Annotated in this window: 42 protein-coding genes; 14 read left to right on the top strand and 28 right to left on the bottom strand. The window is 69.7% G+C overall.

The genetic code is table 11. The annotated features are described in order from the left end of the window. Positions 1–180: 180 nt before the first annotated feature. On the bottom strand, positions 181–1,392 hold the full coding sequence (locus ACFQU4_RS25640) for a phosphodiester glycosidase family protein (protein WP_377497451.1): 1,212 nt from the start codon (positions 1,390–1,392) through the stop codon (positions 181–183). A gap of 179 nt (positions 1,393–1,571) precedes the next feature. Between ACFQU4_RS25640 and ACFQU4_RS25635 the strand changes: the two genes are divergently transcribed. Further along, positions 1,572–2,843, top strand: coding sequence for a glycosyltransferase 87 family protein (locus ACFQU4_RS25635; protein WP_377497449.1), 1,272 nt, complete (start codon positions 1,572–1,574; stop codon positions 2,841–2,843). Here the strand turns inward: ACFQU4_RS25635 and ngcE are convergent. Genes ngcE through ACFQU4_RS25620 form a run of 3 tightly spaced genes read right to left on the bottom strand, consistent with a single transcriptional unit; the run spans position 2,827 to position 6,243 of the window. After that, positions 2,827–4,269: an N-acetylglucosamine/diacetylchitobiose ABC transporter substrate-binding protein gene (gene ngcE, locus ACFQU4_RS25630; RefSeq protein WP_377497447.1), complete on the bottom strand. Its 1,443-nt coding sequence runs from the start codon at positions 4,267–4,269 to the stop codon at positions 2,827–2,829. The genes ACFQU4_RS25635 and ngcE overlap by 17 nt on opposite strands. Positions 4,270–4,297: 28 nt before the next feature. After that, the gene (locus ACFQU4_RS25625; RefSeq protein WP_377497445.1) at positions 4,298–5,209 is read right to left on the bottom strand and encodes a carbohydrate ABC transporter permease; all 912 of its coding nucleotides are present in this window, start codon (positions 5,207–5,209) and stop codon (positions 4,298–4,300) included. Continuing rightward, a complete protein-coding gene (locus ACFQU4_RS25620; protein ID WP_377497443.1) occupies positions 5,206–6,243 on the bottom strand; it encodes a carbohydrate ABC transporter permease in 1,038 nt (345 codons plus the stop codon). The genes ACFQU4_RS25625 and ACFQU4_RS25620 overlap by 4 nt, the downstream gene beginning before the upstream one ends. Before the next feature lie 176 nt (positions 6,244–6,419). On the opposite strand from ACFQU4_RS25620, the gene ACFQU4_RS25615 reads away from it, so the two are divergent. Beyond that, on the top strand, positions 6,420–7,427 hold the full coding sequence (locus ACFQU4_RS25615; RefSeq protein ID WP_377497441.1) for an N-acetylglucosamine kinase: 1,008 nt from the start codon (positions 6,420–6,422) through the stop codon (positions 7,425–7,427). A gap of 273 nt (positions 7,428–7,700) precedes the next feature. Further along, positions 7,701–11,438 (top strand): multifunctional oxoglutarate decarboxylase/oxoglutarate dehydrogenase thiamine pyrophosphate-binding subunit/dihydrolipoyllysine-residue succinyltransferase subunit, encoded by a 3,738-nt coding sequence (locus tag ACFQU4_RS25610; RefSeq protein ID WP_377497463.1) that lies wholly within the window; start codon positions 7,701–7,703, stop codon positions 11,436–11,438. 126 nt (positions 11,439–11,564) lie between these two features. Here the strand turns inward: ACFQU4_RS25610 and ACFQU4_RS25605 are convergent, their stop codons facing one another. Then, a complete protein-coding gene (locus ACFQU4_RS25605; protein WP_377497439.1) occupies positions 11,565–12,050 on the bottom strand; it encodes a GNAT family N-acetyltransferase in 486 nt (161 codons plus the stop codon). A 347-nt stretch (positions 12,051–12,397) separates the two neighbouring features. On the opposite strand from ACFQU4_RS25605, the gene ACFQU4_RS25600 reads away from it, so the two are divergent. Then, positions 12,398–13,069, top strand: a complete 672-nt coding sequence (locus ACFQU4_RS25600; RefSeq protein ID WP_377497437.1) for a slipin family protein — start codon at positions 12,398–12,400, stop codon at positions 13,067–13,069. A gap of 16 nt (positions 13,070–13,085) precedes the next feature. Here the strand turns inward: ACFQU4_RS25600 and ACFQU4_RS25595 are convergent, their stop codons facing one another. Both ACFQU4_RS25595 and ACFQU4_RS25590 read right to left on the bottom strand, forming a co-directional pair. After that, a complete protein-coding gene (locus tag ACFQU4_RS25595; protein ID WP_377497435.1) occupies positions 13,086–14,057 on the bottom strand; it encodes a zinc-binding dehydrogenase in 972 nt (323 codons plus the stop codon). Positions 14,058–14,105: 48 nt separating this feature from the next. After that, on the bottom strand, positions 14,106–14,432 hold the full coding sequence (locus ACFQU4_RS25590) for a hypothetical protein (protein WP_377497433.1): 327 nt from the start codon (positions 14,430–14,432) through the stop codon (positions 14,106–14,108). Between the two features lie 174 nt (positions 14,433–14,606). Between ACFQU4_RS25590 and galK the strand changes: the two genes are divergently transcribed. The 4 genes from galK (at position 14,607) to ACFQU4_RS25570 (ending at position 18,600) form a co-directional block, all read left to right on the top strand. Then, complete coding sequence (galK, locus tag ACFQU4_RS25585) at positions 14,607–15,749, top strand: galactokinase (RefSeq protein ID WP_377497431.1); 1,143 nt, start codon at positions 14,607–14,609, stop codon at positions 15,747–15,749. A 163-nt stretch (positions 15,750–15,912) separates the two neighbouring features. After that, the gene (locus ACFQU4_RS25580; protein WP_377497429.1) at positions 15,913–16,812 is read left to right on the top strand and encodes an ABC transporter substrate-binding protein; all 900 of its coding nucleotides are present in this window, start codon (positions 15,913–15,915) and stop codon (positions 16,810–16,812) included. 13 nt (positions 16,813–16,825) lie between these two features. Beyond that, positions 16,826–17,782 (top strand): amino acid ABC transporter permease, encoded by a 957-nt coding sequence (locus tag ACFQU4_RS25575; protein ID WP_377497427.1) that lies wholly within the window; start codon positions 16,826–16,828, stop codon positions 17,780–17,782. After that, the gene (locus ACFQU4_RS25570; protein WP_377497424.1) at positions 17,779–18,600 is read left to right on the top strand and encodes an amino acid ABC transporter ATP-binding protein; all 822 of its coding nucleotides are present in this window, start codon (positions 17,779–17,781) and stop codon (positions 18,598–18,600) included. The genes ACFQU4_RS25575 and ACFQU4_RS25570 overlap by 4 nt, the downstream gene beginning before the upstream one ends. Here ACFQU4_RS25570 and ACFQU4_RS25565 read toward each other — a convergent pair whose 3' ends face one another. Both ACFQU4_RS25565 and ACFQU4_RS25560 read right to left on the bottom strand, forming a co-directional pair. Further along, positions 18,601–19,998 (bottom strand): alpha/beta hydrolase family protein, encoded by a 1,398-nt coding sequence (locus ACFQU4_RS25565; RefSeq protein ID WP_377497422.1) that lies wholly within the window; start codon positions 19,996–19,998, stop codon positions 18,601–18,603. 4 nt (positions 19,999–20,002) lie between these two features. Next, the gene (locus ACFQU4_RS25560; RefSeq protein WP_377497419.1) at positions 20,003–20,407 is read right to left on the bottom strand and encodes a hypothetical protein; all 405 of its coding nucleotides are present in this window, start codon (positions 20,405–20,407) and stop codon (positions 20,003–20,005) included. 281 nt (positions 20,408–20,688) lie between these two features. Here ACFQU4_RS25560 and ACFQU4_RS25555 point away from each other — a divergent pair, with 281 nt between their 5' ends. Then, positions 20,689–20,940, top strand: coding sequence for a WhiB family transcriptional regulator (locus ACFQU4_RS25555; RefSeq protein WP_179757867.1), 252 nt, complete (start codon positions 20,689–20,691; stop codon positions 20,938–20,940). Between the two features lie 88 nt (positions 20,941–21,028). Here the strand turns inward: ACFQU4_RS25555 and ACFQU4_RS25550 are convergent, their stop codons facing one another. Together ACFQU4_RS25550 and ACFQU4_RS25545 are read right to left on the bottom strand one after the other, a co-directional pair. After that, positions 21,029–22,516, bottom strand: coding sequence for a sensor histidine kinase (locus ACFQU4_RS25550; protein WP_377497416.1), 1,488 nt, complete (start codon positions 22,514–22,516; stop codon positions 21,029–21,031). 34 nt (positions 22,517–22,550) lie between these two features. Beyond that, positions 22,551–23,252, bottom strand: coding sequence for a MerR family DNA-binding transcriptional regulator (locus ACFQU4_RS25545; RefSeq protein ID WP_377497414.1), 702 nt, complete (start codon positions 23,250–23,252; stop codon positions 22,551–22,553). An 85-nt stretch (positions 23,253–23,337) separates the two neighbouring features. Here ACFQU4_RS25545 and ACFQU4_RS25540 point away from each other — a divergent pair, with 85 nt between their 5' ends. After that, a complete protein-coding gene (locus ACFQU4_RS25540) occupies positions 23,338–24,501 on the top strand; it encodes an erythromycin esterase family protein (RefSeq protein WP_377497412.1) in 1,164 nt (387 codons plus the stop codon). 22 nt (positions 24,502–24,523) lie between these two features. Here ACFQU4_RS25540 and glnII read toward each other — a convergent pair whose 3' ends face one another. The 11 genes from glnII to ACFQU4_RS25485 all read right to left on the bottom strand — a co-directional run bounded on the left by glnII (position 24,524) and on the right by ACFQU4_RS25485 (position 40,031). Further along, positions 24,524–25,543, bottom strand: a complete 1,020-nt coding sequence (gene glnII / locus ACFQU4_RS25535) for a glutamine synthetase GlnII (RefSeq protein ID WP_377497408.1) — start codon at positions 25,541–25,543, stop codon at positions 24,524–24,526. A gap of 120 nt (positions 25,544–25,663) precedes the next feature. Continuing rightward, entirely contained in the window at positions 25,664–27,136 is a 1,473-nt protein-coding gene (locus tag ACFQU4_RS25530) for a sulfatase-like hydrolase/transferase (protein ID WP_377497406.1), read from the bottom strand. Between the two features lie 113 nt (positions 27,137–27,249). After that, complete coding sequence (locus ACFQU4_RS25525; protein WP_377497404.1) at positions 27,250–28,644, bottom strand: sulfatase-like hydrolase/transferase; 1,395 nt, start codon at positions 28,642–28,644, stop codon at positions 27,250–27,252. After that, positions 28,641–30,182: a sulfatase-like hydrolase/transferase gene (locus ACFQU4_RS25520; protein WP_377497402.1), complete on the bottom strand. Its 1,542-nt coding sequence runs from the start codon at positions 30,180–30,182 to the stop codon at positions 28,641–28,643. Before ACFQU4_RS25520 ends, ACFQU4_RS25525 begins: the two co-directional genes overlap by 4 nt. Before the next feature lie 35 nt (positions 30,183–30,217). Beyond that, on the bottom strand, positions 30,218–31,645 hold the full coding sequence (locus ACFQU4_RS25515; RefSeq protein ID WP_377497400.1) for an ABC transporter substrate-binding protein: 1,428 nt from the start codon (positions 31,643–31,645) through the stop codon (positions 30,218–30,220). After that, complete coding sequence (locus ACFQU4_RS25510) at positions 31,638–33,566, bottom strand: glycoside hydrolase family 2 protein (RefSeq protein WP_377497398.1); 1,929 nt, start codon at positions 33,564–33,566, stop codon at positions 31,638–31,640. Before ACFQU4_RS25510 ends, ACFQU4_RS25515 begins: the two co-directional genes overlap by 8 nt. Positions 33,567–33,597: 31 nt before the next feature. Further along, positions 33,598–35,052, bottom strand: a complete 1,455-nt coding sequence (locus ACFQU4_RS25505; protein ID WP_377497396.1) for a sulfatase — start codon at positions 35,050–35,052, stop codon at positions 33,598–33,600. After that, complete coding sequence (locus tag ACFQU4_RS25500; RefSeq protein ID WP_377497394.1) at positions 35,049–35,957, bottom strand: carbohydrate ABC transporter permease; 909 nt, start codon at positions 35,955–35,957, stop codon at positions 35,049–35,051. Before ACFQU4_RS25500 ends, ACFQU4_RS25505 begins: the two co-directional genes overlap by 4 nt. Then, complete coding sequence (locus tag ACFQU4_RS25495) at positions 35,954–36,922, bottom strand: carbohydrate ABC transporter permease (protein WP_377497392.1); 969 nt, start codon at positions 36,920–36,922, stop codon at positions 35,954–35,956. The genes ACFQU4_RS25500 and ACFQU4_RS25495 overlap by 4 nt, the downstream gene beginning before the upstream one ends. After that, positions 36,919–38,589, bottom strand: a complete 1,671-nt coding sequence (locus ACFQU4_RS25490) for an arylsulfatase (protein ID WP_377497390.1) — start codon at positions 38,587–38,589, stop codon at positions 36,919–36,921. Before ACFQU4_RS25490 ends, ACFQU4_RS25495 begins: the two co-directional genes overlap by 4 nt. After that, positions 38,586–40,031: an ABC transporter substrate-binding protein gene (locus ACFQU4_RS25485; RefSeq protein ID WP_377497388.1), complete on the bottom strand. Its 1,446-nt coding sequence runs from the start codon at positions 40,029–40,031 to the stop codon at positions 38,586–38,588. The genes ACFQU4_RS25490 and ACFQU4_RS25485 overlap by 4 nt, the downstream gene beginning before the upstream one ends. Before the next feature lie 170 nt (positions 40,032–40,201). Here ACFQU4_RS25485 and ACFQU4_RS25480 point away from each other — a divergent pair, with 170 nt between their 5' ends. After that, on the top strand, positions 40,202–40,810 hold the full coding sequence (locus ACFQU4_RS25480) for an RNA polymerase sigma factor (protein ID WP_377497386.1): 609 nt from the start codon (positions 40,202–40,204) through the stop codon (positions 40,808–40,810). Between the two features lie 11 nt (positions 40,811–40,821). Further along, positions 40,822–41,721 (top strand): hypothetical protein, encoded by a 900-nt coding sequence (locus ACFQU4_RS25475; RefSeq protein WP_377497384.1) that lies wholly within the window; start codon positions 40,822–40,824, stop codon positions 41,719–41,721. 7 nt (positions 41,722–41,728) lie between these two features. Here the strand turns inward: ACFQU4_RS25475 and ACFQU4_RS25470 are convergent, their stop codons facing one another. After that, on the bottom strand, positions 41,729–42,742 hold the full coding sequence (locus tag ACFQU4_RS25470; RefSeq protein WP_377497382.1) for a LacI family DNA-binding transcriptional regulator: 1,014 nt from the start codon (positions 42,740–42,742) through the stop codon (positions 41,729–41,731). Between the two features lie 108 nt (positions 42,743–42,850). On the opposite strand from ACFQU4_RS25470, the gene ACFQU4_RS25465 reads away from it, so the two are divergent. Then, a complete protein-coding gene (locus ACFQU4_RS25465; protein WP_369797015.1) occupies positions 42,851–42,925 on the top strand; it encodes a 50S ribosomal protein bL37 in 75 nt (24 codons plus the stop codon). Positions 42,926–43,017: 92 nt separating this feature from the next. On the opposite strand, the gene rsrA is transcribed toward ACFQU4_RS25465, so the two are convergent. From rsrA to ACFQU4_RS25440, 5 genes are all read right to left on the bottom strand, one after another. Further along, positions 43,018–43,278 carry a mycothiol system anti-sigma-R factor gene (rsrA, locus tag ACFQU4_RS25460; protein ID WP_377497380.1) on the bottom strand — a complete coding sequence of 87 codons (261 nt, stop codon included), beginning with the start codon at positions 43,276–43,278 and terminating at the stop codon, positions 43,018–43,020. Next, on the bottom strand, positions 43,275–43,916 hold the full coding sequence (locus ACFQU4_RS25455; RefSeq protein ID WP_377497461.1) for a sigma-70 family RNA polymerase sigma factor: 642 nt from the start codon (positions 43,914–43,916) through the stop codon (positions 43,275–43,277). The genes rsrA and ACFQU4_RS25455 overlap by 4 nt, the downstream gene beginning before the upstream one ends. Before the next feature lie 105 nt (positions 43,917–44,021). Continuing rightward, a complete protein-coding gene (locus ACFQU4_RS25450; protein WP_377497378.1) occupies positions 44,022–44,678 on the bottom strand; it encodes an alpha/beta family hydrolase in 657 nt (218 codons plus the stop codon). A 9-nt stretch (positions 44,679–44,687) separates the two neighbouring features. Next, a complete protein-coding gene (locus tag ACFQU4_RS25445; RefSeq protein WP_377497376.1) occupies positions 44,688–45,476 on the bottom strand; it encodes an SOS response-associated peptidase in 789 nt (262 codons plus the stop codon). 10 nt (positions 45,477–45,486) lie between these two features. Next, entirely contained in the window at positions 45,487–46,062 is a 576-nt protein-coding gene (locus tag ACFQU4_RS25440) for a TetR/AcrR family transcriptional regulator (RefSeq protein ID WP_377497373.1), read from the bottom strand. A gap of 73 nt (positions 46,063–46,135) precedes the next feature. Between ACFQU4_RS25440 and ACFQU4_RS25435 the strand changes: the two genes are divergently transcribed. Continuing rightward, positions 46,136–47,623, top strand: coding sequence for an MFS transporter (locus ACFQU4_RS25435; protein WP_377497371.1), 1,488 nt, complete (start codon positions 46,136–46,138; stop codon positions 47,621–47,623). The last annotated feature ends 22 nt before the right edge of the window (positions 47,624–47,645 follow it).

Below are 47,645 nucleotides of genomic sequence, written 5' to 3'. Positions count from 1 at the left end.
GGCAGCAAGCACCGCACGCGACGACAGGCCGACAGATCCAGTCAAAGGCAAACCAGACCAGGCACAAGTCGGGTCAGACCCACCGCCGCGAACGGCACTTGACGATCCTCACAGGCACAAGTGCAGCGACACGCCGTCAAAACGGCTGCTTTTGTGCCCGGTCGGCGGGGTCTTTGGGGGTTAGGGGGTGTAGACGAGGGCGTCGCCGACCTTGCGTTCGGCGCTGCCGGAGGGCTTGTTGACCAGGGCGCCCTTGGCGACCATGGTCGAGGAGCCGCCGCCGTCCAGGTTGATCGCGTCGCGGAGGCCGAGGGCCTTCGCGACGGCCGCGGTCTCCGGCAGGGTGGTGCCGACGCTGGTGGTCTGCCGGCCGTCGATCACGCCGATCACCAGTTCGCCGGTCGACTTGGTGCCGATGAAGGTGCGCGGGTTGCGGGCGAAGAAGCTGTTGTCGATCGGCGGCAGGACGTTCTCGCCGTCGCGGAGCAGCTGATACCGGCCGTTGACCGCCTGGCTGTTCCGGCCGAGCGGTACCTCGCGACCGGCCTGGTCCCGAAGCGTGCTGTCGAGCTCGACGCAGCCGGACAGCCGGCGCAGGGCGACCACGTCGGAGCCGGTGGCCTGCAAGGACCTCTCCCCCTTGGCCAGGGCGGTGCCGCGCTGGTCGGCGCGGCGCTTCACGCAGCCGCGCGCGTCCAGCACCAGCTCGGTGCCGGGCCCGGACGGGGTGCTGGCCGCGAACTCCGGCGTGAACAGCGTCGTGTCGCCGTCGGTCGGGCAAGCCGCCTGATCCGTCATCGCCTCACAGCCGGCGGGCGGCACCGGCGGATGGTTGACGAACTCCAGGCCGACCCGCAGGTCGCGGCCCTGGACGTGACCGGACCAGCTGAACGGTCCGTACGAGGGACGCAGGCCGTCCCGGTCGAACAGCACCGAGACCTCGGCCGGGTCGGTGGTCGGCTCGCTGAGCAGGCGGCCGTCGTAGATGCCCAGGCCGACCGGGTCACCGGGATACTCCTGCGACGCGGTGAAGGTGAAGAAGCTCGCGTTCACGCCGGCCAGCGCGCCGGCCTCGGCGGTCAGCTGCGAGGTGGTTTCGACCTTGGCCAGGTCCGGGCCCGTGACGGCACGGATCCCGCCGGTGGCGCGGCGCGGATCGATGGTCAGCAGGAAGACCCGCCACGGACCCTTGGTCGTGGTCGGGATCTCGGCCGGGTCGGCCGGCGCGTCGCCGCGGACGATGGTGGTCAGCGTGACGCCCGGTGCCAGCGTCGACGTCGACCGGCTCTCCGGCAGTCCGGCGTCGCCGAGCGGCAGGGCCGGCGGGCGGGCGGTGGCCGGAACGGCGGCCAGCGCCAAGGTGAGGAGGGTCCCCCCGAGCAGGGCTGTCATAGTGGAAAAGCGACCCTTGATCATGACCTGACGTTGACATTTGCCAGCGAACGGCCGGACCACCTTCCCGTGACCGCATCGCGAAGATCCGGTGACGCATCGGAGCCCCTGGTAGATTCGCCGCCGTCCGCACCGCCGCCGGCGGGTCCGTACCGCGAGCCAGCAGGAGTCCCCACGCCGTGCCCGAACCAGTACCCGCAACCCGGCCGGCCCCGACGACCCTGATCGACCGGCTTCCGTCGATCGGACTGGCGGCGTTCTGGCTGGGCAGCCGGCTGCTGATCCTCGGGGTCTGGCTGAACGCCGAGTACATCGCCACCGGCGACGTGGGCTACTACTTCGGCAAGATCGCCAACCTGGGCCGGGTCGGGCTGGACCAGACCTTCCTCGAGTACCCGACCCCGGTCACCTGGATCCTGTCGATCCCGTACCTGCTCTCCGGCGGCAATCAGTCCGGCTACATCGTCGGGTACGTCGGCTTCATGATCATCATCGATGCCGCCTTCACGATCGCGCTGTGGCGGGCGGCGGGCGACCGGCCCGGCCGGGCGGTCTACTTCTGGCTGATCTTCATCGTCTGCGTCGGCCCGCTGGCCTACCTGCGGTTCGACCTGATCCCCGCGGTGCTCGCCGGCGGTGCGCTGCTGGCGCTGCGCCGGGTGCCCGCGCTGAGCGGCGTACTGACCGGGATCGGCGCCGCGATCAAGCTCTGGCCGGCGCTGCTGATCGCCGCCCTGGCCGCCCCGAAGCAGGCGCGCCGGCCGGCCCTGATCGGCTTCGCCGTCGCCGGATTCGGACTGGCCCTGATCAGCCTGATCGCGGGCGGCTGGCAGCGGCTGATCTCACCGCTGGCCTGGCAGTCCGGTCGCGGCCTGCAGATCGAGTCGGTCTGGGCGACGCCGCTGATGCTGGGCCGGATCGGCGACCCGACGACCTGGACGATCGACATGTCGCCGTACCAGGCCTTCGAGGTGTACGGGCCCGGCAACGAGATCATGGTCGCGATCAGCAACCTGGCCACCGTCGCCGGTCTGGTCGTGATCGTCGCGCTCTGTATCCGTGCCTACCGCGCGACCGAACCCAGCCTGCTCGGCATCGGGTTGGTGATGATCGCGATCGTCGCGCTGATGATCATCACCAACAAGACGTTCAGCCCGCAGTACCTGCTCTGGCTCGGCGGCCCGGTCGCCGCCCTCGGTGTGCTCCACCGCGGCGACCGCCGCCTGCTGAACCTGCTCGGCGTCTCCGTCCTGGTGCTGGCCGTGCTGACCCACCTGATCTACCCGGTGCTCTACTACATGGGACTGCTGGACCCGCAGGTGTCGGCCGGCCTGATCGCCGGCACCGTCGTCCTCGCCGTCCGCAACGTGGCGATCCTGGCCTTCACGGTGGCCGTCTGCCGCCAGGCCTGGATCGCCCTCGCCCCGGCGCCGGTCAGGCCTGCCGGGTGAACTTCTTGATCTTCGGGTCCTGAGCCACCTCGTCGGCGGCCTTCTGCATCGCGGCGCAGTACTGGTCCGGCGTCGACCGGCCGTTGATCAGGTTCGCCATCTCCCGCTTCCGGGCGTCGTTCATCGGCGCATACCAGCCCGCGAAGTTCAGGCTGAAGATGTTCTCGCCGGCAGCCTTGGTGGCGTCGGCCACCGACTTCAGCGCGGTGGTCGGGTTGGTCAGGTTCTCCGGCGCCGTCTTGGTCGCGATCAGCGAGCCGGTCAGCTCGGCGAACTTCGCCCCGGCGTCGTTGCTCAGCATCAGCCGCAGGTACTGCATCCCGCCGAGCTTGTTCTTGGCGTTCTCGGCGACGATGAACGGCTCGCCCGGACCGCCGTTGAGCGCCTCGTACGGCAGCTTGTCGCTCGCCGTCAGCGACGGCACCGGCTGCACCACCATGTCGAAGCCGGGCTTGACCTGCTTGCGCATCTCGTTCTCCAGCCAGGAACCGCACGGGATGATCGCGGCCCGGCCCTGCAGCCACTGCGCCTGCGAGGTGGTGTGGTCGAGCCCCTCGGAGCCCTCCATGATGTAGCCCTCGTCGTGCAGCTGCCGGACCGCCGTCGCCGCCGCCAGCACCGACTCGTTGTCGAACGCGTTCGACTTCAGGTTGTCGATGTTGAGCATGATGTCGATCCCGCCGTGCTTGATCGCCATCGTGTCCAGGATCGTGTCCATGTACTGCGTGTGCACGCCGGTGTGCACGAACGGGGCCAGCCCGGTGGACTTGATCTTGTCGCAGAGCGCCAGGAAGTCGTCCCAGGTCTTGGCCGGTTCCCAGCCCTTCTCCTGGAACAGCGGCCCGCTGTACCAGAAGCCCCACATCGCGAAGACGTACGGCAGCTGACGCATCACGCCGTCGTAGGAGCCGGACACGATCGCCGCGGGCATCAGCAGGTCGCGGATCTTCATGCTCGGGTCGTCGACCGACGGCGCGTCCAGCAACGGGGTCAGATCGGCCAGCTGGTTGTCGGCCACCAGCGTCGCGGTCGGCATCGCGTCGGCACCGGAGTTGTCGATCACCTCCGGCGGGTTGCCGCCGGCGAACCGGGACTGCAGGGTGCTGGCGATCTTGACCGTGGACGACATCTTGCCCACCTCGCCGCCGGCCCAGGTGTTGTAGAGCGCGACGTGTTCCTTGCCGTACTGGTCGCCGTACCCGCCGTTGAAGATCACCACCTCCATCGGCAGCTTCTTGTCGACGCCGAGCGGGTTGTCCGCGGTCTGGTCGCCCGCCGCCGACGACGTCCCCGGGTCGGGCGCGCCGCCGCTGGCCACACAGGCGCTCAGGCCGGCGGTCCCGGCCAGGGCCGCGCCCGCCGCCGCGGTCTTGATCAACGACCGCCGGGTGATCGGCGGGATCTGCTTGTCGAACTCCGGAGCCATGATCTGGTTCCCTTCGGTGTCGGAGAAGTTACTTGAGCGCGCCGGCGGTCATCCCGGCCTGGATCTGCTTCTGGAAGATCACGTACAGGATCAGCACCGGCGCCATGCTGATCACCAGCCCCGCGAACAGGCCGGAGAAGTCCGACCCGTACTGCGAATCCCCCGCGAGCTTGGCCAGTCCCTGGGTCACCACGTAGAGGCCCGGGTTGTCGTTGTTGAGGAACAGCGGCAGCAGGTACTGGTTCCACAGGCCGACCGCGTTGAAGATCGTGATGCTGACGATGCCCGGCCGGGCCAGCGGCAGCATCACGAAGAAGTAGGTCTTGAAGTGCCCGCAGCCGTCGATGAAGGCCGCCTCGCTCAGCTCGCCGGGCAGGCTGGCGAAGAAGCCGGTCAGGAAGAAGACCGTGAACGGCATCGCGTACGCCACGTAGACCGCGATCAGGCCGTGATAGGTGCCGAGCAGGCCGAACGGCAGCCCGGACGCCTGCATGCTCGCGCCGAGCTGCTTCATCACCCCGAACAGCGGGATCACGGCCAGGAAGAGCGGCAACGCCATCGCACCGACGAACGCGAGGTTCAGCGCCCGGCGGCCGACGAACTGGTAGCGGGCCAGCACGTACGACACCATCGCGCCGAGCACCATGACGATCAAGGTCGACAGCCCGACGACGATCAGCGAGTTGAGGAAGTAGTTGCCGAACTGGGCCTCGTTCCAGGCCCGGACGTAGTTGTCGAACTGCAGCGCCATCGGCGGTCGCCAGGAGTCGACGAAGATCTCGGCGTCGGTCTTCACCGAGGACATCAGCACCCAGATGATCGGCAACCCGATGATCACCGACCAGATGATCAGGATCATCTGGGTCACGGCGGTCAGGCCGCGCTCGCCCTTGATCTTGGGCGCGGTCTCGGTCCGCAGCTGCGTCACCTGGGTGGTCACAGTTCACCCTGCTCTCGCCTGGTCACCCGGAGGGTCAGCGCCGCCAGCACCAGCGTGATGAAGAACAGCACCACGCCCTGGGCGGTCGCGTACCCGAACTGACCCTGCTCCTTGAAGCTCTTGTAGATGGACAGCGCCATCACCGTCGTCGTCTCGTTCGGGCCGCCCGGACCGATCGTCATCAGCTGGACGATCGCGAACGCGTCGAGGCAGAGCACCCCGAGATAGATGTACGCGGTGACGATGGACGACCGCAGCAGCGGCAGCGTGATCCGCAGGAACGTCTGGGCCCGGCTGGCCTTGTCGATCGCGGCCGCCTCCAGCAGCTCCCGCGGGATGCCCGACATCGCGGCCGAGAAGTAGACCATGTAGAAGCCGACGTTCATCCAGACCATGACGATGATCACCGTCAGCATCGCCGTGTTCGGGTCGGCCAGCCAGGACGGCGGGTTCGGGACGCCCATCAGCCGGAGCAGCGAGTTCAGCAGGCCGCCCGGATGGAAGACCTGCTGGAACATGATCGCCAGCGCCGCCACCGAGACCACCTGCGGCACGAAGAAGAGCACTCGGTAGAACGAGGCTCCGGCGACGCCGCGCAGCTGGCCGGCCTTGGTGCTGCCGGACAGGTTCAGCATCGACGCGAAGAAGAGGGCGATCGCGATCGAGATGAACGGGACCACGAGCAGCAGGATCAGGTTGTTCCGCAGCCCGGCCCAGAACACCCGGTCCGGGTTGAAGTCGCCGAGGCCGAACAGGGCGGCGAAGTTCTGCAGCCCGACGAACTCGAACGCCGGCGAGTAGCCGGTCCAGTCGGTCAGCGCCAGATAGAACGCCTGCACGTACGGCGACACCACGAAGATCAGGAAGATGATCATGGGCAGGATCAGGAACGACCCGACGAAGACGTACTTCTGCACCAGCTTCAGCCGCCGTTGCCTGGCCCGGCCGGCCGGATCGACGGCAGGGCGGCCGGTGGACCCGGCGGCAGCGCTGCCGTCCGTCTGCACCGCGACCTGATTGCCGCTGTCGGCCATGCCTGTTTCCCCTGTCGTCAAGCTCTCAGACGGGTATTTCCGCTACCTAAGCACAATCACCGCAGAGATTCTTGTGATCCGCGCTGGAAGTTACCTGAGCGAATCCTCCGGGTCACGGCGACGCACCGAACCACCCCGATGACTTCGGGCGCACCCCGGTCGGCAAGGATTCGGGAATGACCGCGGTGATCATCGGCGCCGACATCGGCGGCACCTCCAGCAGGGTCGGCGTGGCCGACCTGGACGGCCGGTTCCTGGCCGTGCAGACGGGCGGGCCGGCCAACCCGAACGCCGTCGGGCCGGACCCGGCGGCCGCCGAGATCCGGCGGGTGACCGGGACCGCCCTGACCGCCGCCGCCGATGCGCTGGGCCGGACGCCGACGGTGGCCGGAGTGGTGATCGGCCTGGCCGGCATCTCCGGGATCGCCGACCCCGAGGGGTTCGCCCGCTCAGCGCTGGCCCCGCTCACCGCCGAACCGCCGCCGATCAAGGTCGTGACCGACCTGGCCGTCGCCTACGCCTCCGGCTCCCCCGAACCCGACGGCTGCGTCCTGATCGCCGGCACCGGAGCCATGGCCGGGATCATCCGGTCCGGCGTCCTGGACGAGCGACGGGACGGCTGGGGCTGGCTGCTCGGCGACGACGGCTCCGGATTCTGGCTCGGCCGGGAGGCGGTCCGGGCGACCTTGGCCGACCTCGAGGCCGGCCAGGCACCCGGCCCGCTGGGCGAGGCGATCCTGGCCCGGGTCCGGGACCAGGTCGAGCCGGGCCCGGACGGCGGGTTCGGTGCCGCGGAGCTGATCCGGTCCGGCTACGCCAGGCCGCCGCGGGAGTTGTCGGAGTACGCCACCCTGGTCGCCGACCTGGCCGACGCGGACCCCGCGGCGGCCCGGATCGCCGACCGCGCCGCGGAGGTGCTGGCGGCGACCCTCGGCCGGCTGGAGCCGGGCCCCGAGCTGCCGATCGTGCTCGCCGGGTCGGTGCTGCAGCCGGGTCCGGCGGGACGGCCGACGCCGGTCGGGAGCCGGCTTCGGGCGCTGCTCGCCGAGCGGTACGAGAACCCGCTGCACGAGGCCGGGCCGGGCGTCGTCGGAGCCGCCTGGCTCGCCGTACCGGCGGAGCGCCGGGGCGATCCGGAGCTGCACCGGAGGCTGCTCGGGTCGGCCCGCGACCGGTCCGTCTGAACCCTCCGGCGAGCCGCTCCGGCCCCGCGGCGCAACACGTCCGTACCACCCGTCTCCCTGGTCCATATTCTTGGGTAGCCTTAGGGCTGAAACCGCGGTAGACGATGGCCGCGGGACAGTTTGCAACGGAAGAAGGCGACAGTGGCCACCAGGCCAGACCAATCATCCACCGGATCGCCCGCTGCGGGCGGCCCCAGCCGCAGCCAGTCAGCCGACCTCGACGTCGAGAGCACGGCAGAAGACGTGGGAGCCAACGACTGGCTACTGGAGGAGATGTACGAGCAGTATCGGGAGGATCCGAATTCGGTCGCCCCGAGTTGGAAAGAGTATTTCGCGTCGCGGTCGAACGGCCACCAGCCGCAGCAGGCCGCAGCTCAGCAACCCGCCCCGCGCCGGGCTGAGCCGGCCCCCGCGCCCGCCCCGGCGGCACCGGTGAACACCGCACCCGCCGTACCTTCGGTCCCGGCAACCCCGGCGGCCCAGCCGTCGGGCACGGCACCCCGGGCCCGCGCGGCCCAGGTCGAGCCGCCGAACCAGACCAAGGAGGCGCGCCCGAGCAAGCCGGGCAGCCAGGGCGGCCTGCCGGCCGATCCGCCGAACCCGTCCAACCGGCCCGACGTCGCGGCCACCGAGCCGACCCGGACCACGCTGCGCGGCGCCCCCGCCCGGACCGCGAAGAACATGGACCTGTCGCTGTCCGTGCCGACCGCGACCAGCGTCCGTTCGCTGCCGGTGAAGCTGCTGATCGATCAGCGCATCGTGATCAACAACCACCTCCGCCGGGCCCGCGGCGGCAAGGTCTCGTACACCCATCTGATCGGGTACGCGATCGTCCGGGCCCTGCAGAGCCTGCCGTCGATGAACAACGCCTACGACGAGGTCGACGGCAAGCCGACCCTGATCGTGCCGGCCCACGTCAACCTCGGCCTGGCCATCGACATGCCGAAGCCGGACGGCACCCGGCAGCTGCTGGTGCCGAGCATCAAGAACTGCGAGAACCTCGACTTCGCCCAGTTCTGGGCCGCGTACGAGGAGGTCGTGAAGAAGGCCAGGTCCAACTCGCTGACCCTGGACGACTTCGCCGGCACCACGATCACGCTGACCAACCCGGGCACCCTCGGCACCAACAACTCGGTGCCGCGGCTGATGCGCGGCCAGGGCGCGATCATCGGCGTCGGGTCGATGGACTACCCGCCCGAGTTCCAGGGCGCGGATCCGGAGCGGCTCAACGAGAACGCGGTGTCGAAGGTCATGACGCTGACCTCGACGTACGACCACCGGGTCATCCAGGGCGCCCAGTCGGGTGAGTTCCTGGGCCGGATGCACGCGCTGCTGCTCGGCGAGGACGACTTCTACGACGACATCTTCCGGGCGCTGCGGATCCCGTACGCGCCGATCCGGTGGGCCAACGACATCAGCCTCCACCACGAGGACCAGGTCTCCAAGCAGGCCCGGATCCTGGAGATGATCAACGCCTACCGGGTCCGCGGTCACCTGATGGCCGACACCGACCCGCTCGAGTACCGGCTCCGGATGCATCATGATCTTGATGTCCAGAGCCACGACCTGACCCTCTGGGACCTTGATCGCGAGTTCGCCACCGGGTCGTTTGGTGGCGGTCAGAGCCGGCTGAAGATGCGCAAGATCCTCAGCATCCTGCGCGACGCCTACTGCCGCACCATCGGCATCGAGTACATGCACATCCAGGAGCCGTCCCAGCGGCGCTGGATCCAGGAGCGGGTGGAGCGGCCGCACGAGTCGCTGCCCCGCGAGGAGCACCTGCGGATCCTGGACAAGCTCAACGAGGCGGAGATCTTCGAGACGTTCCTGCAGACGAAGTTCGTCGGGCAGAAGCGGTTCAGTCTCGAGGGCGGCGAGTCCACGATCGCACTGCTGGACGAGGTCTGCGAGCAGGCGGCGAACAGCGGCCTGGTCGAGGTTTGCGTCGGCATGCCGCACCGCGGCCGGCTCAACGTGCTGGCCAACGTGGTCGGGAAGTCGTACGCGCAGATCTTCCGCGAGTTCGAGGGCAACATCGACCCGCGGACCGTGCAGGGCTCCGGCGACGTGAAGTACCACCTGGGCGCCGAGGGCGAGTTCACCGCGCTGAGCGGGGCCAAGATCAAGACCTCGGTCGCCGCGAACCCGTCCCACCTGGAGGCCGTGAACCCTGTCCTGGAAGGGATCGCGCGGGCCAAGCAGGACATCCTCGACCGCGGTAGCGAGTTCCCGGTGCTGCCGGTGCTACTGCACGGAGACGCGGCGTTCGCCGGCCAGGGCGTGGTGGCGGAGACGCTGAACCTGTCCCAGCTGCGCGGCTACCGGACCGGTGGCACGATCCACATCATCGTGAACAACCAGGTCGGCTTCACCACCTCGCCGACCGAGTCCCGCTCGTCGATGTACTGCACCGACGTGGCCCGGATGATCCAGGCGCCGATCTTCCACGTGAACGGCGACGATCCCGAGGCCTGCATCCGGGTCGCCCGGCTCGCGTTCGAGTTCCGGCAGGCGTTCAACAAGGACGTCGTGATCGACCTGATCTGCTACCGGCGGCGCGGTCACAACGAGGGCGACGACCCGAGCTTCACGCAGCCGAAGATGTACGACCTGATCGAGAAGAAGCGTTCGGTACGCAAGCTGTACACCGAGGCGCTGATCGGTCGCGGCGACATCTCCGTCGAGGACGCCGAGCAGGTGATGACCCGGTTCCAGGAGCGGCTGGAGAGCGTGTTCGCCGAGGTCCGCAACGCCGGAGCCGAGGCGCCGCACGACGAGCCGTACCGCCGGGTGCCGGTGTACCCGAACAAGTCGGCCGCCAAGCACGGCACCGCGGTCACCCTGGAGACGCTGAAGAAGATCGCCGACGCGCACACCAACGTGCCGGACGGCTTCATGGTGCATCCGAAGGTGCTGCCGCAGCTGCAGCGCCGCGCGGCCGCGATCACGCAGGGCCCGATCGACTGGGCCACCGGCGAGATCCTGGCGCTCGGCTCGCTGCTACTGGAGGGCCGGCCGGTCCGGCTGACCGGGCAGGACACCCGGCGCGGCACGTTCGTCCAGCGGTTCGCCGCGGTGATGGACCGGAGGACCGGCGAGGCCTGGGTGCCGCTGCGCAACCTCGATGATGATCAAGGAAAGTTCGCCGTCTTCGACTCGCTGCTCAGCGAGTTCGCGGCGATGGGCTTCGAGTACGGCTACTCGGTGGCCCGGCCCGAGGCGCTGGTCCTCTGGGAGGCCCAGTTCGGCGACTTCGCCAACGGCGCGCAGACGATCATCGACGAGTTCATCACCTCCGGCCAGGCCAAGTGGACCCAGAAGTCCGGCGTGGTGCTGCTGCTGCCGCACGGGTACGAGGGCCAGGGCCCGGACCACTCGTCGGCCCGGATCGAGCGCTTCCTGCAGCTGGCCGCCGAGGACGCGATCACCGTCGCGTACCCGTCCTCGCCGGCGAGCTACTTCCACCTGCTCCGGCAGCAGGCGCTCAGCGAGCGGCACCGCCCGCTGGTCGTGTTCACGCCGAAGCGGATGCTGCGGATGAAGTCGGCGGCCTCGGATCCGGCCGACTTCACCAGCGGCACGTTCCAGCCGGTGCTCTCCGATCCGACGGTCGGTGACGCCGCCGGCGTCCGTACCGTGCTGCTGTGCTCCGGCCGGCTGCGCTGGGAGCTGATGGCGGAACGGGACAAGCGCGGCCTGACCGACTCGATCGCCGTGGTGTCGGTCGAGCGGTTCTACCCGCTGCCGGGCGACGAGGTCGCCCGGGCGCTGGCCGGTTACCCGAACGCGAGCGACGTGCGCTGGGTGCAGGAGGAGCCGGAGAACCAGGGCGCCTGGTTCTACATGGCGATGAACCTCCCGGGCGCGATCGCCGACGCCACCCCGGACCGCCCGGTCCGGCTGACCTCGGTCGCCCGACCCGCCTCCTCCGCCCCGTCCGTCGGGTCGGCGAAGGAACACGACGTGCAGCAGAAGGCCCTCTTCGAGGCGGCCCTCAGCAGCTCGCACTGACCCAGCCACAACGAAGCACCGACCGGCCCCCACCTTCTCGGCGGGGAGCCGGTCGGTGCTTTTCCGGCTCCGACCGGTCATCCGAACAGAGCCGGCCGAATCATGCGGAGCTCGGCCGGGTCTCGATCATGAACTCCCCCGCACCATCCGGATGATCGGGCGCCGGAAGCCGGCGTGCAGCTTCTCGGCACCGTCGGGACGGAAGCCGTGGCGCAGGTAGAAGGTGACGGCGCGTTCGTTGCCGGCGAGCACCCAGAGTGAGGCCGGGCGGTCGCCGATCGTGGCCTCCAGCAGGCGGTGGCCGACGCCGGTGCCCCAGTGGGCGGCGCGGACGTAGATCATGAACAGTTCGAGGCCGGGGCTCAGGTCGGCGTCCTCGGTCGGGCCGGCATGGGCGAGGCCGATCACCTCGCCGTCGGCGACGGCCAGCCACGGCGCGGTGCCGTTGTCGATCTTGGTCGTCCAGTACGCGATCCGGTCCGAGCGGCCTCGGGCCACGCTCGCCAGGTACGCCTGCGAGGTGTGGTCCCGGTAGGCCTCCCGCCAGCAGGCGAGGTGGCAGTCGACCAGCGCGGCGGTCTCCCCCGCCCCGGCCAACCGGATCTCGATCATGGACACCAACCTCAAGGCATTCGCCAGCGGCGGCGGATGGTCGTACAGTGATCGGCGGCTCGGATCAGCGGTGACGGATCGGTGTGCCGGTCAAGATTCCGCGTGTCGTACCCGAGCTCTTTCCTGGTACAGCACTCAAAATGCTGAGGTTCGATTCCTCCAAGGTGTCGGCGCGGTGGATCAGGTGGACGGTCGCTCTGCGGGCGGACCGGGTCGGGCGCAAGCCCCTTCGCCGGCGTGAGCCGGACCGGTGCCGTCCCCGCCTCCGCTCGCCCCACCCCGCCGGCACCGCCGGGGAAGCCCACGACACGACGAAGATCAACAGCAGGCACCGGGAGGTGACACCCATGTTCATGATCACGGTTGAGCCGGATCAGCGCGTCGTCCACTACCGCGACGGCCGGCTGGTCGGCGTGCTCGAGCCGGGCCGGTACCGGCGCAGCCGCCGGTCCCGCTACGTGCCGGTCGACGTACGGCAGCAGCTGACCCAGACGGCTCCGCAGGAGGCGCTCACCTCCGACGGGGTCTCGGTCAAGGTCAGCGCGACCGTCCGCTGGGCGGTCGCCGACGCCGCGGCGTTCCTGCAGGCGGCGAACGAGCCGTTCTCGTTCGTCTACCTCGCGGTGCAGGTCGCGCTGCGCGAGCAGCTGGCGGCGGTCGAGGTCGCCGACCTCCTCGGTTCGGCCCGGGCCGGCGTGACCGAAGCGCTCAGCGGGGCGGCGGTCGCCGCCGGGCAGCCGCTCGGCATTGCCGTCTCGGACGTGGTGATCAAGGACGTGGTGGTCCCGGCCGAGTTGCGGACCGCGTACGCGGAGCTGGTGACCACCAAGCAGCGGGCGCAGGCTCAGCTCGAGTCGGCCCGGGCCGAGACCGCCGCGCTGCGGTCGCTGGCCAACGGTGCCAAGCTGCTCGACGATCACCCGGCGCTGGCGATGCTCCGGATGATCCAGGCCGCCCCGTACGGGACCAAGATCGTGCTGGGCTCCGTCCCGCCCGCCGAGGTCAACGCCGCCGAGTGATCGCCGGCCCCGAAGGTCAGGGCTCGATCACGATCTTGCCGAACACCGTGCCGTCGATCATGGCCGCGAATCCCTGCCGTGCCTCGGCCAGCGGGAGGACGCGGTCGATCGGCGGCCGGACCCCGGTGGCCACCAGCAGCGCGGCCAGCCGGCGCAGTTCCTCGGCGGTGCCCATGGTGGAGCCCTGCACCCGCAGCGGCCGGAAGAAGATCTTGGTCAACTCCGCGGAGTCCGGTTCGGCGCCCGAGGTCGTACCGCAGATCACCACGGTGCCGCCGGGCCGCAGCGCATTGATCGAATGCGACCAGGTCGCGGCGCCGACCGTCTCCATCACGGCGTCGACCCGCTCGGGCAGCCGTTCGCCGGACCGGAACGCCCGGTCCGCGCCCAGGGCGATCGCACGTTCGCCCCGCTCCGGGTCGCGGGACGTCACCCATACCCGGAGCCCGGCCCGGCTGCCGAGCATGATCAACGCGGTCGCCACCCCGCCGCCGGCGCCCTGCACCAGCACGGTCTCCCCCGGCCGCAGGCCCGAGCTGGTGAACAGCATCCGGTACGCCGTCAGCCAGGCCGTCGGCAGGCACGCCGCCTCGGCGAAGGTCAGTTCGGCCGGCTTGTCGATCAGGTTGGCGGCCGGCACCCAGACCCGCTCCGCCAGCGTGCCCTGGTGCCGCTCGGACAGCAGCGACCGCCGCGGGTCGAGCGTCTCGTCCGGCCCGGTGAACGCCGGATCCCGGATCACCGCGTGCACGATCACCTCGCGCCCGTCCTCGGTCGTCCCGGCGGCGTCGCAGCCCAAGATCATCGGCAGCCGCTCGGCCGGCAGCCCGACCCCGCGCAGCGACCAGACGTCGTGGTGGTTCAGCGCCGCCGCCCGTACGTCGACCGGAACCCAGCCGGACGGCGGTGCCGGCGGCTCAAGATCATCGACGCGGAGCGCGGCAAGCGGATCGGCCGGATCGAGCTGAGCGGCGTAGGCGGCGAGCATCCCCTCAGCCTAGGACGACGCATCCTTTCCGGGCGGACAGGAGCGGGCTCAGCGCCGCTGCAGCAGAGGCGAGAGCGAGGCCTCGACGACCCCGTCCTCGGTCACCTCCACCGCGTCCTGCCGCTTGCCGACGACCTGCTTCGGGAGGTCCGCCTCGATCAGCCAGAGGCCGGGCCGGAGGTCCGCGACCCCGAACCAGCCGGTCGCATCCGTCGTCGCGCCGGTCACCCGTTCACCGGTCGCCGGGTTCCGGGCCAGGATCGGCACTCCCGCCAACGCCGTACCGACAGAGAGGCACAGCCGCCCGACCACCGCTCCGGTCCCTGACTGTGCCTGCCACGGCAGTACCGAGACTGCCATCTGTTCCGTGATCACCGGCTGCTCCCCCGAGTCAGTGCTGGTCGGTTCGACGTCCCGAGCAAGCGGGCGCCGCCGGCGCGAAACCGCTGTCATGATCGGGTCCGCGCGGCGTAAGAGTAGCTTCAGCAGGAGGTCACTCCGGCAGGGCTGGGAAGCGACGTCCGGCGAGCGCTTGTAAGGTTTCGTCCCGTGCTCGAGCAACGCGACGAAGCTGTGGTCAACGCCTTCCGGACCGGCTATTCCGCCGAACCCGCCGGGGTCTGGGCGGCACCGGGCCGGGTCAACCTGATCGGTGAACACACCGACTACAACGACGGTTACGTGATGCCGTTCGCCCTGAAGCAGCACGTCACGATCGCGGCCCGGCCGCGGCACGACGACACCTGGTCGGTCACCTCGATCAACACCGGCGACACCGCCGTTTTCGAGGCGGACGACCTGCGGCCGGGCATGAAGGGCTGGCAGGCCTATCTGGCCGGCGTGGTCTGGGCGCTCCGGGAGGCCGGTCACCGGGTCACCGGCACCGACCTCACGCTCGGCTCCGACGTGCCGCTCGGTTCCGGGCTGTCCTCCTCGGCCGCCCTGGAATGCGCGATGCTGACGGCACTGGCCGACCTGAACGACCTCGAGATCGAGCCGCTGCAGCGGGCGATCCTGGCCCGCAAGGCCGAGAACGAGTTCGTCGGCGCACCGACCGGGCTGATGGACCAGGCCGCCTCCACCCTGTGCGTCGCCGACCACGCCCTGTTCTTCGACTGCCGTGACCATGCGGTACGCCAGGTGCCGCTGGCCGATCCGTCGCTGGAGATCCTGGTCCTGAACACCAACACGCCGCACGCCCACGTCGACGGCGAGTACGCGGAGCGGCGGGCCAGCTGCGAGCAGGCGGCGCAGCAGCTCGGTGTCCCGGCGCTGCGGGACGTGACCGACCTGGACGACGCGCTGAGCCGGCTGGACGACGACCTGCTGCGCCGCCGGGTCCGGCACGTGGTGACCGAGGACGCCCGGGTGCTGGAGGCCGTCGCCGTCCTGGAACAGGGCCGGCTGGCCGACCTGGGACCGATCCTGGACGCCGGGCACGTCTCGATGCGGGACGACTTCGAGATCACCGTGCCGACCGTCGATCTGGCCGTCGAGACCGCCCGGAAGGCGGGCGCGCTGGGGGCCCGGATGACCGGCGGCGGCTTCGGCGGCTGCATCATCGCCCTGGTCCCGGCCGGCGCCTCGGACGCTGTGGCCGAGCAGGTCGGGGCCGCGTTCGCCGACGCGGGCTACGCCGCGCCGGACCACTTCGTCGGGGTCCCCTCGGCCGGGGCCCGCCGCCTGACCTGACCACCCGTCCGGAACACCCGTCGCGCCCTGTTCGACAGGTGTTGCGATTACGTTCCACTCGCGGTGCCTCGCCACGGAACCCGTACCGGCGTGGCAGGATGCGGAACACTCCGGTCCGCGAGTGATTCTCGAGGACGAACCGGAACGAGGAGGAGGACATCCCGTGTTGGCCCGAGGAAAGTTGCTTGTCGCGGCTGCGTCGTTGGCGATGCTGGCCGCCACCGCCTGCGGATCGAATTCACTGGATCAACCGCCGGCCGAAGGGCAACCGCCCTCCCAGCCGTCGTCCGAGATCGCCGCCGATCCGGCGCTGGCGGCGAAGGTGCCGGAGAAGATCAAGTCCGCCGGCAAGATCGTCATCGGCACCGACGCCAGCTACGCGCCGAACGAGTTCCTGGCCGCCGACGGCAAGACGATCCAGGGCATGGACGTCGACCTCTTCAACGCCGTGGCCGCGAAGCTCGGCATCAAGACCGACTGGCAGCCGGCCGACTTCACGTCGATCATCACCGGCGTGCAAGGCAAGAAGTACGACATCGGCATCTCGTCGTTCACGATCAACGACGAGCGCAAGAAGCAGGTCACGATGGTCAGCTACTTCTCCGCCGGCACCCAGTGGGCCACCCTGGCCGGGAACCCGAAGGGCTTCGACATCGAGAACGCGTGCGGCCGCACCATCGCGGTGCAGACCGGCACCGTGCAGGAGACCGAGGATCTGCCGGCCCGGCAGGCCAAGTGCGGCGACAACAAGATCAACATCCTGTCCTTCAAGGGTCAGGACCAGGCCACCAACGCGGTCGTCACCGGACGGGCCGAGGCGATGCTGGCCGATTCGCCGGTGACGGCGTACGCGGTGAAGCAGGCGGCCGGCAAGCTCGACCCGCTCGGCGACGTGTACGAGTCCGCGCCCTACGGCTACGTCCTGCCGAAGGACCAGGCCGAGTTCGGCGAGGCGATCGTCGAGGCGCTCAAGCAGCTCGAGGAGAGCGGCCAGTACAAGGGCGCGCTGAGCACCTGGGGCGTCGAGAACGGCGCGATCAACGACTTCGCCGTCAACCCCTGATCGGGAGTCGATCATGACCGCGACCCCGGCCGAGACGAAGGCGTCGGCGGACCGGCCCGGACTGATCAAGGCTGTCCCGGTCCGCCATCCGTGGCGCTGGGTGGCGATCGCCGTGATCGCCGTCCTGGTGGCGATGTTCCTGCACATGGTGATCACGAACGCGGCGTTCAACTGGCCGTTCGTGTTCGAGGCGATGAACCAGGCCCCTGTCATCGAAGGGTTCTGGAAGGGCACCATCCTGGTCACGGTGCTGGCGATGATCTTCGGGATCGCGGTCGGCGTGCTGCTGGCCGTGATGCGGCTGTCCGACAACCCGGTCCTGAGGGCGGTGTCCTGGGCGTACACCTGGTTCTTCCGGGCGATCCCCCGCTATGTGCTGCTGACGATCATGGGAGCGCTCGGGATCCTTTTCCAGCAAGGGCTTTCGCTCGGCGTGCCGTTCGACTGGCTGATCATCGACTGGCTCGGCCTTGAGGGCACCTGGCGGTTCGTCACGCTGGACGCCAACGTGCTCTTCGTCGGGTTGTTCGGCGGCGTGATCGGGATGGCCGCGTCGGAGGCCGCCTACATGGCCGAGATCGCCCGGGCCGGCATCCTCAGCGTCGACCGCGGCCAGCTGGAGGCCGCCCAGGCGTTGGGCATGTCCCGGGCCAAGGCGATGCGCCGGATCGTGCTGCCGCAGGCGATGCGGGTGATCGTTCCGCCGACCGGCAACGAGACGATCGCCATGCTGAAGGACACCTCGCTGCTGCTGGCCATCCCGGTCGGCACCGAGCTTTTCTTCCAGTTGCAGGCGATCGGCACCCGGACGTACCAGACCTTTCCGGTGCTGGTCGCCGCGACGCTCTACTACCTGGTCACCACCAGCGTGCTGATGATCGGCCAGTCCTACCTGGAGAAGCGGTTCGGCCGCGGCTTCGGTACGTCAGCGCCGCGGGCCGCGGCCGGGATGGCGGGAGGCGGGCTGTGAGCGAGCACCTGGTCGAGGCCGTCAACGTCACCAAGGCGTTCGGCAGCAACACCGTGCTGCAGGGCGTGGACCTCACCGTGGACACCGGCGAGGTGGTCTGCCTGCTCGGCCCCAGCGGCTCGGGCAAGACCACGTTCCTGCGGTTGATCAACCAGATGGAGACCCTGACGGGCGGCCGGATCTGGGTCGGCGGCGAGCTGATCGGCGTCGAGGAACGCAAGGGCCGGCTGCACGTCCGCCCGGACCGCGACATCGCCCGGCAGCGGTCCCGGATCGGCATGGTGTTCCAGCGGTTCAACCTGTTCCCGCACAAGACCGCGCTGGAGAACATCACCGAGGCACCGATCCAGGTCAAACGGATGCCGAAGGCGGCCGCCCGGAAGCTCGCGACGGACCTGCTGGACCGGGTCGGGCTGGCCGACCGGGCCCGCTACTACCCGGCGCAGCTCTCCGGCGGCCAGCAGCAGCGGGTCGCGATCGCCCGGGCCCTGGCCATGCAGCCGGAACTGATGCTGTTCGACGAACCGACGTCCGCGCTGGACCCGGAACTGGTCGGCGAGGTGCTCGCCGTGATGCGCGACCTGGCCAAGGAGGGCACGACCATGATCGTGGTCACCCACGAGATGGGCTTCGCCCGCGAGGTCTCGGACCGGGTGGTCTTCATGGACGGCGGTGTGGTGGTCGAGGAAGGCACCCCGGAGCAGGTGCTGCTGCACCCGACCCAGGAACGGACCCGGACCTTCCTGAGCCGGGTCAAGCAGCAGGCCGAGGCCGAAGCGGCGCACGACGCGGAGCTGTCCCAGATCCTCGAGACGTGATCACGTCGCGTCCATGATCAACTCCGGGTAGCGGTCCGGCAGCGTCCGCAGCGGTTCGGCGGACCGGCCGCGCAGGTGGTGATCGAAGAACGCCTCGGTCACCGCATCGATGATCAACCGGCCCCGGTCCGGGTCGATCGGCCCGGACAGACCGGCCGTCCGGGCCAGCGGAGTGATCAACGGGGCGTCCGAGAAGTCCAGGTGATACAGGCCGGGCAGCTGCACCAGCCAGCCGCCCGGACCATGATCATCGAAGGTCGCCCGGATGCTGCCCAGGGTGTCCTCGATCGCCTCCTCCGACCAGCCTTCGCGGCGCATCGTCGCGGCGTCCCGGGTCAGCCACAGCGTCGGCTGCCGCAGCCCCTCGGCGACCACCGGATCCGGCATGAAGTTGTCGATCGGCAGGCAGGCCTTGATCCTCGGTTCGGTACGGCACGCCTCGGCGGTCACCGCACCACCGAGGGACAGCCCGAACAGGCCGACCCGGTCCAGGGCGAGCCGCCCGGTGAACCGGCCGGACGGGTCGGCCCGATCCAGCTCGGCCAGCCGGTCCAGGGCGAACGACACGTCCGCGGCCAGGGACGGGATCGCCGCGTCGACGAAGTCACGGTCGGTCATCCGCGGGTCCAGCCGGGCCAGCCGGCCGTCGGGCAGCCGTACCCCGCTCGCCGCGTAGGGCTGGTCCAGCGTCAGCACCACGTACCCCTGCGAGGCGAGCTGGATCACCTGCCGGGAGTTGGCCTGCCGGTAGCCGCCGCGGCCGTGCAGGTAGATCAACACCGGCCACCGCGCCGGCGCCGCGGCGACCGGAGCCCCGGCCACGGCCGGCGTGCCGATCTGGGCCAGGTGGTCGAAGACGAACGGCGGCAGCCGCAGCAGCCCCGCCAGCGGTCGAACCGCCGCGGCCTCGTCGAGATAGCGCACCCGGGTGCCCGCTGCCCCGGGGGCGGTCGGGTACCAGAGCTGCCCGATCAGCTCGCGCCGGTCGGCCGGGTCGTCGGTGAAGATCTCCGGCCGGCTCTCGTCCAGCCAGGCGTAGGTCGCGGTGCCGATCCCGTACGGGCCGGTCGGCGCCGGAAGGGCGAACATCGGGACCGCGACCGGCGGCACGGCGGCGAGCACCAGCGCGGCGATTCCGACCCCGGCGACGATCCCCGGGATCCGGCGCCGACGGGCCCGGACCAGCCACCCGAGCGGCAGCAGGAGCGCGAGCACCGTCAGCCCGGCGAGCTGCCAGCGCCAGCCCTCCAGCCACAGCTGGGCCAGCGCGACCGGGATCGGCAGCAGCGCCGCGTACCCGACGATCCGGGCCATCCGCCCGCCGAGCCGCGGGCCGAGCAGGAGTCCGAGCAGGCCGGCCAGCTCGACCGCCAGGAGGGCAAGCTCCAGCGGGCGCACGGCGTCACTCCCGCGTCGGCTGCGGGTCCTCGGCGAGGAAGTGCCGCGTCGACGGCGGGACGACCAGGCAGACCAGCGCCGTCAGCGACAGCCCGGCCAGCAGGTAGCAGACCCAGTCGGTCGGCCCGCCGAGGAAGCTCCAGGCGACCGGCAGGTGCAGCAGCTGAGTGGCGACCGCCGGGCCGCGGGACCAGCGACGGCCGAGGAACACGCCGCGCGCCGCCGCACCGAGCAAGGCCGCGTACCCCAGCAGCAGCACGGCGGTGCCCGCACCGACGACGACACGGTCGAATCTGATCTGTGTGGCCTCGAAGATCGCGAAGGCTGCGGCGCCGAGCGCCTCGACGCCGAGCAGAGCCGCAGCGACCACGAGCGTCAGGCGATCCCGGGCGAACCAGTGAGCGAGCACCGGAAAACTCTACGGCCTACGGCGTTTTGGGGGTTTACCTAGACTGGGTGTTCCCCTACGCTCGTACCGTCCGAGACGCTGCGGCGGGAAGCGTCCGGTTCCCCCGGCTGTAACGTGCGTGAAATGTGAGGCAGCCAACGCGGGGAAACCCTTGTAAAGATGCTTCGAAGTTGAAAGTCTTGACGTCGGGCTGAACGATCGGCACGGTTTCGCGTGGACCGCCGGCCCAAAACAAATGAGACGTGCGGGTCCAGCAGGACCCCTGGTAAGGAGAGGACGCCATGGACTGGCGCCACAAGGCGGCTTGTCTGGACGAGGATCCGGAGCTGTTCTTCCCGATCGGCAACACGGGCCCTGCCCTGCTGCAGATCGAGGAGGCCAAGCAGGTGTGTCGGCGTTGCGACGTGAAGGACGCCTGCCTGCAATGGGCCCTCGAGGCCGGACAGGACCACGGTGTGTGGGGCGGCCTGAGCGAGGACGAACGTCGTGCGCTCAAGCGTCGCGCGGCTCGGGCACGGATTCGTACCGCCTGAGCCCCACCGCCCGAAAAGGCACACAGCGCCGGCTCTATGCCGGCGCTTTTGCTTTCTCAGTCAGTGCGCTTTTCAGCCAGTGATAGAGCTAGCGGGCCGGTTGATCCAGCGGTACGACGACGCAGGCGCGGGTCCCCGTACCGTCGGGATTCGAGCCGAGGTCGAGCGTCCCGCGCAGCTCGGCGACCAGGGTGTTGACGATCGACAGCCCGAGGCTCCGCGAGGAGCGCCAGTCGAATCCTTCCGGCAGGCCGACGCCGCCGTCCAGGATCTCGATCTGAAGTTCGCCGCTGACGCCCTTGCTGGCGGGGCGCCGCGTCGGCCGTACGATCACGACGCCGGACTGGCCGGCCAGGCCGTGCTCAACGGCGTTCTGGCACAACTCGGTGATCACCATCGACAGGCTGGTCGCCATCGTCGCGGTCATCACCCCGAACGATCCCTCCCGGGTGGCCACCGCGGTGCCGTCCGGTGACGCGACGTCGCCGACCAGCTTGAGCACCCCGTCCACCACCCGGTCGAAGTCGACCGACTCGTCGAACGTCTGCGACAGCGCCTCGTGCACGATGGCGATCGACTCCACCCGCGACATCGCCTCGCCCAGCGCGGCCTTGGCGGCCGGCGCGTCGATCCGCCGGGCCTGCATCCGCAGCAGCGCCGCGACGGTCTGCAGGTTGTTCTTCACCCGGTGGTGGATCTCCCGGATGGTGGCGTTCTTGGTCACCAGCTCCCGCTCCCGCCGGCGCAGGTCGCTGACGTCGCGGCACAGCACGATCGCGCCGAGCCGTTCCTTGCCCCGGGTCAGCGGCAGCGCCCGGAGCAGCATGTGCGCGTCGCCGGCCACGGCCTCGGCCCGGCGGGCGCTCCGGCCGGACAGCACCGACCGCAACGACTCGTCGACCGGCCGGTCCGTCACCGGGACCAGGTCCGCGGTCAGCTCGGCCAGGTTCTCGTCCTCGAGGTCGCCGATCAGGCCGAACCGCCGGTACGCGCTCAGGGCGTTCGGGCTGGCGTACTCGATCGTGCCCTCGGTGTCGATCCGGATGAACCCGTCCCCCACCCGCGGGCCGAGTGCGTCGTCGCCCTCGTCCGGAATCGGGAACCCGCCCTCGGCGATCATCCGGGCCAGGATGTCGGCCGTCTTCAGGTAGGACTGCTCGAGTGAGCTCGGGGCCCGGACGCCGAGCTGGCTGGTGTGCTGCTCGATCACGGCGATCACCCGGTCGCCGCGCCGGATCGGCAGGGCGTGCACGTCGACCGGGATGCCGGCCTGCAGCTTGCCCTCGCTGGTCCGGGTCATCTCGCCGCTCAGGTACGCCTCGGACACCAGATGATCCGGCGAGTAGGCGATCAGGTCACCGATCACGTCGTCGATCAGCGCCGTCGGGCCGGTGGTGGGCCGGATCTGCGCGACCGCCCAGAACACGTTCTCGTCCGTGTCCGGCACCCAGAGCACCAGGTCCGAGAAGGACAGGTCGGCCAGCAGTTGCCACTCGGCGACCACGGCCTTCAGCCAGGCATGATCGGCATCGCCGAGGCCGGTGCGCTCCGCGATGATCTCCGACATGGACGGCATGAGGCCACCTTAGTGGCGCGGGCGGACATCGCTTTCAGCGGCGCGGCGGAGCAGGTCCAGGTAGTTTGCGAGCCGCCCGTCGGCGGCGATCATCGCCAGCCCGCGCCCGACCAGCCGGTCCTGCCAATCGGCCAGCGACGCGGCCAGCGCGTCGGTGCTGCCGGCGCCGCGGACCTGGGCGATCACGGTCGCGATCCGGTTCCAGCCGCTCGCCGCCGCGGCGCAGCAGCCGGGCCAGTTCGGCGTCGCGCAGGTCCTCCGGGCCGAACTCGCGGTGACCGGTGGCCGGGTTCCGGCGCGGGTCGACGATGCCCGCCCCTTCCCAGGCCCGCAGCGTCGCCGCGGTGACCCCGAGCCGGTGGGCCACCGCTCCGATGCTGTACGTACCCGTACCGGAGCCGACCTCGGGCCGGTCGCCGGCGAGCAGGTCGATCGCGTCCCGGACCGCGTCCAGGGTGGCCCGGTCCCGCTGCAGCCGGACGTGGCTGTCGTCGACGCCCCGCAGCGCTCCGTCCGGGTCGCCGGCGTTGGCAGCCCGCATGATCGTCCCGGCGTTCGCGTGACCGTGGCCGCGGATCAGCGCCAGATAGGTGCCGAGGGCGGTGTCGTGCAGTTCGGTGTAGCTGCGGTAGCCGGCCGGGGTGCGGTCGGCCGCGGGCAGACAGCCGTCCTGCTCGTAGTTGCGGACCGCCTGGGTGGACAGGCCGTGCCGCCGGGCCAGGTCGACCGGTCGCAAGCCTCGTTTGAGACTTTTCGGCATCGCATGCGCTCCAGATCGGGTCCAGGTTTCAACCGTTCCTTCAAAGATACGATTGAACCTCATGACTCAGTCTCTTGACCACCTTGTCAGCCCGGCCTGGGACCTGCTCGCCCTGGGAGAACCGACACACGCCGAACCCCGCTTCGGCTTCCTCCGCAACCGCCTCTTCCAGCAGCTGGTCGGCCACGGCTTCCGCTCGATCGCCCTCGAGTCGGACCGGGTCGCCGGGATGCTCGTCGACGACTTCGTCCGGACCGGGACCGGCGACCTTGATCAGGTGATGGCGGAGGGGTTCAGCCACGGCTTCGGCGAGCACCCGGCCAACCGCGAGCTGGTCGCCTGGATGCGCGACCACAACCAGGAGCAGGCGCCCGCCGATCGCCTGGCCTGGTACGGCTTCGACGCCCCGTTCGAGACCCTCGGCGTACCGAGCCCGCGACGGTCGCTGGACCGCGCGCTGGCCTATCTCGGTCTCGATCATGATCTTGGTCCGACGATCGCTCGGCTGATCGGGCCGGAGGAACGATGGGGATCGGCCGAGGCTCTGATGAACCGGGCGGCCTCACCCGGTGCGTCCGCCGAGGCCGACCGGCTGCGCAACCTGACCGAGGATCTGCTGACCACCCTGTACGTCCGAGCCCCGGAGTTGATCAAGAACACCTCGGCCGCCGCCTGGCGGTCGGCCGAGGTCGAGCTGATCGCGGCCCGGCAGTTGCTGCACTACCACGGGCAGGCGGCCGCGGCCTGGACCGACGGTGAGCCCGAGGACGAGCCGCGCTGGAACCGGATGTGCGCCACCCGCGACGCCATGATGGCCAGGAACCTGATCGAACTCCGTACGCTCGAGGCACCGCGCGGGCCGACCCTCGTCTTCGCCAACAACCTCCACCTGCAACGGCAGCAGAGCACCATGCAGATGGGACCGATGCGGATGGAGTGGTACGGCGCCGGGGCGATCCTGTCCCCGCTGCTCGGCGATCGGTACGGCTTCATCGCCGGCAGTCTCGGCGCCAGCCCCAAGATCGAACTCGACCAGCCGCAGCCGGACACGTTCGAGCGGTTCCTGCAGACCCGGATCGACGACTGGGGTCTGCTCCGGCCCGAGGAACTTCCGACGGCCAGCAGCCGCACCGACGCCACACCCCGGCAGGGCTACTTCCCCCTTGATCAGGAGACGATCGACGGCGCCGACCTGATCCTGCACCTGGCAGCCGGATCGGACTAGAGCCGATCCGGCGGGGCGCCGGTCAGGCCTGGCCGGCGTCCGCCAGGGCGGCGCAGCAGGTGTTCACCAGCAGTCGGGTGACGTTGTACGGGTCGATGTTGGCGTTGGGCCGGCGGTCCTCGATGTAGCCCTTCTTGTCCACCTCGACCTGCCAGGGGATGCGGACCGAGGCGCCGCGGTCCGAGACCCCGTAGCTGTAGACGTCGTGCGGGGCGGTCTCATGATCACCGGTCAGGCGCTCTTCGATGCCGTGGCCGTAGTCGGCGATGTGCTCCTCGACCTTGCCGGGCGCGCCGAGCGACTCGCACGCGGTGATGATCGCGTCGTAGCCCTCGCGCATGGCCCGGGTGGAGAAGTTGGTGTGCGCGCCGGCACCGTTCCAGTCGCCCTTGGCCGGCTTGGCGTCCAGGGTCGCGGCGACGTCGTACTCCTCGGCGATCCGGTAGAGCAGCCAGCGGGCCACCCAGAGATGATCAGCCGCCTCGAGCGGTCCGGCCGGGCCGATCTGGAACTCCCACTGGCCCGGCATCACTTCGGCGTTGATGCCGGAGATCTTCAGCTCGGCCTCGATGCAGGCGTCCAGGTGCTTCTCGACGATCTCGCGTCCGAAGACCTCGTCGGCGCCGACGCCGCAGTAGTACGGGCCCTGCGGCGCGGGGAAGCCGACGGCCGGGAAGCCGAGCGGGCGGCCGTCCCGGAAGAAGGTGTACTCCTGCTCGATGCCGAACCAGGGATCCTGGCCGGCGTACTGCTCGGCGATCGGACGGAGCTTGGCCCGGTTGTTGGTCGGGTGCGGCGTGCCGTCAACGAGGTAGACCTCGCAGAGCACCAGGCGGTGGTTGCCGCCGCGGACCGGATCGGGGCAGGAGAAGACCGGCTTCAGGACGCAGTCCGAGTTGTCACCCGGCGCCTGGTTGGTGCTCGAACCGTCGAAGCCCCACTCCGGCGGCTCGGCGCCGTCGGCCAGGATCTTCGTCTTGGACCGGAGTCGTGCGCTCGGCATGGTGCCGTCGATCCAGATGTACTCGGCCTTGTAGCTCAACTGTCTCCCCCTCGGATCGGCCGGGCCCAGAGCGTGTCCTGGCGGCCAGGGTCGACGGTGTCAGGCGGCTTTTACGGTCCCGTTGCCCGTTCGTGACGACCGCGTTACGAACCCCGGCGGTCAGTGCGTGAGTTGCTTCGCCGCCCAGGGGAAGACGTCGCGGACCTCGTCGGCCAGGGTGCGCCGGAAGCCGGCGACCAGGTCGGCCTGTTCGGTGTTCGGTGCCTTGGGGTTCGGGTCGACAGCTGTCAGGTCGGCCAGTTCGTCGCGGTCCCGGGAGCGCCAGTTGTAGCGGTGGGTACGGGTCCGCAGCGACAGGTTGACCGCGTCCGTCGCCGGGTCGAACCCGGCCGGGTCCCGGTGCTCCCCCGCCGCGTTCTCCGAATCGAGGTTCCACAACATCGACTCGCCGACCACATGATCACGAACGTCCGCGGCGCCGGCGTTGCCAATCAGGCTCGCGTACGACAGCCCGTCGGTGGCCCGTTCGAACGGCACGCCGGCCAGTTCGGCCAGGGTCGGGGCCAGGTCGGTCATGCTCATCGGCGCGTCGGTCCGGGCGGCGCCGCCGTCCGGGTGCTTGATCAACAACGGCACCCGCATGGTCTCGTCGTAGTGCAGCAGGTGGCCCTTCTCCACCATCCGGTAGGCGCCCATCATGTCGCCGTGATCGGAGGTGTAGCAGATGATCGTCCGGTCGAGCTCGCCGCGAGCGGCGAGACCGGCCAGGATCCGGCCGAGTTGATCATCGACCAGGCTGCACAGGCCGTGGTAGTGGCCGATCACGTCGAGCCAGCCTTCCTCGTCGAGGTCGGCGAACTTGCTCGCGAAGTGGGAGCCGGCCACCTCGTCCGGCAGCGCGTCCGGCCCGAGGCTCCAGGTCGGCGGCAATGTGATCTTGGTCCGGTCGATCAGCGTGTCGTACGGGCGCGGCACCGCGAACGGGAAGTGCGGCGCGTTGAACGAGCAGACCGCGAACCACGGCCGGTCGTCCGGCGCCCGGTCCAGCGCGGCCAGGAACTGGCCGGTCTGCCAGGGTTCCAGGAAGTGCTCGAGGTCGATCGCGGCCGTGGTCCGGTGCGGCGACGCCGGATCGGCCAGACCGGCCCGGTCGGTCTCGGTGAGGTTCTCGATGTTCCCCGGCACCAGTTCGTAGCCGGCCGCGGCGGCATGATCACGATAGGGCTCGATGTAGCGGCCGCGGTCCTTGCCGTCGATCACCGCCGGGATCGCCACCGACTCGGCGAAGCCCATCCGCTGTGGTGTCGTACCGGGCACGTGCCACTTGCCGCAGTAGAGCGTGTGATAGCCGGCGGCGGCGAAGTCGGAGCCGATGCCCTGATCCGCGAGGTCGGGCCGGATCCCCCGCCAGTTGCCGAGCACGTGGTGGTGCCGCGGCTGTTGCGACGTGATCAGGCTGGTCCGGGACGGGCAGCAGAGCGGGAACGGCGTGAACAGCCCGTCGAACGACGCGCCGGACTCGGCCAGCGCGTCGGCGTGCGGGGTCCGGGCGGCCGGATTTCCGTTGCAGCCAAGGGTGTCCCAGCTCTGCTCGTCGCTCATCACGACCAGCACATTGAGTCGATCACTCATGGATCAGCGGGCTCCTCACGAGGCTAGAAAGGCGGTGCGTACAACGTTCCCTGAGCCTGTCGAAGGGCAGGAACGATCCGGCCTGGCACTTCGACAAGCTCAGTGCACGTTCGCTAGGGCAGGGCGGCCGACAGCAGGGCGGCACTGATCGCGGCGCCGAGATCGCGCTCCGCCTGGGCATGAGCGGGATCGCCGGACCGGTTGATCAACTCGCCGGGGTCCTCGTCAAGATCGAAGAACTCGGCGAACCGGCGGCCGTGCGCCTCGGCCCGGGCCAGCTTGTGCCGGCCGTCGGTCGCGGTCACGAAGCCCTCGCCCTCGGACAGCAGGATCTGGTGCCGCCGCTCGCCGGCCAGGCTGAGCCCGTCGACGCCGGACGGGTCGCCGCCGGCGAGTTCGACCAGGGTCGGGAAGATGTCGATCAAGGACACCAGCTCGTCGCTGCGGCCCGGGGCGACTCCCGGCCGCCGGACCAGGAACGGGACGTTGAGCACGTCGTTGTAGAAGCAGTGGCCCTTGCCCCAGATGCCGTGGTTACCCAGCATCTCGCCGTGGTCCGGCGTGAAGATCACCACCAGGTCGTCGCCGTACCGCTGTTCGGCGGCGGTGATCACGTCGCCGATCACGTCGTCGATCAGGGCGACGTTGGCGTAGTAGTTGGTACGCAGCCGGCGCCAGTAGTCGGCGTCGTAGCGGTCGTTGCGGCCGCTCTCGATCCACCGGCCCGGCGCGCCGTGCCGACTCCAGTAGTGCATCCGGTACGGGTCGTCCAGGTCGCCGGTGATCACCGGGTCCTCGATCCGCTCGGGATCGACCCGGTCCAGGTATTCCGCGGGCGGGTCGAACGGGAAGTGCGGGCCGGAGATCGAGACCCAGGTGAACTGGGATTGATCCTGGTCGCCCGCGGAGATCCGTTCGACGGCCTTGCGGCCGACCCAGGCGTCCGGGTGCCATTCGGCCGGCGCGGGGAAGGTGAACACCTTCGCCGCGTCCTTGTCCCACACCTTGGCCCGGTAGGCCTCCAGGTGCCCGGCTTGATCAAGTTCGTCGGCGTAGTCGTCGCGGAACCAGACCGACACCTGCTTGTCGTCCTGAAGATCGAGTTCGTCGATGCCGAGGCTCAGGTAGTAGTCCCGGAATTCCGTGTACGGCAGCGTCCGGTCCGGCTTCGTCTCGCCGTACGGCACCGGGGCGTAGTGGCACTTGCCGACGTGATTGATCCGGTAGCCGAGTCCGCCCAACGTGTTGTAGAGGTTCGGCCGGTCCGGGGACAACCGGCAGTCCCGGAAGTTGCTGTACGCCCGGTGGGTGTGCGGATAGCAGCCGGTCATGATCGAACTCCGGCTGGGCAGGCACCACGGGCTGGCCGTCCACGCGTTGTCGTAGACCGTCGACGTCGCCGCCAGCCGGTCCAGGTTCGGCGTCTCGATCACGTTGCCGCCGTAGCAGCCGAGGGAGTCGCGGCGAAGTTGGTCGGTGGTGATCAACAGCAGGTGGGGTCGGTTCATGACGTTCCCTGAGCTTGTCGAAGGGTGCCCGGTGCCTGCCCTTCGACAGGCTCAGGGCGCGTGACGGTGCGATACCAGTTGTGGTCGGCGCGGAGCGGGCGGTAGGCGCCGGTGGGCAGGTCGTCGGCCACCTCGAGCCGCCAGCGGAGCAGCTCGGTGATCAACTCCGCCCGCCGTACCGCACACTCCGGATCGTCCCAGAGATCGTTCAGCTCGGCCGGATCGACATCCAGCCGATACAGCTCACCGCGCCCGTCGGAGTGGAAGATCACCTTCCAGTCCCCCCGCCGCAGCATGGCCGACGTGCCGCTCTGGGTGACCGTGTTGAGCTCGTCGTAGATCGTTCCCTGGTACGGATAGTGCAGCTCGGGCCGGGCGTCCGAGGGATAGAACAGGCCGCCGTAGCCGCCCTCGGCGTAGATGCTGGCGAACACCTCGCCCGGGTCGTCGCCGCCAGTCAGCAGCGGCCAGAAGCTGCGCCCCTGCACCCCGGCCGGGATCTCCGCCCCGATCGCCTCGGCCAGCGTCGGGAACACATCCACCAGGCTCACCAGATGATCATCATCCACCCCCGACCGGACCCCGGGACCCGCGATGAAGAACGGAATCCGCATCAGCGCCTCCGGCAGCCCGGCACCCTTGCGCTGCAGCCCGTACTCCCCCACGAAATCACCATGATCAGCCACGAACAGATAGATCGTCCGCCCCGGAGCACGCTCCTCCACCGACGTCACCAACCGCCGCACCTGATCATCGATCAACCGCAACATCCCGCAATAGGACGCCCGATACCGCCGCCAGAGATCGTCGTAACCGGGGCGCTTCTCCTCCACCAGCTCACGCAACCACCGGTACGGCCCGCCCTTCGCCAGGGCCGCCTCCGGCCCCGCCGCCCGATCCGGCACCTGGTCCGGATCGAACAACGAGAAGTACGGCTCCGGCACCTGATACGGATTGTGCGGCTCCGGAAACGACACCCAACTCAGCAACGGCCGATCATCGTCGGCGGCGACCTGAGCCAGGGCGTCGTCGACGATCCGGACCGGATACTGCACCTCCACCGGGAACGGCGTCGCCTCCAGCGCCGGACCATGATCGATCGACACCAACCACTCGGTGAACGCGCGCTGCTCGTCGGTCTCGTCCGGCGCCCCGGTGTGCATGTACGGGCCGGCCCAGTGGTCGTAGTCCTCCCGGCCCCGATACACGTGCGGCTTGCCGGCGAACGCCGTCCGGTACCCGGCGGCGCGGAACACGTCGAGCAGGTCCTCGCCCCGGAACTCCTTGCGGTTGTTGGAGTTCTGCCGGACCCGGTGCGCCGACGGGAAGCGCCCGGACAGCAGGCTCGTCCGAGCCGGGACACACGCCGGCATCGGCGTGTAGGCACCGGTGAAGGTCGTGCCCGATGCCGCCAGCTCGTCGCAGAACGGCATCGTGTCCAGACCGAACCCGGTGCCGGCGGTGAACCCGGCCCGCTGCTGGTCGGTCATGATGATCATGACATTGGGGCGGTCTGGTTGAGTCACTGCATCCTTCATCCGTGCGGTCGTGATTGGTGTTCAGCGAGCGATGATCATGCGCTCTTGTAGTCGGTCGCCGGCTTCCAGTCCGTGAACGCCCAGTCGTCGACCGAAACCTTCGCACCGTCGGCGACGGCCTTCTTGATCGCCTGGTCCCGATCGGCCGCGGAGTCGTCGGTGAGCTTCTTCAGCGCGCCGCGGATGTCCGTCACCTGGCCGGAGAACACGCCCTGCAGCAGCTCGCCGAGGCCGGGCTTGATCTGCTTGCTGAAGCGATTGACCCGCTGCACGTCGGGGTTGCGCAGCACGGCCTGCGGTGCGATGAACACGGAGTCGGCGTACCAGCCGATCAGCCGCTTCCACGGCTCGATCGCGGTCGAGCCCTCGACGACGGACAGGTCGTACGGCGGCTGGGCCATGGCGTTGGCGATGGCGGTCCAGTAGTCCTTCGTGGCCAGCCCGGTGAGCAGCTCCGACGCCTCGGCGGGCAGCTTGGACGAGCCGGAGATGAAGTAGTTGCCGCCGGCCTGGCCGCGGTACGCGACGACCGGACGGCCTGCCTCCGACTGCAGCATCGGCCCGACGTCGACCGAGGGCAGGAACTGCTTCGCCTCGGTCTGCACGGTGCCGGAGCACCAGGGACCGTCCAGGTAGTAGCCGGCCACCCCGGTGGCCCAGCGGGCCCGCGCGGTCTGGTCGTCCAGGCTGGACGAGGCCGGGAAGATCAACTTGTCGGCCTGCAACGAGGCCAGGAACTCGAACACCGCGACGTACGCGTCGTCGTCGTAGGCGAACTCACCGGTGGCGAACTTGACCCCGTTGACCCCCTCGAACCCGGCACCGTGGGCCAGCGAGTTGAGGTGTTCGGCCATCCGGCCGGTGTGGGCCAGGCTCAAGATCATTCCGCTGGCCCCCTTCTGGGTGTCCTGCACGGTACGGCAGGCGGTGCGGAACTCGTCGAAGGTCTTCGGCGGGTTCGCCGGGTCCAGTCCGGCCTTCGTGATCAGGTCCCGGTTGAACCAGGTGGCGGCCACGTACTGCCGGTCGGCGAAGATCGGGAACGTGTAGAGCTTCCCGTCGAACGAGTGCAGCCCCTCGACCAGGCCGCCGAGCGAGTCGAACTTCTTCTGCACGTCGTCCGGCCAGTCGATCGGGGAGAACCAGCCGTCCGCGATCAGGGACGGGATCGACGACTCGAGCCCGGCGGTGCTGTGCACGTCCGGCTGCTGGTTGCTCTGCTTGGCCAGCTGCAGCGCCTGGCCGATCTTGGCCGTCTGGTGGTACGTGTACTTGACCGCGATCCCGGACTTGGCGGTGAACGCGTCGTACGCGGCGCCGTTCGCCTTCTGCAGGTTCACGTTGTGATCCCACCAGGTGATCGTGCGCTGTCCCGGTGTCTCGGCCTGCGGTGTGCTGCTGCAGCCGGCCACGACGCCGGCGGCACCGGCCGCGGACAATCCGAGCAGGGTCCTTCTATTCATGACCGACATGACTCTTCCCCGTGCCTTTCTCTTGTGCTGGGGCCTTTCCATTGGTCCCGCCGGCCGACGCGGCGGCGGCCCGGCGGCGGAAGCCGTCGACCACCTCCGCGGGGATCGACCGCGCCGGGCGGGTGATGATCTTGCGCAGCTCCTCGATCGGGAGCTTGGCCGAGCGGTCCTCGGCGAGCAGGCCGTTGGTCTCCTGCACGGTGTCGGTGAGCTGGGTGTAACAGAATCCGGCCACGTCGGGCAGGTCGGTGATCGCCGTGACCAGGCTGGCGAAATGTTCCAGGAACTCCTCGGCGGAGGTCACGGTGGCGTAGCCGAACCAGCGCTCCCCCTGCGACGGCGCGTACGACAGCCCGCCGAACTCGGTGATCATGATCGGCTGGCCGCGGTACTCGCGCTCGCCGAGCAGCACCCGGCGCCGGTTCGGCGCCTTCTCGGTCAGGCTGGCCTGCAGGGCCTCCGGGGTGCCGTACTTCGCCGTCAGGTCCTCCGGCACCGGCGAGTAGTCGTGGATCGACCAGATGTCGGACTCGGTGTGCTCCCAGCCGTCGTTGGAGATCACCGGCCGGGTCGGGTCGAGCGCCTTGGTCAGGTGATACAGCGCGGTCGCGAAATGCTGCTGGTCGGCCTGCGCGGGAATGCCGGGCACGCCCCAGCTCTCGTTCAGCGGAACCCAGCAGACGATGCTGGGGTGCGAACGGTCGCGGCGCACCACGTCGAGCCATTCCCGGGTCAGCCGGGTCGCCGCCTTCTCGTTGTAGACGAAGGCGTTCGCCATCTCGCCCCAGACCAGCAGGCCGAGCCGGTCACACCAGTAGAGGAACCGCGGATCCTCGACCTTCTGGTGGATCCGGGCGCCGTTGAAGCCGAGTTCCTTGATCAACCGCACCTCCTCGGCCAGCGCCTCGGGGTTCGGTGCGGTCAGGTGCGACTCGGGCCAGTAGCCCTGCTCCAGCACCAGCCGGGAGTAGTACGGCTTGCCGTTGAGCAGGAACTGGCCGTCCCGGATCGCGACCTCGCGCAAGCCGAGGTAGCTGCTCAGCCGGTCGGTCTCGGTGCCGTCGACGGTCAGCGTGATCTCGGCGTCGATCAGGCGCGGCCGCTCCGGCGACCAGAGCAGCCGCTCGCGCTCCATGGGCATCCCCAGCCGGGGCAGGTGCAGCCGGACCAGGGACCGCTCGCCCCGGGCGGCGGTGACGGTCTGATCCGCCAGCAGTTCGCCGTCGTGGGACAGCCGGACCCGTACCGTGACCGAAGCCTCGCGAAGATCATCGGTGCTGGCCAGGTCGAACTCGGCGGTGATCAGTTCGGCGTCCAGGTCGGTGGTCCAGGCCACGTCGGCCACATGATCGACCCCGACCCGTTCCGCCCAGACCTGCTGCCAGATGCCCGTGGTGCGGTGGTAGAAGATCCCGTGCGTCTCGGTACGCCAGTCCTGCTTGCCGCGCGGCTGCGCCACGTCCAGCGGGTTGTCGTGCACCCGCAGCGTGAGCCGGTGCGGCCCCGGCCGGCGCAGCTGCTGGGTGACGTCGACCGAGAACGGCGTCATCCCGCCGACATGATCACCGACCAGTTCGCCGTCCAGGTAGACCGCGGCGGCGTAGTCGACGGCGCCGAAGTGGAGCTTGATCAACTCGCCGTCGGCGGGCGGGGCGAGGTCCAGCGTGCGGCGGTACCAGACCACCGGGTGGTAGCTCGGGTCGCCGATGCCGGACGCCGGCGACTCCGGCGGGAACGGCACCGTGATCCGGCGGCCGAACTCGTGATCATCGGCCAGCCAGCCGTCGGCCAGTCCGCGGTCGGCATCGTCGACGTCGAAGTCCCAGACGCCGTTCAGGTCGATCCAGTCGTCCCGGCGCAACTGCGGTCGTGGGTAGCCGGCCTCGGCGCGGTGGTCCTGGTTGTCGATCATGGTGTGATGTGCTCCTGTGTTGGTTCGGCGGTCACCAGAAGTCGGCCCGCGGCTGACTCCGGTCCTCGGTCGCGACACCGATGTCGAGGAGGAGTTCGACCAGCTCCAGCCGGGTCGCGGCGTGGGCCGGGTCGTCGTACAGGTTGATCAGTTCGTCCGGGTCGGCGGCGAGGTCGTACAACTCCCCCTGCCGGCGCCGGTTCGTCGCCGGACCACCGTGGTGGACCACCAACTTGTGCTGCCCGTGCCGCACCATCGTGGTGTGCACCGGCGGGTCGTACGGATGCCCGGAGTTCCGGTACTCGCTGAGCGCCCAGTCCCGGACCGGCTCGTCGGTCAGCCCGGTCGCGCGGGGCAGCAGGCTGCTGCCCTGCGCCGCGGGCAACGCCGGTGCGCCGGCCGCGTCGACGATCGTGGCGGAAAGATCGATCCACTGCACCAGGTCGTCGATCACGGTGCCTTCGGCGATCCGCCCGGGATAGCGGATCAGCAGCGGGACCCGGACCGAGCAGTCGTACATCATCGGGCCCTTGAGCATCAGCTGATGATCACCGAGCAGCTCGCCGTGGTCGGAGGTGAAGATCACGATCGTGTCGTCGGCCAGGCCCTCGGCCTCCAGGGCGTCCAGGATCCGGCCGACCTCGTCGTCCACCAGGGTCACCATCGCGTAGTAGGCCACCTTGACCTGCTGCAGTTCCTCGGCGCTGTAGTCGGCGAAGCCGCGGGCGTGCCCGCCGTAGGACTCCTTGGACGCCTCGGTGAAGATGTCCGGCTTGGTGGCCAGTTCCGCCGGGCTGCCGACCGGCCGGCTCAGCTGCTCCGGGTCGTACCGGTCCAGGTATTCCTGCGGTGCACCGAACCCGTGGTGCGGGTCGAAGAAGTTGGCGATGAAGAAGAACGGCTGATCCGGCCGGCGACTCTCGGTGAGGAAGTCGATCGTCTCCTCCGCGATCCAGTGGCTGTAGTGCGCCTCGGTCGGCATCGAGTCGAACCCCAGCGGGTCGTCACGGTCGAGCGCCCGGCGGTACAGCTCCGGATGGACGGACTTCAGATAGCGGTGGTACGCGTTCTCCGACGATCCGCGGTACGGGTCGTGGGCCCAGCGGAAGACCCGCATCCCCGGCGGCGCGTACTCGGTCCGGCCCTTCATGCAGGCGGACAGGTGGTACTTCCCGACCAGGCCGCAGTCGTAGCCGGCGGCGGCCAGCGGCTCGGTGATCACCGTCGCGTCGTCGGGCAGCGCGACGCCGTTGGCCCAGAGCCCGTGCCGGTGCACGTACTGGCCGGTCATCAGCGACGCGCGGGACGGCGCACAGACCGGGTTCTGCACGTAGCACTGGGTGAACCGGGCGCCCTGCCCGGCCAGCCGGTCCAGGTTGGGCGTGTGGATCTCCGGGTTGCCGGCGGCGCCGAGCGCGTCGAAGCGCTGTTGGTCGGTGCAGAGCAGCAGGACGTTCGGGCGTTGTTGATCTTGGGTGTTGGTCACGACTTGACGGCTCCTGCGATTCCCTCGACGAAGTAGCGCTGCAACAGGATGAACAACAGGACGACCGGCAGCAGCGAGATCGTCGCGGCGGCGGCCATCCCGGACCAGTCGGTGGAGTTCTCACCGATGAAGGCGAGCATGCCGACGCTCAGCGTCCGCAGATCGGGCCGGGAGAAGGTGAAGACCAGCGGCAGGAAGAACGTGTTCCAGGTGGCCAGGAACGTCATCAGCGTGACGGTCGCCGTGACCGGCATGGCCAGCGGGAGCATCACCTGGAAGAAGGTCCGGAAGAAGCCGGCGCCGTCCATGATCGCCGCCTCCTCCAGCTCCTTCGGCAGCTGCCGGAAGTAGCCGAGGTAGAGCAGGATCGACGCGACGTGGGCGCCGCCGGACAGTGCGACGATCATGCCCCAGAGCGAGTTGAGCATGCCGAGCCGGGTGGCCAGATCCACCACCGGGATGATCGTGTAGCCGGCCGGGACGAACAGCGTCGCGACCAGCACGCCGAGAATGATCTTGCGGCCGAAGAAGGTGTAGCGGGCGAGCACGTACCCGGTCATCGAGCACCTGATCAACACCAGCAGGACGGTCGCGAACGTGACGATCACGGTGTTCAGCAGGTACTGCGAGAACCGGGCATCGACCCAGGCCCGCCGGAAGTTGTCCCAGATCGGCGACTCCGGGATCAGGTCGAGTCCGGAGCTGAACACCTCCAGCGGCGACTTCAGGGCCGCCGAGACCATCCAGAGGAACGGATAGATCCAGACCGCGACCATCCCGAGCAAGATCACCGCCGCGAACCAGTACGGCAGCCGGCGCAGCACCCGCCCGGATCGGGGCCGGCGCCCGGCCGGCGTCGGCGACGCGGCCGCAGCGCGGGCGGCAGTGGTGGTCGGCGCACTCATTTCGTGGTCCTCATCTTCTGTGCGGCGCGGATGCCGACCAGCTGGAACAGCCCGACGGCGCAGATGAACAGGCCGAACAGCACAGCGGCGGCGGAGGCGAAGCCGAGCCTCGGCGTGGTCGAGGCGAAGGCCGCCTCGTAGATGTAGATCTCCATCACCTGGGTCGCGTAGAACGGACCGCCGCCGGTCATCGTCAGCATCAGGTCGAACACCTGCAGGGTGGACTCCAGCGTGAGCAGCGTGATGATGATCAGGAACGGCTTCAGCAGCGGCAGCGTGATCGAGGTGAACATCCGCACCGGGCCGGCCTTGTCGATCGACGCCGCCTCGTAGAGGTCCCGCGGGATCGTCTGCAACGCCGCGAGCCAGTAGATCAGCGTGGTGCCGAACCACTTCCAGACGAACACCCCGACCACGGTCGGCAGTGCGGTCTTGGAGTCGCCCAGGAAGTTGATCCCCTGGTCCAGGAAGCCCAGCTCGAGCAGGCCGAGGTTGACCGGGCCGGAGGCCGGGTCGAAGACGAACTGCATCACGACGCCGACGATCGCGGTCGTGGTGACCACCGGCAGGAAGAACGCGGTCCGGAAGAAGCCCGACCACGGCATCCGCGGCGAGTTGAGCAAGATCGCCAGCAGCAACGCGAGCAAGACCTTGATCGGGACCGCGAACAGGGTGAACGTCACGGTGATCCGGAACGAGTTCCAGAACATCGGGTCGGCCAGCACCTCGGTGTAGTTGGCCAGGCCGACCCAGGTCTTGACCGCCTCGAAGCCGTTCCAGTCCAGGAAGGAGTACCAGTAGCTGCCGATGATCGGATAGACCGTGAACAGTCCGTACAGGACGATCGTCGGCAGCAGGAACACATAGACCATCAGCTCGGTGCGCCGGACCCGGCGGCGCCGACTGCCCGCCACCGCACGCCGCGGTGCGGCCCCGCCGATCGCGTTGCTCGGGATCCCGGTCACCGGGCGTCCCCGTCGACCGAGGCGGCGACCCGCGCCGAGCGATAGCTGTTGACGACCAGGTGCGTCCGGCCGGACGGACCCGGGTCGTCGTGGGTGGCCAGCACCTGGTCCCGGGGCAGCACGCCGCACCGGTCGGCCCAGGCCTGATAGGCGGTGATCAACTCCTGGACCAGGTCCGGATGATCGGCGGCGACGTCGGTCAGTTCGGTCCGGTCGGCGTCGAGGTCGTACAGCTCCCAGGGCCGGTCGTGCTTGCGGACCAGCTTCCACCGGCCGCGCCGGGCCGCGCTGTTGCCCTCGTGCTCCCAGAACAGTTCATGATCATCGACGGCCCCACCGCGCCAGGACGGCAGCATCGAGGTCCCCTCGGCCGGCGGCACCGGATGATCATCGCGCCGTTCCGGGTACTCGGCGCCGGTCGCCTCCAGCACGGTGGCCAGCACGTCGGGCAGCTGGTACGGATCGTGCACGGTGACCCCGCCGGACAGGCCGGCCGGCCAGTGCGCGATCAACGGCGTCGCGATGCCGCCCTCGTGCACCCAGTGCTTGTACTCGCGGAACGGCGTGTTGGACAGGTTCGCCCAGGGCTTGCCGTAGGACGTGTACGTGTCCGCGCCGCCCGGGACGATCTCGGGCGCGTTGCCGGTCCGGACGCGTACCCCGGCCGGGGAGTTCAACGGCGTGTGGATCGGCCGCGCGGGCAGCTCGTCGGCGTACCCGGGCGGCATCTCCTCCGCGCAGCCGCCGTTGTCGGACAGAAAGATGATCATGGTGTCGTCGAGCCGGCCGGTGTCCCGGAGGGCACTCACCACCCGGCCGATCGCGGCGTCGGCGAGTTCCACCTGAGCCGCGTAGACGGCCATCCGGCGGGCCTGCCAGTCCTGATCCGCGGTGTCCGCCCAGGCCGGCACCTCGGCATCCCGCTCCGACAGCGGCCAGTCGGCGTTGATCAGACCCGACTCCTGCTGCCGGGCGTGACGCTCCTCCCGGAGCCGGTCCCAGCCGGCCCGGTAGCGCTCGTGGTAGCGCTCGACCACGTCCTCCGGCGCGTGCAGCGGCCAGTGCGGCGCGGTCAGCGCCAGGTAGAGGAACAGCGGCTGCTCCGGCTCCGCGGCATGATGATCATGGACGTAGCCGGCCGCCCGCTCGCCGAGCTCGGTGGTCAGGTAGTAGTCGTCGCCCGCCTCGGCCGGCTGCTCGTCCTCGGTCAGGGTCGCCGGGTCGTAGTAGCTGGCCGCGCCGGCGACGATCCCGTAGTGGTGATCGAATCCGCGCCGGGTCGGCCAGGTCTCGTCGGGTTCCCGGATCTGGCCGGTCAGGTGCCACTTGCCGGACATCGCGGTCGCGTACCCCTGGCTGCCGAGGATCTCGGCCAGGGTGGCGCATTCCTGGGACAGCGTGCCGGGATAGCCGCCCGGACCGTCGTTGCGGGTGAGCACGCCGATGCCGGTCTGGTGCGGATGCAGCCCGGTGAGCAGCGAGGCCCGGGACGGCGAGCACCGTGCCGTGTTGTAGAACTGCGACATCCGTACCCCTGCGGCGGCGAGCGCGTCCAGGTGCGGGGTCTCGATCTCGGAGCCGTAGCAGCCGATGTCGGAGTAGCCGAGGTCGTCGGTGAGGATGATCACCACGTTCGGCCGGCGGGTCTGGTTGTCGGTCATGATCATTTCCCGGGCTCGGTGGTGTAGTCCTGGCCGCGCTGCCAGTCGGGGAACTTCCAGTCGTCGGGACTCGCCGTCACGCCCTTGCCAGCCAGCTGCTTGATCGCCCGCTCCCGCTCGGCGGTCAGGGCGTCCCGGTACTTGGCCAGGGCGGCACGCGCATCCGGCACGTCACCGGACATCACGCCGCCGACGATCTCACCGAGGCCCGGCTCGATCGACTTCATCGCCCCGGTCACCTTCGCGACACCGGGGTTGCGGACCACCGGGTCGGGCGCCAGGAAGTCGATCTTCTCGCACAGTTCGACCGACTGCTTGAAGGTCGGATGCACCTCCGCCTCGGCCACCGTCCCCGCATAGATCGCCGGCGCGTTCATCCCGGACAGCATCCGGATCTGGGCCTCCTTGCCGACCATGATCGACAACAGCTTGGAGGCCTGCTCGGCGACCTTGGACGTCTTCGACACCCAGAGCGTGCTGCCGCGCGGCACGTGGTTGATCACCGCCTGCGTCGACGCCTCCGGCACCGGGATCTGGGCGACGCCCACCTTGCTGGCGAACTCGCCGAAGTCCTGCGCCACCACACCGATGCAGTACGGCCCGTCGAAGAACATCCCGGCCGATCCCGCCGCCCAGCGGCCCCGGGCCGTCCGCGCGTTCAGCGACGCCGACCCCTCGAACAGCACGCCGTCGGCCTGCATCGCCAGCCACCAGTCGATCGCGGCCAGATAATGATCATTGCCGACCGTGTACTCGCCGGTCAGGATGTCGATCCCGCCGACCGACGGCGAGCCCGCCGCCTCGGCGAGCTGGTGGATCTGGGAGGCGATCCGGTCGGCGAACTGCAGCGGCGCGATCCAGCCCGCGGCGCCGGCCTGCTTGATCGCGCGGGCGGCGGCCCGGACCTCGTCGTAGCCGACCGGAGGCTTGGCCGGGTCCAGGCCGGCCTTGGTGAACAGCTCGGTGTTGAACCAGTTCTGGCTGTCGTGCATCCGCCAGCCGAACAACGGCAGCCCGTACACCTGGCCCTCGAAGACGTTGACTCCCTCGAGCAGGGTGCCCGCCGGCAGCGCCGACCGTACCTTGTCGTCGAGGGTGACCGGCTGAAACCAGCCCTGCTCCATCAGCGCGGAGGTCGGAGCGCCGACGCCGGCCAGCGTGAACACGTCCGGGAGCTGATTGCTCTGCTTGGCCAGCTGCAGCGCCTGGCCCATCTTGCCCGGGTCGTAGACCGCGTAGTCGACGGGCAGCCCGCCCTCGGCCGCGGCGAACTCGGCGAACAGCTCCTTCTCGACGTCCTGGGTCGGCAGGAACTGGTCCCACCAGACGATCTTGTCGGCGCTGCGCTCCTGTTGCGGCGCCGCCCCCGGCGAGCATCCGGCGATCAGGGACGCCCCTGCGCCGACGCCTGCGAGTCCGAGAAACGCCCGGCGATCGAGGCCAACCATTGCCCTCCCCCTCCGAAATTTGCCACGTGGCAAGCCGCAGTCTAGCGGTGCGGACTGGGTGCAACCACCCCGCCTCTCACTCCGAGACCCGCGATGACCGGCACGCTGGGAACGGCCGGGAGAACCCTTTTTGCGGGTGCGGACATACAGGGGTGTGGAAAGGAACCGCAATGTCGATTGACCAGCCGGGCCTCGACCCGCCTGCCGGATCCGGAGCGTCCCTGGCCGAGCGGCTGCGCCGAGGCTCCCGGGAGGCGATGGCGGAGGCCTACAGCCAGCACATCGATGCCATCTACAACTTCTGTTTTCGCCGGTCCGGCTCGTGGGCCACCGCTGAGGATCTGTGTTCGGACGTGTTCCTGACCGCATGGCGGCGGCACCGGGCCGTGCTGGCCAACGATGCCGGTTCGGTCCTGCCCTGGCTGTACGGGATCGCCACCAACGTCTGCCGCAACCATCTGCGCTCCACGCGGCGCGGTACGGCCGCCCTGGCGAAGATCCCCGCGATCGAACGCCCACAGCTCGACGACCAGGTGCTCGCTCAGCTCGCCGTCACGAGTCGGGTCCGGGACGCCCTCCGGCAGGTGGCCGAGTTGGCTCCCGGCGATCAGGAGGTGTTCGTCCTGGTCTGCTGGGAGGAACTGAGCTACAGCGACGCCGCCGCGGCCCTCGGGATCCGGATCGGAACGGTCAGGTCCCGGCTCGCCCGGGTGCGCCGGACCCTCCGTACCGCCGAGCGGCCACTCCCTGCACCCGCCAGCCTGCACAGCACCGACTAGGAGTTCCACCCATGTCCGAAGAACTCGCACCGCCACCCTTCCGCCGCGCCCCGGACGCACTCCGCGACCGGATCCGCGGAGAGCTGCGCCAGGCCCCACAACCCGGCCACCGACCGGCCCTTCTGGTCGTCGCGGCGGTGGCGGCCGCGGCCGCACTCGTCGCCGGCGTGGCCGGCGTCGCCGGCATCCGGCAACTGCAAGGCCCACCACGCGTCGCCGTCGCCCCGGCCGGCACGCCGAGCCCGACCGCCGAACCTTCACCGCGGCGGAGCCCACTCCCCGGCCCGTCCGGCACCCGGCCGATGACGGAGCTTGAGATCACCGCGGACACCAAGACCTGCCTGGCCGGTACGGCCAAGGACGACGTGATCACCCGCGCCGGCCGGGTCCGGGTGCTGCACGCCATGGTCGAACCCCCCATCAGCAACAGTCGGGACCTGGCGTCGCACCGGATCCTGCTCGTCGCCGACGACGCGGGCACCTTCAGCTGCCTGGACGGCCGGCGGGACTCCTGGTCCGACCACGGGCAGGATGACGACAATCGGCTCAATCCCGACGCGGCCGCGAGCCAGGATCCCAGCGGCTTCGGCACGTCCACCCTGTCCTGCCCGGATCGCGAGTCGGCGTCGGTCGAGACCCAGGTCCTGCTCCGCATCCACCAGGACGGGGCCGGATCGGCCCGGATCAAGATCAACTCCGGCCGGGAGTCCGTCGTCGCTCCGGTCACCGTCCCGGTGCGCAACGGTTGGGTCTATGCCGGGATCAAGATCACCGGCGCCGAAGCCTGGCAGGACCTCTCGATCACGGTCGAGGTCCTGGACCGCGACGGCGACCGGCTGCCCATCCAGCCCTACCAGCCCGGATCGACCAAGTTGATCAAGGTGCTGCAGCTCGCCGTCGAGTCCTGTTGAGGTCCGATCAGGACCGGTCCACCGTGCCGACCGTGCTCTCGCGGGCGATCAGGGAGTAGCCGACGGTGCGATGCAGTTCGGCGGGACGGTTGCCGGCCAGCTGATCGATGATCATCTCGACTGCGATGGCGGCGATCTGGTCCGCGTCGGCGCGGATGCTGCTGATCGGCGGCCAGCTGTACGAGACCTCGCGGATGTCGTCCCAGCCGATCAGGGCGACGTCGCCGGGCACCGAGAGGCCGCGCCGGCGCAGGGTGGCGAGGGCGCCGACCGCGACCAGGTCGTTGAAGCAGAAGACCGCGTCCGGCCGCGGCTCGCTGTCCAGCAGCCGTTCCATCGCGGCCTCGCCCTGGATCCGGTTGAACTTCTGCACCGACTCCTGCCGGACCGGCAGACCGGCCGCGGCGACGGCGCGCCGGTAGCCCTCGAACCGCTGCGAGGCCGTACCGCCTTCCCGGCCGGGCACGGTGCCGATCGCCGCGATCCGCTTGCGGCCCAACTCGATCAGGTGCTGCGTCGCGGCCCCGGCGGCGGCGATGTTGTCGACGCCGACGTAGGCGTGGTTGCTGCTCGGTTCGCTCCACTCGCCGAGCAGCACCAGGGGCGTGCCGTCCGAGGCGTCGTCGACCTCCGGGGCCCGCAGCCGCAGCGGCGACAGGATCAGCCCGTCGATGGCGTGCGGGCGCAGACCGCCCGCGATCAGCCGCTCCCGGTCGGCCTTGCCCTCGGTGATGTCGATCAGGATCGTGTAGCCGCGCGACTCCGCGGCCGTCGTGATCTTGGTCGCCAGGTCGGCGAAGTACGGCAGCGTCAGCTCCGGGACGGCCAGCCCGATGATGCCGATCTTGCCGGTCCGCAACGTCCGGGCGGACCGGTTCGGGATGTAGTTGAGCTTCTCGATCGCGGCCCGGACCCGGGCCACCGTCTCGGGCCGGATGTGCGGATAGCCGTTGATCACGTTCGACACGGTGCGCGGTGAGACACCGGCCTCGCGTGCCACGTCGCTCTGGCGTGCCTTCACCACCCACCTCCTCGAATCGACCACTACGCAGGTCATGGCAGAATATGTCGCCTTGCGCCCGGTGACGAAGTGGAGCCCGGGCGGGCAACACCGCTAAGGAGGCTAGAGATGGGCAAGACCGGCCGCAAGCGTCGGGCGCGGCGCAAGAAGGGCGCCAACCACGGGAAGCGCCCCAACGCCTGACCCGTACCCAGACAGAAACAGAACTTGAGCCTGTCGGAGTCCCGCCCAGCGGAACTTCGACAGGCTCAAGTCATGTTCAGGCCCGCGCGACGTCAGGTCTCGGACAGCTCCGAGATGCGGTTCATCACCTTCGACCGCAACTGGTCCGGCGCCTTGTCGTTGCCACAGCAGCGAGACACCAGGGCCTTCACCGCCTGCTCGACATCGAACCGCTCCAGGCACGGCTCGCAGGCCGCCAGATGAGTCCGGATCGCGTCGCCGGACGCGTCGTCCAGCTCGTGGTCGAGAAACTCATAGACCCGGGTCAGCACCTGCTCACAGTCGTGCTCGGCCGGGGTTTCCGATCCCGTCATGACTTGCCAGCCTCCTGCCGGATCAGGCCTCGCTCGACGGCGTAGTCGGCGAGGTGGCGACGCAGTTGCGTCCGGCCGCGGTTCAGCCGCGACATCACGGTCCCGATCGGCGTTTCCATGATCTCGGCGATCTCCTTGTACGAAAAACCTTCGACGTCGGCCAGGAACACGGCCAACCGGAAGTCGGGCGCCAGCTTCTGCAGCGCCTCCTTGACGTCGGAATCCGGCAGGTGATCAAGCGCCACCATCTCCGCCGACTTCAACCCGTCCGAGCTGTGCGACGCCGCACGGGCCAGTTGCCAGTCCTCGATCGACTCGCCGCCGGCGATCTGCGGCTGTCGCTGCCGCCGGCGATAGTTGTTGATGTAGGTGTTGGTCAGGATCCGGTACAGCCAGGCCTTCAGGTTCGTGCCCGGCGTGAACTGGTTGAACGACGCATAGGCCTTCGCGTACGTCTCCTGCACCACGTCCTCGGCGTCGGCCGGATTACGGGTCATCCGCAATGCGGCCGCGTACAGCTGATCGAGGAAGCCGAGCGCGTCCGCCTCGAAGCGGGCGTTCCGCTGCTCCGGCGTCTCTTCGCCCGGCGTCTCGGTCGCCTGATCGGCCGCCGTCGCGGGACTGGTCGGTATGGTCATCAGGTACGAGCGTACTGACGGGCGCTCCCGTTCCAACAACACGGCTGGCATCCACTCCTCCGAGGAACATCGACGTACCTCTTCGGCAACACCGCCGGCGGTGAGTTATTCCCGGCCGGCGGTCACGAAGTCCAGCACCTGCCGCTTCAGCTCGGCCCGCAGGTCGGCCGCCGTCCACTCCGCCGCCTTGGCGACCCGGTAGCCGTGGTCGACGCCGGGCAGCTCCACGATCCGTACCCCTGCGTCGCCCGCGGCCGCTGCCCGCACCTCGTCCGCACTGCCGAAGGTGTCCTTGGTCCCCTGCAGCACCAGTCGCGGTACGTCCGGCGTGAGCAGTTCCGGCGCCCGCGACTTCTCCGGCCGGCCCGGCAGATGCAGCGGGAAGGCCAGGCAGACCACGCCGCGCGCCCCGAGCTCGGTCGCGGTCCGGCAGGCGACCCGGGCCCCCGCGCTGCGCCCGCCGAGGTAGAGCGGCAGGTCGGCGAACTCCGGCACCGCCCGAAACGCCTTCAGCGCGGCCGTCCAGCCGACATCCAGCCGCGGCGGCGGCACCGCGATCTTGCGGCCAGCGACCCGCCACGGCTGCTCGAACCGGGCGACCGCGATCCCCTCGCCGGGCAGGAAGCCGGCCAGCAGCTTGAGATCCATCGCGTCGATGCCGCCGCCGGCACCGTGGCCCAGCACCAGCAGTGCCCGGGGCGACTCGGCGGGCGCGACGTGCAGCCGGCCCGGTCCCTCCGGGGTCGGGGTCTCGATGATCATGGTGTCCTTTTAGAGCAGTGGGGCCTGGTCGTCGTCGCCCTCGTCGTCGGCGAGCGGCAGCAGCAGGGACGGGTCATTGTTCTGCACCTTGTTGACCTGCGTCGACACCGGGTAGGCCTCGAGCTGCGCCGGATCCGTCACCGACAACAACTCCAGCGCCGCAGCCGAGTCGCTCTGCTTCGGGTCGAGCCAGGCGTCGAAGGACTCCTCGCCGATCACCATCGGCATCCGATCATGGATGTGCCCGACCGCGTCGGTGGCCTCGGTGGTGATCACGGTGCAGGTGCGCAGCCACGCCGTGTCGTCGTCGCGGTCCTTGGCCGGGTCCCGCCAGATCTCGTACAGCCCGGCCATCGCCAGCACCCCGCCGTCCGCGCGCCGGATGAAGAAGGGCTGCTTCTTCGTCTTGCCGAGGCCGGTCAGCGGCCGTCCGGACGCGGCCCGCGCCGCCTCCGGCAGGTACCACTCGTAGTAGCCGTCGGCCGGCAGCAGGCAGCGCCGGGCCGCGAACGCCCGCCGGAACGACGGTTTCTCGGCGACACTCTCGACCCGGGCGTTGATCAACTTCGCGCCGCCGGTGGCCGACTTCGACCAGGACGGCACCAGACCCCAGACCAGCGGTGCCAGCCTTCGCCGGGTCTCCCCGGTCTCCTTCGCCGTCCGCTCGAACACCGCCGGCACGGCCACCGTCGGCGCCACGTTGTAGTCCGCCTCGGGCAGCCCGTCGAAGATCTCGTCCACCTCGAACTCCGCCGCCAGGTCGTCCGAGCTGCGCGAGGTCGCATACCTGCCACACATGGTTCAGACGCTACCCCTCTGGTCCGACAGCGAGAACGCGCAGCGCGGCCACGAGTTCGTCGCCGGTCGGTGCCGACTCGGGGTCGAGCATGAGCTGCATGCTGATGCCGATCACGATGGCATGGACCAGCGAGCCGAGGGAGCGTGCCTGCGCGTCGTCCACCTCTTCCCGGGTCACTCCGAGTGCCAGGGCCGCGAAGTCCGACCGCGCACCGCCGTGAACCTCGGCCAGCGTCCCCCGGATCGACGGATCCAGGGCGGCCTTCGCCATCGCCTGGCAACTCGCCACCAGGATCTCGGGCTGGTCGGCGACCGCTTCGATCAAGGCGTCCAGGCAGGCGCGCAGTCGCTGGTCCGGCCTCGAAGCGGCGGCCGATTCGACAGCTCGGTCCACCAGCGCACCCCATTCGCCCTGAGCCTGGAGCGTCGCCGCGGTCATCAGGTCGTCCTTCGACCCGAAGTGATAGCCGATCGAGCCGAGATGCGCCCCGGCCGCCGCCGCCAGGTCGCGGGCCGTGGTCCTGTCGTAGCCCTTCTCGACCAGCAGCTTCCGCGCTGCAGCCAGGAGGTCCTCGCGCTGACTCATGACGCCATCGTAGGGAGCTTTTTGGACGTTCGTACGTCTTGACCACGAATTTGGACGTACGTACGATCTCGAGATGAATCCACCTAGGGCGACGGCTCGAACCTGGTGGGGCCTGGCCGCGCTGTTGCTCCCCGCCCTGCTGACCTCGATGGACGTCTCGATCCTGTTCCTGGCCGGACCGACGCTCGCCGAGAGCCTCCGGATGAGCCCGACGCAGTGGCTGTGGACCATGGACATCTACGGGCTGGTCATGGCCGGACTCCTGATCACGATGGGAAATCTCGGCGACCGGTTCGGCCGCCGCCGACTGTTGATCATCGGCGCGGCGATCTTCGGAGCCGCCTCCCTGCTGCTCGCCCTGGCCCCGAATGCGGAGACCCTGATCCTCGGCCGCGGCATCCTCGCCGTCGGCGGAGCGACGCTGGCGCCGTCCACGCTCTCGCTCATCCGCGACATGTTCACCGACGCTCATCAGCGCAGGCTCGCGCTCGGCGCCTGGACGATCGCCTTCACCGGCGGCGCGGTCGGCGGGCCGATCATCGGCGGGCAGCTGCTGGAACACCTCTGGTGGGGCTCGGTCTTCTTGATCAACGCGCCGGCCATGCTGCTCCTGCTGATCCTCGTTCCGCTCCTGGTCCCGGAATCGACGCCACGAAGGGGCACCCGCGTCGATGTCGCGGGCGCCCTGTCCTCACTGGTCGCGATCATCTCGCTGTCCGCGCTGCTCAAGACCCTCATCGGCCCGACTCTCGGTATCGCGACCTTGATCACCTTCGTCGTCGCGCTCGGCGCCGGGTGGTACTTCCTCGCCCGGCAAGGCCGATCGCCGGATCCCTTGATCAACCCGCAGTGGTTCCGGGAGCGATCCTTCTCGGCCGGCATCGGCGCCAACGCGATGATCGCGGCCATCACCGGCGGCATCGGCGTGCTGGTGTTCCCGTACCTCCAGACGGTGCACGGCCTGTCGCCCTTCTGGGCCGCGCTGTGCGGACTCCCGCCCATGATCGGTTCGATGCTCGGCGCGACGGCGGCGACGCGTCTCGCCAGGCACAGGCCGATCGCACCGCTCATCGTCACCGGCCTGCTCGTCGCCGCAGCCGGAACGGCCCTGCTCGCGTTCACCGCCACGCACGGATCACTGGTGGGCTTCCTGGCCGGCTACACGGTGTTGATCTTCGGCTGCAGCGGAATCGCTCCCCTGGCGAACTCACTCGTCCTCGCCCACCCGCCGCCCGACCGCGTGGGCGCCGCGGCCGGGATCTCCGAGTCGAGCAACCAACTCGGCACCTCGCTGGGCATCGTCAGCTTCGGCACGCTGGCCACCCTGGTCTACCGGCACGACCTGCGCGACGCCCTTGGCACCGAGAGCTCCGGGGCCGAACGGTCGCTTGCCGATGCCGTCAACCTGGCCCGGGCGTTGCCGGAGCAGCAGGCCCAGGCCCTTCTCGATCAGGCGTCGACCGCCTACAGCTCCGGGCTGACCGTGGCGACCCTCGTCGCCGGAGCACTCCTCGCACTCGTCGCGGCGGCCTGGATCGGCTGGCGACGGAGACGGGCTTGATCGTTGACGTACAATGAATGAA

Origin of the sequence: Microlunatus sp. GCM10028923 (assembly GCF_042666975.1) — a bacterium.
Classification (GTDB): domain Bacteria; phylum Actinomycetota; class Actinomycetes; order Propionibacteriales; family Propionibacteriaceae; genus Microlunatus.
This window is presented reverse-complemented; position numbering and strand designations above follow the sequence as displayed.

Coding starts and splice junctions, on each gene's coding strand:
- ACFQU4_RS25640 (WP_377497451.1), bottom strand. CDS start 1,392: ATGACAGCCCTGCTCGGGGGGACCCTCCTCACCTTGGCGCTGGCCGCC.
- ngcE (WP_377497447.1), bottom strand. CDS start 4,269: ATGGCTCCGGAGTTCGACAAGCAGATCCCGCCGATCACCCGGCGGTCG.
- ACFQU4_RS25620 (WP_377497443.1), bottom strand. CDS start 6,243: ATGGCCGACAGCGGCAATCAGGTCGCGGTGCAGACGGACGGCAGCGCT.
- ACFQU4_RS25615 (WP_377497441.1), top strand. CDS start 6,420: ATGACCGCGGTGATCATCGGCGCCGACATCGGCGGCACCTCCAGCAGG.
- ACFQU4_RS25610 (WP_377497463.1), top strand. CDS start 7,701: ATGTACGAGCAGTATCGGGAGGATCCGAATTCGGTCGCCCCGAGTTGG.
- ACFQU4_RS25605 (WP_377497439.1), bottom strand. CDS start 12,050: ATGATCGAGATCCGGTTGGCCGGGGCGGGGGAGACCGCCGCGCTGGTC.
- ACFQU4_RS25600 (WP_377497437.1), top strand. CDS start 12,398: ATGTTCATGATCACGGTTGAGCCGGATCAGCGCGTCGTCCACTACCGC.
- ACFQU4_RS25595 (WP_377497435.1), bottom strand. CDS start 14,057: ATGCTCGCCGCCTACGCCGCTCAGCTCGATCCGGCCGATCCGCTTGCC.
- ACFQU4_RS25575 (WP_377497427.1), top strand. CDS start 16,826: ATGACCGCGACCCCGGCCGAGACGAAGGCGTCGGCGGACCGGCCCGGA.
- ACFQU4_RS25555 (WP_179757867.1), top strand. CDS start 20,689: ATGGACTGGCGCCACAAGGCGGCTTGTCTGGACGAGGATCCGGAGCTG.
- ACFQU4_RS25550 (WP_377497416.1), bottom strand. CDS start 22,516: ATGCCGTCCATGTCGGAGATCATCGCGGAGCGCACCGGCCTCGGCGAT.
- ACFQU4_RS25540 (WP_377497412.1), top strand. CDS start 23,338: ATGACTCAGTCTCTTGACCACCTTGTCAGCCCGGCCTGGGACCTGCTC.
- ACFQU4_RS25530 (WP_377497406.1), bottom strand. CDS start 27,136: ATGAGTGATCGACTCAATGTGCTGGTCGTGATGAGCGACGAGCAGAGC.
- ACFQU4_RS25525 (WP_377497404.1), bottom strand. CDS start 28,644: ATGAACCGACCCCACCTGCTGTTGATCACCACCGACCAACTTCGCCGC.
- ACFQU4_RS25520 (WP_377497402.1), bottom strand. CDS start 30,182: ATGAAGGATGCAGTGACTCAACCAGACCGCCCCAATGTCATGATCATC.
- ACFQU4_RS25515 (WP_377497400.1), bottom strand. CDS start 31,645: ATGAATAGAAGGACCCTGCTCGGATTGTCCGCGGCCGGTGCCGCCGGC.
- ACFQU4_RS25510 (WP_377497398.1), bottom strand. CDS start 33,566: ATGATCGACAACCAGGACCACCGCGCCGAGGCCGGCTACCCACGACCG.
- ACFQU4_RS25500 (WP_377497394.1), bottom strand. CDS start 35,957: ATGAGTGCGCCGACCACCACTGCCGCCCGCGCTGCGGCCGCGTCGCCG.
- ACFQU4_RS25490 (WP_377497390.1), bottom strand. CDS start 38,589: ATGATCATGACCGACAACCAGACCCGCCGGCCGAACGTGGTGATCATC.
- ACFQU4_RS25485 (WP_377497388.1), bottom strand. CDS start 40,031: ATGGTTGGCCTCGATCGCCGGGCGTTTCTCGGACTCGCAGGCGTCGGC.
- ACFQU4_RS25480 (WP_377497386.1), top strand. CDS start 40,202: ATGTCGATTGACCAGCCGGGCCTCGACCCGCCTGCCGGATCCGGAGCG.
- ACFQU4_RS25475 (WP_377497384.1), top strand. CDS start 40,822: ATGTCCGAAGAACTCGCACCGCCACCCTTCCGCCGCGCCCCGGACGCA.
- rsrA (WP_377497380.1), bottom strand. CDS start 43,278: ATGACGGGATCGGAAACCCCGGCCGAGCACGACTGTGAGCAGGTGCTG.
- ACFQU4_RS25455 (WP_377497461.1), bottom strand. CDS start 43,916: ATGACCATACCGACCAGTCCCGCGACGGCGGCCGATCAGGCGACCGAG.
- ACFQU4_RS25450 (WP_377497378.1), bottom strand. CDS start 44,678: ATGATCATCGAGACCCCGACCCCGGAGGGACCGGGCCGGCTGCACGTC.
- ACFQU4_RS25445 (WP_377497376.1), bottom strand. CDS start 45,476: ATGTGTGGCAGGTATGCGACCTCGCGCAGCTCGGACGACCTGGCGGCG.
- ACFQU4_RS25440 (WP_377497373.1), bottom strand. CDS start 46,062: ATGAGTCAGCGCGAGGACCTCCTGGCTGCAGCGCGGAAGCTGCTGGTC.
- ACFQU4_RS25435 (WP_377497371.1), top strand. CDS start 46,136: ATGAATCCACCTAGGGCGACGGCTCGAACCTGGTGGGGCCTGGCCGCG.